At 33.2% G+C, this 57,671-nt stretch carries 47 protein-coding genes, 12 pseudogenes and 1 riboswitch (2 of these 60 cut by a window edge); of the genes and pseudogenes, 26 read left to right on the top strand and 33 right to left on the bottom strand.

Annotated features, from left to right (window positions below; genetic code table 11):
- The 3 genes from rny to ACZZ95_RS00600 form a co-directional block, all read right to left on the bottom strand.
- A protein-coding gene (gene rny, locus ACZZ95_RS00610; protein WP_463467633.1) for a ribonuclease Y crosses the window boundary here: on the bottom strand, window positions 1-1,477 show its 5' portion. It extends 83 nt beyond the left edge of the window; only the first 1,477 of its 1,560 coding nucleotides appear in the window; its start codon is at window positions 1,475-1,477; the stop codon falls past the left edge of the window.
- Between the two features lie 209 nt (window positions 1,478-1,686).
- Window positions 1,687-1,980, bottom strand: a complete 294-nt coding sequence (locus ACZZ95_RS00605; protein WP_095952165.1) for a cell division protein ZapA — start codon at window positions 1,978-1,980, stop codon at window positions 1,687-1,689.
- A gap of 4 nt (window positions 1,981-1,984) precedes the next feature.
- Entirely contained in the window at window positions 1,985-2,275 is a 291-nt protein-coding gene (locus tag ACZZ95_RS00600) for a hypothetical protein (protein ID WP_463467632.1), read from the bottom strand.
- A 180-nt stretch (window positions 2,276-2,455) separates the two neighbouring features.
- Between ACZZ95_RS00600 and ACZZ95_RS00595 the strand changes: the two genes are divergently transcribed.
- From ACZZ95_RS00595 to ACZZ95_RS00580, 4 genes are all read left to right on the top strand, one after another.
- Window positions 2,456-4,138 carry a M23 family metallopeptidase gene (locus ACZZ95_RS00595; RefSeq protein ID WP_463467631.1) on the top strand — a complete coding sequence of 561 codons (1,683 nt, stop codon included), beginning with the start codon at window positions 2,456-2,458 and terminating at the stop codon, window positions 4,136-4,138.
- A gap of 11 nt (window positions 4,139-4,149) precedes the next feature.
- Window positions 4,150-6,615 carry a carboxypeptidase-like regulatory domain-containing protein gene (locus ACZZ95_RS00590; RefSeq protein WP_463467630.1) on the top strand — a complete coding sequence of 822 codons (2,466 nt, stop codon included), beginning with the start codon at window positions 4,150-4,152 and terminating at the stop codon, window positions 6,613-6,615.
- Window positions 6,612-7,193, top strand: coding sequence for a hypothetical protein (locus ACZZ95_RS00585; protein WP_463467629.1), 582 nt, complete (start codon window positions 6,612-6,614; stop codon window positions 7,191-7,193). The genes ACZZ95_RS00590 and ACZZ95_RS00585 overlap by 4 nt, the downstream gene beginning before the upstream one ends.
- A gap of 117 nt (window positions 7,194-7,310) precedes the next feature.
- Entirely contained in the window at window positions 7,311-8,030 is a 720-nt protein-coding gene (locus ACZZ95_RS00580; RefSeq protein WP_095952160.1) for a CREC-EF hand family protein, read from the top strand.
- 186 nt (window positions 8,031-8,216) lie between these two features.
- On the opposite strand, the gene ACZZ95_RS00575 is transcribed toward ACZZ95_RS00580, so the two are convergent.
- From ACZZ95_RS00575 to ACZZ95_RS00550, 6 genes and pseudogenes are all read right to left on the bottom strand, one after another.
- Window positions 8,217-8,918 carry a DUF2971 domain-containing protein gene (locus ACZZ95_RS00575; protein WP_463467628.1) on the bottom strand — a complete coding sequence of 234 codons (702 nt, stop codon included), beginning with the start codon at window positions 8,916-8,918 and terminating at the stop codon, window positions 8,217-8,219.
- A gap of 127 nt (window positions 8,919-9,045) precedes the next feature.
- Window positions 9,046-10,876 (bottom strand): annotated as a pseudogene (locus ACZZ95_RS00570) (ABC transporter ATP-binding protein).
- A 117-nt stretch (window positions 10,877-10,993) separates the two neighbouring features.
- Window positions 10,994-11,911 (bottom strand): annotated as a pseudogene (locus tag ACZZ95_RS00565) (PDDEXK nuclease domain-containing protein); the annotation flags it as partial.
- Window positions 11,912-11,915: 4 nt separating this feature from the next.
- Window positions 11,916-13,645: pseudogene (locus tag ACZZ95_RS00560) on the bottom strand (phospho-sugar mutase).
- Window positions 13,646-13,729: 84 nt separating this feature from the next.
- Window positions 13,730-14,686 carry a glycosyltransferase family 2 protein gene (locus tag ACZZ95_RS00555; protein WP_463467627.1) on the bottom strand — a complete coding sequence of 319 codons (957 nt, stop codon included), beginning with the start codon at window positions 14,684-14,686 and terminating at the stop codon, window positions 13,730-13,732.
- Between the two features lie 30 nt (window positions 14,687-14,716).
- Window positions 14,717-15,226 carry a DUF4199 domain-containing protein gene (locus ACZZ95_RS00550; RefSeq protein ID WP_463467626.1) on the bottom strand — a complete coding sequence of 170 codons (510 nt, stop codon included), beginning with the start codon at window positions 15,224-15,226 and terminating at the stop codon, window positions 14,717-14,719.
- A gap of 250 nt (window positions 15,227-15,476) precedes the next feature.
- On the opposite strand from ACZZ95_RS00550, the gene ACZZ95_RS00545 reads away from it, so the two are divergent.
- Both ACZZ95_RS00545 and ACZZ95_RS00540 read left to right on the top strand, forming a co-directional pair.
- Entirely contained in the window at window positions 15,477-15,731 is a 255-nt protein-coding gene (locus tag ACZZ95_RS00545; RefSeq protein ID WP_095952153.1) for a type B 50S ribosomal protein L31, read from the top strand.
- Window positions 15,732-16,093: 362 nt separating this feature from the next.
- Window positions 16,094-17,273: pseudogene (locus tag ACZZ95_RS00540) on the top strand (GlmU family protein).
- Window positions 17,274-17,397: 124 nt separating this feature from the next.
- Here ACZZ95_RS00540 and ACZZ95_RS00535 read toward each other — a convergent pair.
- Window positions 17,398-17,841: a PepSY-like domain-containing protein gene (locus ACZZ95_RS00535; protein WP_463467625.1), complete on the bottom strand. Its 444-nt coding sequence runs from the start codon at window positions 17,839-17,841 to the stop codon at window positions 17,398-17,400.
- 289 nt (window positions 17,842-18,130) lie between these two features.
- On the opposite strand from ACZZ95_RS00535, the gene ACZZ95_RS00530 reads away from it, so the two are divergent.
- The 6 genes and pseudogenes from ACZZ95_RS00530 to ACZZ95_RS00505 all read left to right on the top strand — a co-directional run bounded on the left by ACZZ95_RS00530 (window position 18,131) and on the right by ACZZ95_RS00505 (window position 25,423).
- The gene (locus tag ACZZ95_RS00530) at window positions 18,131-19,765 is read left to right on the top strand and encodes an ABC-F family ATP-binding cassette domain-containing protein (protein WP_463467624.1); all 1,635 of its coding nucleotides are present in this window, start codon (window positions 18,131-18,133) and stop codon (window positions 19,763-19,765) included.
- A gap of 202 nt (window positions 19,766-19,967) precedes the next feature.
- Window positions 19,968-20,174, top strand: coding sequence for a hypothetical protein (locus tag ACZZ95_RS00525; protein ID WP_463467623.1), 207 nt, complete (start codon window positions 19,968-19,970; stop codon window positions 20,172-20,174).
- On the top strand, window positions 20,146-21,123 hold the full coding sequence (locus ACZZ95_RS00520) for a porin (protein WP_463467622.1): 978 nt from the start codon (window positions 20,146-20,148) through the stop codon (window positions 21,121-21,123). The genes ACZZ95_RS00525 and ACZZ95_RS00520 overlap by 29 nt, the downstream gene beginning before the upstream one ends.
- A 24-nt stretch (window positions 21,124-21,147) precedes the next feature.
- Window positions 21,148-22,582 (top strand): annotated as a pseudogene (locus ACZZ95_RS00515) (DASS family sodium-coupled anion symporter).
- A gap of 232 nt (window positions 22,583-22,814) precedes the next feature.
- Window positions 22,815-23,972 carry a porin gene (locus ACZZ95_RS00510; protein ID WP_463467621.1) on the top strand — a complete coding sequence of 386 codons (1,158 nt, stop codon included), beginning with the start codon at window positions 22,815-22,817 and terminating at the stop codon, window positions 23,970-23,972.
- A 19-nt stretch (window positions 23,973-23,991) separates the two neighbouring features.
- Window positions 23,992-25,423 (top strand): annotated as a pseudogene (locus tag ACZZ95_RS00505) (anion permease).
- Here the strand turns inward: ACZZ95_RS00505 and ACZZ95_RS00500 are convergent.
- Entirely contained in the window at window positions 25,420-25,722 is a 303-nt protein-coding gene (locus ACZZ95_RS00500; protein WP_253250992.1) for a GNAT family N-acetyltransferase, read from the bottom strand. The pseudogene ACZZ95_RS00505 and the gene ACZZ95_RS00500 sit on opposite strands and share 4 nt — an antisense overlap.
- Before the next feature lie 291 nt (window positions 25,723-26,013).
- On the opposite strand from ACZZ95_RS00500, the gene ACZZ95_RS00495 reads away from it, so the two are divergent.
- Window positions 26,014-26,670: an alpha/beta hydrolase family protein gene (locus tag ACZZ95_RS00495; protein WP_463467620.1), complete on the top strand. Its 657-nt coding sequence runs from the start codon at window positions 26,014-26,016 to the stop codon at window positions 26,668-26,670.
- A gap of 219 nt (window positions 26,671-26,889) precedes the next feature.
- The gene (locus ACZZ95_RS00490) at window positions 26,890-27,399 is read left to right on the top strand and encodes a hypothetical protein (RefSeq protein WP_463467619.1); all 510 of its coding nucleotides are present in this window, start codon (window positions 26,890-26,892) and stop codon (window positions 27,397-27,399) included.
- 295 nt (window positions 27,400-27,694) lie between these two features.
- Here ACZZ95_RS00490 and ACZZ95_RS00485 read toward each other — a convergent pair whose 3' ends face one another.
- Window positions 27,695-28,210, bottom strand: a complete 516-nt coding sequence (locus ACZZ95_RS00485) for a DUF2892 domain-containing protein (RefSeq protein WP_463467618.1) — start codon at window positions 28,208-28,210, stop codon at window positions 27,695-27,697.
- A gap of 165 nt (window positions 28,211-28,375) precedes the next feature.
- Between ACZZ95_RS00485 and rpmH the strand changes: the two genes are divergently transcribed.
- The 4 genes and pseudogenes from rpmH to ACZZ95_RS00465 all read left to right on the top strand — a co-directional run bounded on the left by rpmH (window position 28,376) and on the right by ACZZ95_RS00465 (window position 32,900).
- Window positions 28,376-28,537, top strand: a complete 162-nt coding sequence (gene rpmH, locus ACZZ95_RS00480; RefSeq protein ID WP_008464848.1) for a 50S ribosomal protein L34 — start codon at window positions 28,376-28,378, stop codon at window positions 28,535-28,537.
- Window positions 28,538-28,685: 148 nt separating this feature from the next.
- Window positions 28,686-31,543 (top strand): annotated as a pseudogene (gene carB, locus ACZZ95_RS00475) (carbamoyl-phosphate synthase large subunit).
- 164 nt (window positions 31,544-31,707) lie between these two features.
- Window positions 31,708-31,902, top strand: coding sequence for a hypothetical protein (locus ACZZ95_RS00470; protein WP_463467617.1), 195 nt, complete (start codon window positions 31,708-31,710; stop codon window positions 31,900-31,902).
- Window positions 31,887-32,900 (top strand): M57 family metalloprotease, encoded by a 1,014-nt coding sequence (locus ACZZ95_RS00465; protein ID WP_463471601.1) that lies wholly within the window; start codon window positions 31,887-31,889, stop codon window positions 32,898-32,900. The genes ACZZ95_RS00470 and ACZZ95_RS00465 overlap by 16 nt, the downstream gene beginning before the upstream one ends.
- Before the next feature lie 335 nt (window positions 32,901-33,235).
- Here ACZZ95_RS00465 and yiaA read toward each other — a convergent pair whose 3' ends face one another.
- From yiaA to ACZZ95_RS00440, 5 genes and pseudogenes are all read right to left on the bottom strand, one after another.
- Window positions 33,236-33,634, bottom strand: coding sequence for an inner membrane protein YiaA (gene yiaA / locus ACZZ95_RS00460; RefSeq protein ID WP_095952137.1), 399 nt, complete (start codon window positions 33,632-33,634; stop codon window positions 33,236-33,238).
- 186 nt (window positions 33,635-33,820) lie between these two features.
- The gene (locus ACZZ95_RS00455; RefSeq protein WP_095952136.1) at window positions 33,821-34,360 is read right to left on the bottom strand and encodes a DUF4252 domain-containing protein; all 540 of its coding nucleotides are present in this window, start codon (window positions 34,358-34,360) and stop codon (window positions 33,821-33,823) included.
- Window position 34,361: 1 nt separating this feature from the next.
- Window positions 34,362-34,889, bottom strand: a complete 528-nt coding sequence (locus ACZZ95_RS00450) for a DUF4252 domain-containing protein (RefSeq protein WP_463467616.1) — start codon at window positions 34,887-34,889, stop codon at window positions 34,362-34,364.
- A 17-nt stretch (window positions 34,890-34,906) separates the two neighbouring features.
- A pseudogene (locus tag ACZZ95_RS00445) lies at window positions 34,907-35,372 on the bottom strand (hypothetical protein).
- Complete coding sequence (locus ACZZ95_RS00440) at window positions 35,359-35,868, bottom strand: RNA polymerase sigma factor (protein ID WP_463467615.1); 510 nt, start codon at window positions 35,866-35,868, stop codon at window positions 35,359-35,361. The pseudogene ACZZ95_RS00445 and the gene ACZZ95_RS00440 overlap by 14 nt, the downstream one beginning before the upstream one ends.
- 217 nt (window positions 35,869-36,085) lie before the next feature.
- Here ACZZ95_RS00440 and ACZZ95_RS00435 point away from each other — a divergent pair, with 217 nt between their 5' ends.
- Window positions 36,086-37,495 (top strand): S41 family peptidase, encoded by a 1,410-nt coding sequence (locus tag ACZZ95_RS00435; RefSeq protein WP_463467614.1) that lies wholly within the window; start codon window positions 36,086-36,088, stop codon window positions 37,493-37,495.
- A gap of 85 nt (window positions 37,496-37,580) precedes the next feature.
- Here ACZZ95_RS00435 and ACZZ95_RS00430 read toward each other — a convergent pair whose 3' ends face one another.
- The 10 genes and pseudogenes from ACZZ95_RS00430 to ACZZ95_RS00385 form a co-directional block, all read right to left on the bottom strand.
- Window positions 37,581-38,615, bottom strand: a complete 1,035-nt coding sequence (locus ACZZ95_RS00430) for a YncE family protein (protein WP_463467613.1) — start codon at window positions 38,613-38,615, stop codon at window positions 37,581-37,583.
- A gap of 3 nt (window positions 38,616-38,618) precedes the next feature.
- The gene (locus tag ACZZ95_RS00425) at window positions 38,619-39,065 is read right to left on the bottom strand and encodes a TonB-dependent receptor domain-containing protein (protein WP_463471600.1); all 447 of its coding nucleotides are present in this window, start codon (window positions 39,063-39,065) and stop codon (window positions 38,619-38,621) included.
- Entirely contained in the window at window positions 39,019-39,963 is a 945-nt protein-coding gene (locus ACZZ95_RS00420; RefSeq protein WP_463467612.1) for a TonB-dependent receptor domain-containing protein, read from the bottom strand. The genes ACZZ95_RS00425 and ACZZ95_RS00420 overlap by 47 nt, the downstream gene beginning before the upstream one ends.
- Window positions 39,899-40,420, bottom strand: a complete 522-nt coding sequence (locus ACZZ95_RS00415; protein WP_463467611.1) for a TonB-dependent receptor — start codon at window positions 40,418-40,420, stop codon at window positions 39,899-39,901. The genes ACZZ95_RS00420 and ACZZ95_RS00415 overlap by 65 nt, the downstream gene beginning before the upstream one ends.
- An 81-nt stretch (window positions 40,421-40,501) precedes the next feature.
- Window positions 40,502-40,700: riboswitch (cobalamin riboswitch) on the bottom strand.
- Between the two features lie 70 nt (window positions 40,701-40,770).
- The gene (gene cobC / locus ACZZ95_RS00410) at window positions 40,771-41,304 is read right to left on the bottom strand and encodes an alpha-ribazole phosphatase (protein ID WP_463467610.1); all 534 of its coding nucleotides are present in this window, start codon (window positions 41,302-41,304) and stop codon (window positions 40,771-40,773) included.
- Window positions 41,289-42,086, bottom strand: coding sequence for an adenosylcobinamide-GDP ribazoletransferase (locus tag ACZZ95_RS00405; protein WP_463467609.1), 798 nt, complete (start codon window positions 42,084-42,086; stop codon window positions 41,289-41,291). Before ACZZ95_RS00405 ends, cobC begins: the two co-directional genes overlap by 16 nt.
- 230 nt (window positions 42,087-42,316) lie before the next feature.
- Window positions 42,317-42,747 (bottom strand): annotated as a pseudogene (locus ACZZ95_RS00400) (transposase).
- 66 nt (window positions 42,748-42,813) lie between these two features.
- A pseudogene (gene cobT, locus ACZZ95_RS00395) lies at window positions 42,814-44,494 on the bottom strand (nicotinate-nucleotide--dimethylbenzimidazole phosphoribosyltransferase).
- A gap of 341 nt (window positions 44,495-44,835) precedes the next feature.
- Window positions 44,836-45,360, bottom strand: coding sequence for a bifunctional adenosylcobinamide kinase/adenosylcobinamide-phosphate guanylyltransferase (gene cobU / locus ACZZ95_RS00390; RefSeq protein WP_463467608.1), 525 nt, complete (start codon window positions 45,358-45,360; stop codon window positions 44,836-44,838).
- A gap of 82 nt (window positions 45,361-45,442) precedes the next feature.
- Window positions 45,443-45,790 carry a DUF5522 domain-containing protein gene (locus ACZZ95_RS00385; protein ID WP_463467607.1) on the bottom strand — a complete coding sequence of 116 codons (348 nt, stop codon included), beginning with the start codon at window positions 45,788-45,790 and terminating at the stop codon, window positions 45,443-45,445.
- 108 nt (window positions 45,791-45,898) lie between these two features.
- On the opposite strand from ACZZ95_RS00385, the pseudogene ACZZ95_RS00380 reads away from it, so the two are divergent.
- The 3 genes and pseudogenes from ACZZ95_RS00380 to ACZZ95_RS00370 all read left to right on the top strand — a co-directional run bounded on the left by ACZZ95_RS00380 (window position 45,899) and on the right by ACZZ95_RS00370 (window position 48,950).
- Window positions 45,899-47,042 (top strand): annotated as a pseudogene (locus tag ACZZ95_RS00380) (ABC transporter substrate-binding protein).
- A 1-nt stretch (window position 47,043) separates the two neighbouring features.
- A complete protein-coding gene (locus ACZZ95_RS00375) occupies window positions 47,044-48,072 on the top strand; it encodes a FecCD family ABC transporter permease (protein ID WP_463467606.1) in 1,029 nt (342 codons plus the stop codon).
- Window positions 48,073-48,173: 101 nt separating this feature from the next.
- The gene (locus ACZZ95_RS00370; RefSeq protein WP_463467605.1) at window positions 48,174-48,950 is read left to right on the top strand and encodes an ABC transporter ATP-binding protein; all 777 of its coding nucleotides are present in this window, start codon (window positions 48,174-48,176) and stop codon (window positions 48,948-48,950) included.
- A 113-nt stretch (window positions 48,951-49,063) separates the two neighbouring features.
- On the opposite strand, the gene ACZZ95_RS00365 is transcribed toward ACZZ95_RS00370, so the two are convergent.
- On the bottom strand, window positions 49,064-49,519 hold the full coding sequence (locus ACZZ95_RS00365) for a tRNA (cytidine(34)-2'-O)-methyltransferase (protein ID WP_463467604.1): 456 nt from the start codon (window positions 49,517-49,519) through the stop codon (window positions 49,064-49,066).
- A gap of 62 nt (window positions 49,520-49,581) precedes the next feature.
- On the bottom strand, window positions 49,582-50,163 hold the full coding sequence (locus ACZZ95_RS00360; protein ID WP_463467603.1) for a pseudouridine synthase: 582 nt from the start codon (window positions 50,161-50,163) through the stop codon (window positions 49,582-49,584).
- Between the two features lie 145 nt (window positions 50,164-50,308).
- Between ACZZ95_RS00360 and ACZZ95_RS00355 the strand changes: the two genes are divergently transcribed.
- From ACZZ95_RS00355 to ACZZ95_RS00340, 4 genes and pseudogenes are all read left to right on the top strand, one after another.
- Complete coding sequence (locus ACZZ95_RS00355) at window positions 50,309-50,752, top strand: hypothetical protein (protein ID WP_463467602.1); 444 nt, start codon at window positions 50,309-50,311, stop codon at window positions 50,750-50,752.
- A gap of 148 nt (window positions 50,753-50,900) precedes the next feature.
- A pseudogene (locus ACZZ95_RS00350) lies at window positions 50,901-51,654 on the top strand (SDR family NAD(P)-dependent oxidoreductase).
- 309 nt (window positions 51,655-51,963) lie between these two features.
- Window positions 51,964-52,179, top strand: a complete 216-nt coding sequence (locus ACZZ95_RS00345) for a hypothetical protein (protein WP_463467601.1) — start codon at window positions 51,964-51,966, stop codon at window positions 52,177-52,179.
- Window positions 52,134-55,400, top strand: a complete 3,267-nt coding sequence (locus ACZZ95_RS00340) for a T9SS type A sorting domain-containing protein (RefSeq protein WP_463467600.1) — start codon at window positions 52,134-52,136, stop codon at window positions 55,398-55,400. The genes ACZZ95_RS00345 and ACZZ95_RS00340 overlap by 46 nt, the downstream gene beginning before the upstream one ends.
- A gap of 55 nt (window positions 55,401-55,455) precedes the next feature.
- Here ACZZ95_RS00340 and ACZZ95_RS00335 read toward each other — a convergent pair whose 3' ends face one another.
- The 4 genes from ACZZ95_RS00335 to ACZZ95_RS00320 form a co-directional block, all read right to left on the bottom strand.
- Window positions 55,456-55,986: a MepB family protein gene (locus tag ACZZ95_RS00335; RefSeq protein WP_463467599.1), complete on the bottom strand. Its 531-nt coding sequence runs from the start codon at window positions 55,984-55,986 to the stop codon at window positions 55,456-55,458.
- A 43-nt stretch (window positions 55,987-56,029) separates the two neighbouring features.
- The gene (locus ACZZ95_RS00330; RefSeq protein WP_463467598.1) at window positions 56,030-56,497 is read right to left on the bottom strand and encodes an outer membrane beta-barrel protein; all 468 of its coding nucleotides are present in this window, start codon (window positions 56,495-56,497) and stop codon (window positions 56,030-56,032) included.
- Window positions 56,498-56,822: 325 nt separating this feature from the next.
- On the bottom strand, window positions 56,823-57,662 hold the full coding sequence (locus tag ACZZ95_RS00325; RefSeq protein WP_463467597.1) for a hypothetical protein: 840 nt from the start codon (window positions 57,660-57,662) through the stop codon (window positions 56,823-56,825).
- Window positions 57,659-57,671 carry the final stretch of an RNA polymerase sigma factor gene (locus ACZZ95_RS00320; RefSeq protein WP_463467596.1) on the bottom strand. The gene runs 539 nt beyond the window's last position, so 13 of the gene's 552 nt are visible here — the last part of the coding sequence; its start codon lies off the right edge, out of view — the gene reads right to left on this strand; it ends in the stop codon at window positions 57,659-57,661. The genes ACZZ95_RS00325 and ACZZ95_RS00320 overlap by 4 nt, the downstream gene beginning before the upstream one ends.

Raw genomic sequence — 57,671 nt, 5'->3', positions numbered from 1 at the left:
TTTGTGAAATTTCAAAAGATAAGTTTGTTGCATTATCGTCTGAAACTTTTTCGCTTTCTACAATTACACGAAGTTCTCTACCTGCTTGAATTGCATAGGCATTTTTTACACCGCTAAATCCGTACGCTACATCTTCAAGATCTTTCAAACGCTGGATGTAAGAATCCAGTACCTGACGTCTTGCACCTGGTCTTGCTCCAGAGATAGCATCACAAACTTGGATAATTGGAGACAACAATGATTTCATTTCGATCTCGTCGTGGTGCGCACCAATTGCGTTGCATACTTCTTCTTTTTCACCGTATTTCTCAGCCCACTGCATACCTAAAAGCGCGTGTGGTAAATCACTTTCTGTATCTGGCACTTTACCAATATCGTGAAGTAAACCAGCTCTTTTAGCTAATTTTACATTCAGTCCTAATTCTGCGACCATGATACCGCAAAGTTTAGAAACTTCTCTTGAGTGCTGTAATAAGTTTTGTCCGTAAGAAGAACGGTATTTCATTCTACCTACAACCTTAATTAATTCTGGGTGTAAACCGTGAATTCCCAAGTCGATTACCGTACGTTTTCCAACTTCTATGATTTCGTCGTCGATTTGTTTAGCAGTTTTAGCAACCACTTCTTCAATTCTTGCAGGGTGAATACGTCCGTCAGTTACTAATTTGTGTAAAGACAAACGAGCAATTTCTCTACGAACAGGATCGAAACAAGAAAGGATAATCGCTTCTGGTGTGTCATCAACAATGATTTCCACTCCAGTTGCGACTTCAAGCGCTCTAATGTTACGTCCTTCACGACCAATAATTCTTCCTTTCACATCATCAGATTCAATGTTGAAAACAGAAACGCAATTTTCTACTGCTTCTTCTGTACCAACTCTTTGGATAGTGTTGATGATAATTTTCTTAGCTTCTTGCTGTGCTGTAAGTTTAGCCTCTTCAATTGTTTCTTGAATATGAGACATCGCTTTAGTTTTAGCTTCAGCTTTTAAACCTTCAACTAATTGCTCTTTTGCTTCTTCAGCAGAAAGACCAGAGATTACTTCTAATTGTTGTAATTGACTTTTGTGAAGTTTATCAACTTCAGCTTGTTTTTTGTCTAAAACTTCAACTTTGTTGTGATATTCCGCTGTTTTAGCTTCAAAATCATCATTTACTTTTTTAGCTTTAGAAAGCTCATTTGAAACTTGAGATTCTTTATCGCGCACACGCTTTTCTACTTCAGCTACTTTTTTGTCTCGTGCTAAAATAACTTGTTCATGCTCTGATTTTAATTCAATGAATTTTTCTTTTGCTTGAAGAATTTTGTCTTTTTTAATATTTTCGGCTTCTAAATTAGCGTCTTTTAAAATTGAAGTCGCTTCTTTTTTAGCGTTTTTGATTAGGTTTGAAATATTACTTTTCTCGATAATTTTAGCTATTGCGAATCCTGTCGCAATACCTACAATACCAATAATGATCGTTATGATGTCCATGTTTGTTAGGGTTTATATATAAAAAAAGCCTACATTAATTGCTTGAATAAACTCGTAAAGACAAGTTTTGAGCTAACTCACTGTTCAAGTTTCCCGGTCAAAGCTGGGCATACTATAGTAGCGACGATTTGCTCATTCTAAATTGTTAGTGTTGAGTTTACCAATTGTGAACTAATGTAGGCAGTATCTTAGTTTCTTGTAAAGAACGTTTAATTTTCGAGATATTGATCTAAAAGCAAATTTAATTTTTTAATTCGTTCAATGGTGTCTTCTCCATCGATTGCGTTATCAATTTGTTTTTGTTCTACTTGCGATGCAAATTGCAATGCGCACATCGCTAGTACATCTTGTTTGTCACGAACTGCGTAATTTTCTTCGAACTGCTTTATCATAGCATCAATTTTTTTAGAAGCACTTCTTAGTCCTTCTTCTTGAGCAGGTTCAACCGTTAACGGGTAAACGCGGTCTGCAATTGATATTTTGATTTTAAGCTTTCCGTCCATATTACTAATCTGATAGTTGTGCTATACAGTAATCAATTTCGCGAATTAATGAATTTATTTTAAGCTTTGTCTCTCTCTTGTTATTGTCGTCGCCAAGCAACGAATTGGCTATCTTAAGTGTTTCATTTTGCTTTTTCAAAGCTTCAATTTCTTCAGATTGTTTCTGGATAATTTGCGCGACTTTGGCTAGTTCTAATCGTAGCGCTTGATTGTTTTTCTCCAAACCTTTTGATTTTTCAAAAAGCTTTTCGACTTTATATTCAAGAGTATCAATTATTTCTGCAATTACACTCATTATACATCCTATTCATTACTTAATCCTACAAAGTTAGTATTCCTTTTTATTAATGCAATTTTTTATCGAATTTTTTACATTAAAAAGAGACAAATAAATGAAATTCAGTATATTGTGTTATTAAGTTTGTTTTCTAGGTTTTTACCTGTTAATTTTTTATTTTAGCAAAAATATTTTTTTATGAGATTATCTATACTAGCCCTTTTATCCTGTCATTTTCTATTTGCCCAAACACAATATCCTAAAGATTATTTTCGTGCTCCGCTTGATATTCCAATGCGGCTTTCTGGTAATTTCGGAGAGTTGAGACCGAACCATTTTCATGCTGGTTTTGACTTAAAAACAAACCAGAGAGAAGGACTAAGTGTTCATGCAATTGCTGATGGTTATGTTTCGAGAATTAAAATTTCAACTTACGGAAATGGGAAGTGTATTTACATCACGCATCCTAACGGATATACGTCTGTTTACGGGCATTTACAAACACCGGTTGGGACAATTCTTGATTATGTAAAAAACACACATTACAAAGAAAAAGCATATGAAATTGAGATGTTTCTAAAGCCTGATGAACTTCCGGTTACAAAGGGACAAATTATTGGACTTTCTGGTAACACAGGTTCTTCAGAAGGGCCGCATCTTCATTTTGAGATTCGCGACAGCAAAACAGAATTTGTAATCAATCCGATTTTCTTTGGCTTTGACCAAAATATAAAAGATACTAAAAAGCCGACTTTGTCAAGTTTGTATGTTTATCCGCTGGACAATGCAACTGTTAATCAGTCTAAACAGCCTTTGTTGCTTAACATGGCACTGCAAAAAGATGGAACTTATCTGGCATCAAAAGTAAAAGCAAACGGTAAAATTGGTTTCGGAATTAACGCTGTAGATACAGATGATGTTTCGTATAACAAAAATGGTGTTTTTAATGTCTCGACTTTTTTAAATGGAAATCCGAACTATAATTATCAATTTAATACGTACTCATTTGATGAAATGCGTTATATCAATGCTTTTATAGATTATTCGAGGTATAAAAAAACAAGTCAGAGAGTTCAGAAACTTTTTATGAAAACGCCTTTCGCTTTAAGCATAATTAAAACAGATTCTCAGTACGGAGTTATCACGCCAGAACCAAACTTGGCATCAAATTACAGAATTGAAGTTTCAGATTATTTCGGTAATTTAAATTCGATTACAGTGCCAATTGAATACGATACTGCAACTCCGCTTGTGCAAGCGGAACCGGTTACAGGTCCATATTTTGTGCGATATAATAAAGATTCTAATTTTGAGAAGGACAATATGTCTGTATTTTTTCCTGCTGGAACTTTCTATGAAGATTTTAATATGAACTTTGATGTTCGAAATAAGAAAATTTACATTCATGACGATACCGTTCCTGTACATTCTAATTTTACCATAACAATCAAAGACGATTCGTATCCTGAAAATTTACGTGATAAACTTTATATTGGAAAAGGTACAAGTTTTAATGGAACAATTAGAAAAGGTGATGTATTTACAGCAAAAGCAAAAATTTTAGGGCAGTACGGTTTAGTATTAGATACTATTGCTCCAGTTATAAGAATTGCCAAACCAGTTGAAGGAAAATGGATTAGTGACCAGAAAAAAATTGAGCTTACAATTGGCGATTCTTCTTCTGGAATAAAATCGTACAATGGTTACTTAAATGGAAGCTGGGTTTTGTTTGAGTATGAAAATAAAACGCGAAAAATCACGCACACTTTTGATGATCAATATTTGACGGAAGGTGAAAACTTTTTAAAAGTAGAAGTTGTTGACAATGTAGGAAATACTGCTATCTTTGAAACTCATTTTTTTAGAAGTCAACAAAAATAAAACTCAAATCTTTGAATTACAATAGATTTATATTCGCTTTCTTTTTTCTGTTTTTCAGCTGTATTGCATTTGCTCAAAATGCTCGTATAAAAGGAGTGATTTTAGATACAGAGAAACATCCGGTGTCAGGTGTTAATATTTCTTCGCAGGGCAACGTGGCGCAGTCAGATAGGAATGGCTTTTATGAAATTGCTGTTCCTTCCAATAAAAAAGTTTCTCTGATATTTACCCATGTTTCTTTAAAGATGATCAGTTTGACGGTCAGTTTGAAAAACAATGAAGAGTTTATTTTTAATCCGATTATGAATAATTCTCAGGAACAAATGGGAGAGGTTTTCGTTTCTTCGGGAAATAGAAAACGTGTTCAAGGAATTGCAACAATTGACACCGAAACCATAAAAAAGATTCCCGGTGCAAATGCGGGAATTGAGAATGTTTTAAAAACGCTTCCAGGTGTAAATTCCAATAACGAATTAAGTACACAATACATGGTTCGCGGGGGGAATTACGATGAAAACTTAGTTTATGTAAATGAAGTCGAAGTGTATCGTCCGTTTTTAATTCGTTCGGGACAGCAGGAAGGGTTGAGTTTTACGAATACAGATTTGGTGCAGAATGTTGATTTTTCGGCAGGTGGATTTCAAGCAAAATTTGGCGATAAATTATCTTCGGTTTTAGATATCACGTATAGAAAGCCAACACAATTTGGTGCTTCTTTTGAAGCTAGTTTTTTAGGAGGAAGTGCTTCTGTAGATTTGGTTTCTAAAAATAAAAAATGGTCTGCCGTTACCGGAGTTCGTTATCGAAATAATAGTCTCTTGGTAAATAGCCAAGATACGCAGACAAATTATACGCCGACTTTTGCAGATGTTCAGACGAATATTAATTATGATATTTCTGAAAAATGGCAGATGAGTTTTCTAGGTAATATTTCGCAGAATAAATATTTGTACCAGCCGTTAACCGGCGAAACAAAATTTGGAACTATCGATCAGCCAATGGCACTTGCTGTTTATTATCAAGGTCAGGAAAAAGACCAATACGATACTTATTTTGGCGCTTTAAAAACAACTTATAAAGTTTCGCCTTCGCTGACTTTAAAATTAATCGGATCTTTATTTCATACCACAGAAAAGGAACATTTCGATATCTTGGCGCAGTATCGTTTAGGAAATGTTAATGCTGAAGATCCAACAAATCCATCGGTAATTGATTTTACACGCGGAATTGGTTCGCAGTTAAGTCATGCTCGTAACGATTTGGATGCATTAATTGCCAATATTGAATTGAAAGGAACAAAAGAGTGGAAAGAGAGCCAGCTGGAATTTGGTTTAAAATACACTAGAGAATCAATTCGAGATAGAGTGGTAGAGTGGGAGATGATTGACTCAGCAGGTTTTTCTATAAATCCACCTCTGGATATTCTGCCAGAAAACAATCAGCCTTATACGCCTTATGCGGGCCCGCTTTTACCTTACAAAGATATTCGTGCTACTAATTTTAATACAATAAACCGCTTTTCGGGATATGCGCAATGGAATAAACAATCTGAAATTGGTTCGAGTCAGATTTGGTATCATTTGGGAGCGCGTTTTCAAAGCTGGAATGTTTCAGGAGCTTTAGAAGAAGGCAAGAATCAGACTGTTGTAAGTCCGCGTGCGCAATTTGCTATAAAGCCAGATTGGGATCGTGATATGGTTTTTAGAATTTCGGGCGGATTGTATCATCAGCCTCCATTTTATAGGGAACTTCGTGATTTGGATGGTGTTGTAAATCCGAACGTAAAAGCTCAGGAAGCTGTTCATGTGGTTTTAGGAAATGATTATAATTTTAAAATGTGGAATCGCCCTTTTAAATGGGTGACTGAGATTTATTATAAATCGCTTTCAGATGTCAATGTGTATTCGATTGATAATGTCAGAATTCGATATGTCGCCAATAATAATGCGAAAGCTTACGCACAAGGTCTTGATTTTAGATTGAACGGAGAATTCGTGCCGGGAACAGAATCTTGGGTTAGTTTTGGATATATGAAAACCGAAGAAAATTACGAAAACAAAGGGTATATCGCCCGCCCAACAGACCAGCGTTTAAAGTTTGCTATGTTGTTTCAGGATTATATGCCAAACATTCCGAGTGTAAAAGTGTATCTGAATTTAGTTTACAATACTGGTTTACCAGGCGGTGCTCCATCATACACAGATCCTTATTTGTACCAAAACAGATTAAACGATTACAGAAGAGCTGATATTGGTTTTGCAAAAGTTTTTGTAGACAGTAGTACGCAGAATACGAAAACAAGCTGGCTTAAAAACTTCAAAGAATTATCTGTGGGATTGGAAATTTTCAATCTCTTTAATAATCAAAATGCGATTACAAATACTTGGGTTCGCGATGTGTATTCTAAAAATCAATATGCGATTCCAAATTATATGACTTCTAGAGTTTTTAACGTTAAGATTAATGCGAGGTTATGATAGAAAAACGTAAAAAAAGAAAGAAAATTTTTTACGTTCCAGGAATGGTTTCTTTGGTTTTGATCCCCTTATTTTGTTTTTACCATTTTTATAAAGTTGATGCTTTTGAGGTTTATAATAAGATAGAATTATACATTCCGGTTAATGATGAATTTGAAAAGTATAAATTTCCTACGTCGCGGGAATATAAAGTATTTAATTTTGATGGAAGCCAGTCAGAAAAGGATAGATTAAACGAAATGAAACTTTATCTTAGGAAACTAAGAGTTGAAAAAGATACCATAAACGGAATTAAAATACATTTTGGTTCAAAATCTCCTTATCAGACTTTTATTACCAGTCTCGACATTTTATTTGAAGAAGAAGCTCCAACTTGGATAACAAATAAAAATGATATTTATGTTTTAGGGAGTAATAACACTTATAAAAAGCGTAAAGACACTATTGAAAATCATACAATGAATTGTGGAACAGGAGAATTAATGAGGCGACGAGGCTTATTGGGGGCAGAAAAACAGAAAAAGAAGAAGAAGCACGTGTTTTTCAAGTTTCATTTTTTGCGCAAAAATGGCAGTTAATCTTCTGCGGATATTTCGGACTTATTCTTCTTAATATCTTTACACTAGTAAAATTCAATAAAAACCAGAATTACAATCAAAAATAGTATATTTGATAATCGAATATAATCCGTTTAGATGAAAAAGTATTTTAAATATATAGCCTTGGGAATCATTGGGACAGTAATAAGCTGTCGTGAGGAAGTTAAAAAGCCAAAAGTAAGTTATGACGTCTCAAATAAAGTAAGTATTACTAAAGCAGATTCTTCTCAGATTGAAATTGCAGATCTGCCAATTCAGATGGAAGGAACAAACTATTTAATTCACCCAGTTGGAGATTTAAGGGTTTATGAAAAAGGGTCAAAAGCCAGATTAGGTTCTTCAAGCGTAAATGATATAAGTTTTACTATTTCTAATTTAGGCGAATATGAAATCACAGGTTATCTTCAGAATTTAAAATTTCAAAAAGTAGATTCAGATTCTATTCGTCCTTTGTCAGATAAACCAATTTTGATATTAACGGCGACTTATTTAAAAACAGTTGCAGATAAAACTCATAATAATGTTATGGTTTACACCCTAACAGATTCTGATACAAATAAAGACGGAAAAATAGATACCAGCGATATTAAAACTCTGTATTTAAGTGATATCAGCGGAGAAGGTTTCACTAAAGTTTCTGCTGATCTGGAAGAGTTGATTGACTGGAGTTTAGTAGAATCTAAAAATCGTTTGTATTTTAGAACAATCGAAGACACCAATCAAAATGGTCAATTCGATAAAAATGATGTACTGCACTATAATTATATAGATTTGACTTCTAAAAAATGGGAAGTTAAAAGTTATAAACCTATTTAAGGTTCTGAGATACTAAGGTTCTAAGGTTTTGAATCTTACACTTAAAAAGCCATTTAAAAATGTAGATTTTTAAATGGCTTTTTTTGTAATCAAAAAAGAAATCCTTTTTAATTCTTTTAATCTATTGCAAAAAAAAAAAACTTAGAATCTTAGTGTCTCAGAACCTTAGCATCTTTAAAAAAAAACTCAAATTAAAATATCGCTCTCCAGATCTGATTTCTCAATTTCGAAACCAAAATCCAGACGTTCGACCAATTCGATAACTAGTTTTTTATACCAGTTTTCAGATTTGGGATGAATATAAATCTTCTCAATCAACTGATTAATATCGACATTAATTTTTAGTCCGTCGTTTAGTTTTAAAGTGCTTTTTGAAGTATCAGTAATAATGCGGACTTCACGTTCGTACTGAAAACTTTTTCTTTTGAATAAAAACGGAAAGAACAAATCATCAAACGGAATATATTCTTTTTTGTAATCGATATAATTTACTTCACCAATATACTGATCAAAATTGTTTTCTGGTTTTAAAGCTTTCTGTAATCTTCCAATGGTTGACTGAATGGCTAATCCTTCACTATTTTGTGTGAAAATCTGCCACATAGCAAACGATTCATATTCATTAATATGCCAGTCGCTTATAGCTACTTTTTCGCGATGCGTTTTGTAATAATTTAAAAAATCAGGATTATCGACTGCTAGTTTTTTAATCTCTTCGTAAGTGGGTTCACTGAAAGTACCTTCATATTGATCTTCAAATTTGTCAGAACGTGACATGAATAATTTCTTTGAAAGTAAAAGATCTAAAAATTTAGACAAATCCAGATATTTCCAAACTATAGTGTCAGGATCTTCAGTAAGCGTGATGTTTGGGTTGTTAAGATACATTCTTTTGAGGTTAAATGATTTATTCTTAAGCTCACCTAAAGTTATAAAAATAAACACAGATTAAAGAAATTAAATTGAGTTTTAATATTTCCTTAATCTGTGCAGATTTTGATTTTATTTATAAGTATTAAGATTCGAAAGACTGCATGGTAACCAATTTATTATAAGTTCCGTTATGGGCTATTAATTCGTCATGAGTTCCCTGCTCAACAATTTTTCCTTTTTGCATGACTACAATTAAATCTGCTTTTTGAATAGTAGAAAGTCTGTGGGCGATCACTATTGAAGTTCTGTTCTGCATCATGTTTTCGAGTGCAAGCTGAACGAATTTTTCACTTTCAGTATCTAATGCAGATGTTGCTTCGTCCAAGATCATAATCGGCGGATTTTTTAATACCGCTCTGGCAATAGATAAACGTTGTTTTTGTCCTCCAGAAAGTTTGTTTCCGCTGTCGCCAATGTTGGTGTAAATTCCAGCCGGCAGGTCTTTTACAAATTCGTAAGCATTTGCAATTTTTAGTGCTTCAATAATCTCATCATCTGTAGCGTCTAGTTTTCCTAATGCAATGTTGGCTTTTATAGTGTCATTAAACAAAATACTGTCTTGCGTTACCAATCCCATTAAACCTCGAAGTGATTGAAGATTTAAATCTTTGATGTTAATTCCATCAATAGAAATTGTTCCTTCATTAACATCGTAAAAGCGGGTTAATAAGTTGGCTATTGTACTTTTACCGCTTCCAGACTGACCAACAAGTGCAACGGTTTGTCCTTTTTTAATTTGAAGAGAAAAGTCTTTTAAAACCGTTTCTTCTTCGTATTTAAAGTTTACATGTTGAACAGAGATAGTATCATCAAAAGTCGTTTTTTCGACTGCATTTTCTTTAGAAACAATTGTGTTTTCCTGATCTAAAACTTCTAATACGCGTTCTGCTTGCGGCATTTCCTCTTTTTACACCATACGAAGCTTTAGAAATTGCTTTTGCTGGAGTTAAAATGTTATAAGCTAAACTCATGTAGCCAATAAAAGAGGCCGCATCTAAAGTTTTGTCAATTAAAACCATTTGTCCTCCAAACCACAATAAAATGGTGATCACCAGAATTCCCATAAATTCACTCGCTGGCGAGGCAAGGTTTTGTCTGTTTCCTATACTGTTTGAAAGTTTGAAAAAACGGTCTGTTGAATTTTGAAATACAGAGTTGAAGTAGTTTTCAGCGTTATAGCCTTTTACAACTTTTAATCCGCCGACTGTTTCTTCAATTGTAGATAGAAAAGTTCCTTGTTCCTGCTGTGCTTTCGTAGATTGTTTTTTAAGTTGTTTTCCAATCAGGGAAATTAAATAACCAGAAATCGGAATAAAAATAAAAACAAATACAGTTAGCTTAACGCTGATATAAAGCATTGCAAAAATGGTAAATATGATCGTTAAAGGTTCTTTGACGATAAGTTCCAAGATCGCTAAAAATGAAGTTTGTACTTCGTTTACATCGCCGGAAATTCTTGAAATTACATCACCTTTTCTTTTTTCAGAATAAAAAGCCAGAGGAAGTTCAAGTGTTTTTTTGTACATCGCGTTACGCATATCTTTCAATATTCCGTTTCTTAGGAAATTGATAAAAAACATGGCTAGATAATCGCATAAGTTTTTTAATAAAAATATAGTGATAATTACGGAAACCATTATTGCTAAAGTATGTCCGGCGCCATAAGTATCTGTTGTGTTCGTAATGAAGTAACTCAAAGAATCTTCGGCATAATGCTTGATTTCAGTAATTCCAGTATAGACTGGTTTTACAGTATTTCTTTTAGTTTGATCAAATAAAACTTGAATCATTGGAATTAATGACACAAAAGAAAGTGTGCTGAAGAGTGCATACAAAACATTAAAGAAAATATTTAAGAATGCATATTTTTTATATGGGTATATAAAAGGAACTATTTTTTTGAAATTACTCATTTTTATGGATATTGTTTTCTGCGATGGCAATTGCTCTTTCGAGTTTTTCCAGCAATAATTTTTTTCTGGTAATTGGGTTAAATAAGCTGAAACTTTAATTTGTTCGTCGTTGTCCAGCATTAAGTAATTAATTTGTTCAGGCGATTTTTCACTGCACAAAATTAATCCAATTGGTTTGTTTTCTCCTTCTTTTTGTTCATTTTTCTCTAACCAGCGAAGATATAATTCCATTTGACCTTTGTATCCAGCCTTGAATTTCCCTAATTTCAAGTCTATAGCAACCAGTCGGCGTAAGCCTCGATGATAAAAAAGCAGATCGATGTAAAAGTCTTCATCATCTATAGTTATTCTTTTTTGACGTGCCAAGAAAGCAAACTCACTGCCCATTTCGGTAATAAAGTTTTGTAATTGTGCTAAAATGGAACTTTCTAAATCTTTTTCGGAATAACTGTCATGAAGTCCTAAGAAGTCTAAGAAATAGGGATCACGAAAAGCTAAATCTGGACTGATTTGTTTTTCGTTTTTTAATAAAGCTAAGTCGTTAATAATTGTTTCTTCCGGCTTTTTGCTAATAGCAGTTCTTTCAAAAAGCATGCTGTCAATACGATCTTGTAAGGTTCGTACACTCCAGCGTTCGTGAATACTCATTTGGATATAGAATTCACGCTTAATATTGTTTTCAATGTAGATCAGGGCTCTTATGTGAGACCAAGTCAATTTTGCACACAGTGTGTGCAAAATTGTAAAGTCTTGTATTACAGAGTTTAACTTAATAAAGCTTTGTAGATTTCTTTTGTTGAAACCTATTCCATATTTATTGGTTAAAGCCTCGCTTAATGTTGGAATTATTTTCTTTCCATAATCAGCTCGATCGTTTTTTAGAATTTCATCATTGATGTTTTTTCCAATCTTCCAATATAGAAGTGTCAATTCCTGATTGACTGTTTTGGCAACAAAATGGCGCGTCTGATCTATTAGTCCAATTATTGAGTCTAATAGTTCGGGGTTGTCACTTGTGTCAAGTTTGTCACTCATTTTATTACTTCAATTGCATATCTGCAATGATATTCTGTATTTTTTTGATCTAAGAAACTTTCCGCTTCATCAAAATCCTGAACCGATTCTAATTCAGCATTTACGCTAATATAGAATTTAATTTTTGGTTCTGTTCCGCTTGGTCTTGCGCAAATTTTAGATCCGTCTTCTGTATAGTAAATCAATACATTTGATTTTGGAATATCCATTACAGATTCTTCATTTGTCAGTAAATTCAACGCAGTAGATGATTGATAATCTTCAACCATAATAACGCGCTGTCCGTTAATTTCTTTCAAAGGATTTTGACGTAAATCAATCATCATCTGATTAATTTCCTGTAAACCTTCCATTCCTTTTTTAGTCAATGAAACCAAAAATTCTTTGTAAAAACCATTTTCAACATAAAGTTGTAAAAGTTCTTTATAAACGGAACTTCCTGCGGCTTTCGCTTGTGCAACAACTTCGCAAATTAATAAAGTAGCGACAACAGCATCTTTATCTCTAACAGCATCGCCAACCATGAAACCGAAACTTTCTTCACCGCCTCCAATAAATTGAAGTTCTGGGAAATCTACGATCATTTTTGCAATCCATTTAAATCCTGTCAAACCAACTTTGCATTCAACACCATAACTTGTTGCCAGTTCCATCATCATTGGAGTAGAAACAATAGTGGATCCTACAAATTGTTTTCCATTAATTTTACCTGCTTTTTTCCATTGTTTTAAAAGGAAAGAAGTCATTAAAACCATAGTTTGGTTTCCATTCAATAAAATCATTTTACCGTCATTGTTTCTAACAGCAACACCTAAACGGTCACAATCAGGATCTGTTCCAACAACAATATCCGAATTTGTTTTGTCTGCCAAAGCCAAAGCCATTGTTAAAGCCTCTGGTTCTTCTGGATTTGGAGATTTTACCGTTGGGAAATCCCCGTCTGGAACTGCTTGTTCAGGTACAATATGAACATTTTTGTAACCAGCCTGAGATAAAGTATCTGGAATAGATTTTATAGAAGTTCCGTGCGGCGAAGTGAAAACAATATGAAGATTGTCTTTGGCTTCTGCCGGAGTATTAAAACTTGCGTTTTCAATAGATGATTTTATAAACGCTTTGTCAATTTCAGTATCAATATATTGAATTAAGCTTTCGTTTGCATTGAATTTAATTTTATCGTAGTCTAAACTTTCGATAACTTTAATGATTTCACCATCCTGAGGAGGAACAATTTGACCGCCATCCTGCCAGTACACTTTGTAACCGTTATATTCTGGCGGATTATGAGAAGCAGTAAGCACGATACCGCATTGGCATCCTAAATGTTTAAGTGCAAAAGATAATTCTGGAGTTGGTCTTAAGTCCGAAAACAAATAAACTTGAATTCCGTTTGCAGAAAAAACATCAGCAACCACTTTTGCCAAGGTATTACTGTTATGACGGCAGTCGTAAGCAATAACTACTTTTAAAGGTTCGTTTGGAAAAACTTTGTGTAAATAATCAGATAATCCCTGAGTATTTTTTCCAAGAGTGTATTTGTTGATTCGGTTATTTCCAACCCCCATAACACCTCGCATACCGCCGGTTCCAAATTCTAGGTTTTTGTAAAAACTCTCTTCCAGGTCTTTTGGAGAGGTAGTCATTAATTCTTTTACTGCTTGCCTGCGTTTCTTGATCAAACGTAGGCGTGAGCCATTCATTTACAGCGTTTAAAATATTAGGTGCTATATTCATTTAAATTTTCTTTTATGTTTTAAATAAAGGTAGTTTTTCTTGAAAAGTTAATTTGACTCAAAACGATTTTTTTCCTGATTTGTATCAAAAATTCACTTCACGTGCTACTTTATATCTTTCTTCATTATTCTTGGTTCTTAAAATAATTTCACCTAAAAATCCAGCTAAGAAAAGCTGTGTTCCTAAGATCATTGTTGTTAATGCGATATAAAACCAAGGATTACTAGTAACTAGAGTGTATCGCATTCCGTTATACATATGGTATAATTTTGAAACTCCAATATATCCTGCAGACAAAAATCCGATGATAAACATAATAGAACCCATTGCACCAAATAAGTGCATAGGTCTTTTCCCGAAACGGGATAAAAACCAAATGGTAATTAAATCAAGAAATCCGTTGATAAAACGCTCCATTCCGAATTTTGTTTCACCATATTTTCTAGCTTGATGAATAACCACTTTTTCGCCAATTTTTCCAAAACCGGCATTTTTGGCCAAAACTGGTATATAGCGGTGCATTTCGCCAGAAACTTCAATGTTTTTAACCACAACGTTTTTGTATGCTTTTAATCCGCAGTTAAAATCATTTAGCTCAACTCCAGAAGTTTTTCTCGCGACCCAGTTAAATAATTTTGAAGGAAGATTTTTTGCCACGACAGAATCGTAACGTTTCTTTTTCCAGCCAGAAACCAAATCGTATTTCTGACCTGTAATCATATCGTATAATTCAGGAATTTCATCTGGACTATCTTGCAAATCGGCATCCATTGTAATAATAACGTCGCCCTTCGCTTTTGCAAAACCAGCGTGTAAAGCCTGCGATTTTCCAAAGTTCTTCATGAAACGAATGCCTTTTACATTCGGATTCTCGTTAGAAAAACCTTCGATAATCTGCCAAGAATTATCTGTACTACCATCATCTACAAAAATGATTTCATAAGAGTAATTGTTAGATTGCATCACTTGAATGATCCAAGTATAGAGTTCTTTAAGTGATTCCTCCTCGTTTAGAAGCGGTATAAGTATAGATAAATTCATTTATTTTTTTATTCTTGTGTAGATTTGCTTTTAAAAAATCTCTGCGAAAATCAATCCGAAAATTGCACTGACAACAATAGCAAAAACAGATCCTTTTGCTAGTTCTACAGTAGAATATGGACTGCTTTCTTTCATTTTAGCAACTGCTTCATTAATTGCAGATGCAGGTGTGCCAAATTTCTGCATCATATTGACAGTATATTTGATCATAATTTCGCTTAAAGTATCTTTTGCTCCCGGGTCAATAACATTAAATAAAACAATGTTAAAAGTTGTAGAAATTAAAATACCAATTACAGCGACTATAAAATAAGTGGTAAAAGCATCTTTAAAACTAAAAACGCCATTCAGTTCTTTCTTAGTTTTAGAAAGTAAAATAATGCTGATCGTAAGACTTATCGCTATTCCTATAATTCCCATCCACCAAGCTGTAAATAGGTTTAAATCAACAGCGTATATCGTAGCAGTAACCAAAGCAGATGCAATTCCAATCATTACACCATACGTAATACCATTCTTTTTTATAACTTCATTAATCATATTTTTATATGTTTTAAAATTAATCCACAAATATAGTAATTCCCACTATAATCGGAGATAAAAAAAGCTTTTCGAAATAAACTAAAAAAAAGTGGGCTAACTATTTGTTTATTAAAAAAGAATTGTAAATTTGCACACTCAAAAATAATTAAAAGTTTTTAAACAAAAAGAGTATCATTTGTTTACACCTTTTTCTAACCATGAAAAAGCTTCAAAATAAACATACTCCAAACAATAAATAAAAGAAAAGATGAAAAAAGGAATTCACCCAGAAAATTACAGATTAGTTGCATTTAAAGACATGTCAAATGATGACGTTTTTATCACTAAATCTACTGCAGATACAAGAGAAACAATTGAAGTTGACGGAGTTGAGTATCCAGTTGTAAAAATGGAGATTTCTAGATCATCTCACCCTTTTTATACTGGTAAATCTAAACTTATCGATACTGCAGGACGTATTGATAAATTCAAAACTAAATATGCAAAACACGCTAAAAAATAATAGCTGTTTTAAATTATACAAAAGCCTTCCAGATTTGGGAGGCTTTTTTTTGCGTTAAATTTTCCTAACTGCAAAAAAAATAAGAATCTGATTTTAAAATATTGCCCGTGGTTTTAACCATGGGGTGCGTATTGTGAATATATTGCGTCCCAGCGGTTGAAACCGCTGGCTATGTTAAAATTGTAAAATCAAACCTCAGGCTTTACTAATTGATGTAATTTAAATGAATAAAAATTCAAGGCAATATGAAATTTTGTGCATTCGTGGCTATTTACATATGAATATGGTTCATGTAAAGTATAAATATTTGTAACTTTGAGCCAGGTAACCAAATCAATATTTTAACAAACACTCAATTATTTATGAACTACATTCTTTTCGACGGACCCGTTCGGAATGCTTTATTACCTTTTACCTTTACGAGGCCTGTGGCTGACATTTTGGTCGGAATAATGACCATTCGTCAAAAATGGGAAAAACGTCTGGGTTCGACAATTACTACTATAACCGAAGAATATTTGTCTGAGAAATTTCCAATGGTGGAAATGGAAGAAAATGTAATGATCAATGCGGCGTATTTGCCAAATGATACACTTGCAGAGATGGTTTCAAACTTAACAGAAAATCAGGCAATATTTAAAGGGGAAGATGTAATAGCATTTTTTGCGTCTGAAAATCAAGAAGAAGTCGATTTTGATTCTTATGAAATTATTCATTACAATGATGATTGTATCACAATTGAACATACTTGGGATATTTTCTCTAAAAATGATGCAGGCAATCCGTGAGGATTTTAATTATTTAACCGAAGATCGAAAATCGCATGACCAATTCCAAAAAGCGTTAATGTAATTGCTCCCGAAAATATATTTATAGAAGAAGGTGCAAAATTAGAGTTTGTAACTTTAAATGCTTCGAATGGACCTATCTATATAGGTAAAGATTCGGAAATTATGGAAGGCACTACAATTCGCGGCCCTTTCGCTTTATGCGAAAAAAGCGATGGTAAAAATGTCGGCTAAAGTTTATGGAGCAACAACCGTTGGGCCAGGATCTAGAATAGGCGGGGAGGTTAAAAATTCTGTTCTTTTTGCGAATTCAAATAAAGGACATGAAGGGTTTTTAGGTGATTCTGTTTTAGGGGAATGGTGTAATATTGGAGCTGATTCTAATAATTCAAACCTGAAAAATAATTACGAAGAAGTAAAGTTATGGAGTTACGAAACAGAAGGTTTTGCAAAAACCGGACTTCAGTTTTGTGGTTTAATGATGGGAGATCATAGTAAATGCGGTATCAATACAATGTTCAATACAGGAACTGTTGTTGGGGTAAGCGCTAATATTTTTGGATCTGGTTTTCCGCGTAATTTTGTTCCAAGTTTCTCTTGGGGCGGTGCGGCTGGATTTACAACTTATGTGACTAAAAAAGCTTTTGAAACAGCACGATTAGTTATGAGCCGAAGAAATATTGATTTCGACGCAACAGAAACAGCAATTCTAGAACATATTTTTGAGGAAACTAAGAAATGGAGAAAGGATTAACTTAATTAGATAATTAGTCAATTTGAAAATTAGATAATTTCAAACCCGACAGGTTTTTAAAACCTGTCGGGTTTATTTTTTTTTGCTAATGTAAATTATGAAATGATTGTGCCAAAGCAAAATCCTATTTATCTATTTTACTGAAATCTCCTTTTAAATTGAATTTTAATTCTAAACCGTTGCTTAGTTTTGTTTCATAGCCAAAAGTTTCAATTTCTATTTTGGTTACTTTTTCTTTAGGAAAATTTGTCTTTATGTAAGAAGTAATTTTTTGAGGGATAATAGATTTTGGAATTTTGGCATTTTTGCCGTCAACCTCTTTCCAATTTCCTTTTTTGTCGAATTCAATTTCTATTTGATTGTCGAATTTAACTTTATATTCTGTAGAAAGAATTTCTTTGTCTTCCAATATATAACTTGGTTTTTTTGATCCAAAATGTGTTTTTAAGAATGTTTGTGCGTTTGCAGGTAAAGCTTCTTTTTTGATTACAGTTTTTTGTGCATGTGCAGAAAGTCCAGATATTAATCCTGCAATTAGATAAATAGTCAGTTTTAATTTCGTTCTCATATTTTTCTGGTTTTTAAATTATTATACAAGATAAGGCGAAAAATTTGAAATATGGCAGGCCTGATTGCTTTTTAAAAACCTATCGTATTTCATTCTTTTACGGCTTTCGAAAATTATCTAATTGTCACATTGCAACATTTTCTAATCACCACATTCTCAAAATTATCTAATTCATAAATTGCCACATTTTCTAATTGCCTAATTATCGAATTAATCTATCTTTGCAAAGCACGAAAAAAATAGGTAGTCACATAAACGATTAACCGATTAAACAAATTCACAGAAAATAATGATTACAGTTAACGATATTTCGGTTCAGTTTGGTGGAACTACACTTTTTAGCGATGTTTCTTTTGCTATAAATGAAAACGATAAAATTGCCCTTATGGGTAAGAATGGTGCAGGAAAATCTACACTTTTAAAAATAATTGCTGGTGTAAGTAAACCTTCTACCGGAAGTATTTCTGCTCCTAAAGAAGCTGTAGTCGCTTATCTTCCACAGCATTTGCTTACACAAGACGGTTCTACTGTTATGGAAGAAGCGTCAAAAGCATTCAGTGAGATTTTTAAAATGAAATCGGACATTGACGAAATAAATGAGCAGTTAACAGTTCGTACGGATTATGAAAGTGACGAATACATGAAATTGATCGAAAGGGTTTCTGACTTAAGCGAAAAATTTTATGCAATTGAAGAAGTAAACTACGAAGCAGAAGTAGAAAAGATCTTAGTGGGTTTAGGTTTCGAACGTGAAGATTTCTCACGTCAGACTTCTGAATTTTCGGGAGGATGGAGAATGCGTATCGAGCTTGCTAAAATCTTATTGAGAAAACCAGATTTAATTTTGCTGGATGAGCCTACCAACCACATGGATATCGAAAGTATTCAATGGTTAGAAGATTTCTTGTTGAACCAAGCTAAAGCCGTTGTGGTAATCTCACACGATAGAGCGTTCGTAGATAATATTACAAATCGTACTATCGAGGTTACAATGGGAAGAATCTACGATTACAAAGCAAAATATACTCATTATTTAGAATTGAGAAAAGACCGTCGTATCCACCAGCAGAAAGCTTACGACGAACAGCAAAAAATGATTGCAGATAACAGAGCTTTTATTGATCGTTTTAAAGGAACTTTTTCTAAAACAGATGCCGTTCAGTCTCGTGTTAAAATGTTAGAAAAACTGGTTATCGTTCAGGTTGATGAAGTAGATACATCAGCATTAAAATTAAAATTCCCGCCGGCGACACGTTCTGGACAATATCCTGTTGTAGTAAAAGATTTGTCTAAATCTTACGGAGATCACGTTGTTTTTAAAGATGCTAATATTGTGATCGAAAGAGGACAAAAAGTGGCATTTGTTGGAAAAAATGGAGAAGGAAAGTCGACCATGATCAAAGCGATCATGAAAGAAATTGGTATTGATGAAGGAAGCGTTGAAATTGGGCATAATTCTCAAATTGGTTATTTTGCACAAAATCAAGCAACTTTATTAGATGAAAATGCTACCATTTTTGAAACTATTGACAATATTGCTGTTGGTGATATTAGAACACAGATTAAAAATATTTTAGGAGCTTTCATGTTTCAAGGTGATGATATTACCAAAAAAGTAAAAGTACTTTCTGGAGGAGAAAAGACACGTTTGGCAATGATCAAATTATTGTTGGAGCCAGTTAACTTATTAATTCTGGATGAGCCTTCAAATCACTTGGATATGAAGACTAAAGATATTATCAAAGATGCACTTCGCGATTTTGACGGAACTTTAATTCTGGTTTCTCACGACCGTGATTTCCTAGACGGATTGGCAACTAAAGTTTTTGAATTTGGAAACAAAAGAGTAAAAGAACATTTTGAAGATGTTGCAGGTTTCCTTGCTCATAAAAAAATGGATTCGATGAGAGAGATCGAAAAATAAGTTAAAACAATATAAAATCAAAAAAGCATAAGTTAATTCTTATGCTTTTTTTGTGCTTTAATATTAAAAAAGTTCAAGGTTTGTAATAGTTTAAAATATGACTTAGATCAGGTTTTTACCTAATGTATCAAATTAAATTTACTGTAAGAATAAACTTATTTTTAAAAAATGTTTATTCAATTAAAAATTTAATTTTTTAGTTATGAATCAGATAAATAATTTTTTAGGTTTTAAAACCTTTCTTCTACTTTTAATACTTCCTTTTTTAGCAAATGGACAAACTGCAGAGTCCAATTCGCAGACAGAAGTAAAATACCCGCAGTTCAAATTTCAAGGACTTTTTCAGGCACGTTATTTAAGTGGTTTTACCAACGGGATTGATGCGACAACAGGATTGCAAGCATTGTGATGGTAAGGCAGTCGAAAATACATTTGATATTAAAAGAATGCGTTTGGGAGTAACAACCAAATTGGGAGAACGGTTTGATGTTGTGGTTTTGGCAAATTTAGCTGATTTCAAATCTGATCCAAAAGGGAAAGTTCTTGAAAATGCTTTTGCGAGATATACTTTTAATAAAAACGTTGGATTTTTGATTGGTCAGTTTAGACCAGCATTTGGAATCGAAGAATTGAATCCTGCTGATATTCTTAAATCGTTCGATTATTCTAATCAGTATACAGAATTTGGAAATAACGGCTGGACAAGCTTTCAGATTGGAGCTTCAATGTTCGGAAAGTTTGATTTAGGAAAACTACCAGTTACATATGCAGTTACTGCGGTAAATGGAAATGGAAAAGACCAGGTATCTGATAAAGATAATGGTAAACTATATTCTTCACGCTTAGGTTTTGAATTGGACAAAAAACATGCTGTCAATTTCGGAATCAATGGCGGAATTGGTGAAGTTTATAATAATAAAGTATATGCAGTGGGACTAGATCTTACAGCCGACTTTAAATTGACAGATAAATTAATACTTCAAACGCAGATTGAGGCAAAACAAGGAATTAATCATTACTTGTATTATTCTTTAGCTGCAGATTCGAGAACTTCGAACCTTAACGAATATCAAATGAGAGGCGCTTACTTTCTGCCAAATTTGAGATATGAAATAAAATACCAAAAACTTACTGCAATAGAATTCTCCTGCAGATATGAATATTTTGATAGGAGTTTTAAAATTGATTCAAACGCAAAACAGACGTATACACCTATGGTGGGTCTAGAGTTTGGAAAAGGCTATACTGGGCGTATCGAAACGGGAATGCAGTTTGATAATTATAAGCGTAACATTTCAAATACTACAGCATACGATAACAATTTATTTATCATACAATTTCAAGGAAGATTTTTCTAAACACATTAAATTATTTTAAATATCATGAAAGAAATAGATATAAAAAAATCACTTATTACACTTGTAATAGGTTTGATGATTTGGTTTGTTCCTATTCCAAAAGGACTTACACCTGAAGCCTGGCATTTATTTGCAATTTTTATCTCAACAATTATCGGAATTATTTTAAAAGTCGCGCCAATGGGGAGTATGTGCATGATTGCTATTGCTCTTACTGCTTTTACTCGAGTTTTGGCACCAGAAAGTGCAGGAGATTCTATTACTCTCGCTTTAGGAGGTTTCGGTAACAAGGTGATTTGGCTTATAGGAATTTCATTTTTTATAGCTCGCGGATTTATAAAAACAGGTTTAGGCAACAGAATCGCTTTTTTATTTATTAAAATATTTGGAAAAAGTTCGCTTGGGTTAGCTTATGGTTTAGGGTTGGCAGATTTAGTTTTGGCGCCAGTTGTGCCAAGTAATACGGCACGCGGAGGAGGAATAATTTATCCTATTATGAAAGCAATGGCAATGAATTTCGATTCAGATCCTGATAAACCAGAAACACGCAGAAAGTTAGGAGCCTTTTTAACGTTAAGCAGTTATAACGTAAATTTAATTGCCTCGTCTATGTTTTTAACAGGAACGGCAAGTAATCCGATGTGTCAAAAATTTGCTGAAAATTTAGGAATACATATTTCTTGGACTTCTTGGGCGATTGCGGCATTAATTCCTGGTTTGACAGCATTTTTTGTAATTCCTTTTTTATTATACAAAATTTATCCTCCTGGATTAAAAAAAACAGGTGATGCTCCAAAATTAGCATCTCAAAAATTAAAAGAGATGGGGGCAATCTCAAAAAACGAATGGCTGATGCTTTTAACGTTCGTTATTTTATTATTTCTTTGGATGACTGGAGATCTTTTTTCGATAGATGCAACTACAACTGCATTTATAGGATTGGTAGTTTTACTGCTTACTTCTGTTCTAACTTGGGAAGATGTAAAAGGAGAAAAAGGAGCATGGGACACAATTGTGTGGTTTGCAGTTTTAGTGATGATGGCAAGTTCTTTAGATAAATTAGGATTTATTGGCTGGTTTAGTGAAATTGTAAAAAGTCATATGTTAGGTTTGAGCTGGCAGTTAGCTTTCATAATTATTATTGCAGTCTACTTCTTTAGTCACTATATTTTTGCAAGTGCAACAGCTCACGTTGCCGCAATGTATGCCTGCATTACTGGCAGTTGGAGTTTCGCTGGGAGTTCCAGGATTGTTTTTGGCATTTATGTTAGGATTTGTGGGTTCATTATATGGAACATTAACTCATTACGGCCACGGACCGGCACCGGTTTATTTTGGAAGTGGTTATGTAGATTTAAAAAATTGGTGGACAAAAGGACTTATTACAGGGCTTGCAATGTTATTGATTTATCTGGTTATTGGAGGTTTATGGCTAAATGTAATAGGATACATTAACTAAAAAAGAATAACATATTTTTAAAAGGCATAAGAATTACTTATGCCTTTTTTGTTTTTATGTAAATACTATAACATTATTTTAATGCAACTTTTTTTACAAGATTAGTCTTTTTTTTGTTATTTTAGTACTCCCATTTCGTATTGACTATAGAAGTTAACTTTTTGATTTTCAAAAAGTATGATGATTCTGAATTCAGTTGCATAAAAACAAATATTTTATCTATTTGAAATCTATGAGTAAAATTCTACTAGTTCCAATTGTTTTTTTCTTTTGTCTGACACCGCTTTTTTTACAAGCCCAAAACGATGTAAACGAAAGTGGGAAAACAGAAAAAACAGAAAGCGAAATAAAGTATCCGCAATATCAGCTTAAAGGTCTTTTACAGGCCAGATATTTAGAAAGCTTTGGAGACAATGTCGATGTTTTAGGTCTTCATCATTCTACAGGCGACTTAACTCAGAGTTCATTTGATATCAAAAGAATGCGTGTTGGTTTAAATACAAAACTAAGCGAAGCTACAGAAGTGGTGATTCTGGTCAATTTAGCCGATTTTAAGTCGGATACCAAAGGTAAAGTTCTTGAAAATGCCTACGGAAAATATACTTTTAGTAAATACATTGCTTTAACGGGCGGTCAGTTTAGGCCGGCATTTGGTTTAGAAGAACTTGTTCCTGTTGATATTATTAAATCATTCGATTTCTCCAATCAATATTATGAATTTGGAAAAAACGGCTGGACCAGTTTTCAAATTGGAGCGTCGGCAACCGGAGCTTTTGATGTTGGAAAAATTCCAGTGAATTATGCGGTTTCTGTTTTAAATGGAAATGGAAAAAATGTCGAAATGGACAAAGACAACGGAAAACAATATTCGACAAGATGGGTTTTTGGTTTGTCTAAAGAATATAAATTTAACCTTGGTTTAAATGGAGGCTTCGGAAAAGTATTTAAAGAAGACGTTTTTGCGGTTGGACTTGATATAACCAGTGAATTTAAACTTACTGACAGATTTAGTTTTGATTTCCAAATAGAATACAAACAAGGAACAAATCACAACTTATATTTTTCTTTGCCAGTTGACAGCAGAACAGCTAATGTTGCCGATTATCAAATGCGGGGCGTCTATTTTCTTCCAAATCTAAGATATGTTGTCAACTATAAAAAATTGACAGCGCTAGAATTGTCTTGCCGGTACGAAACCTTCGATCCAAGTTATAAAATCAATTCAAATGTGAGACAGACTTATACGCCGATGATAAGTTTAGAATTTGGAAAAGCTTACACCGGACGAATCGAATTGGGATTTGAAATTGACCGATTTGATAGAAATATTCCTGACACATCAACCTACAATGATGATTTGTTCTTAATTCAATTACAGCTCCGACTTTAATTCACTTAAATTTTATTTTATGAAAGAAGTAAAAATTCCACAGACTTTAATTACGCTGGCAGTTTTAATTGCAATTTGGTTCATTCCTGCGCCAAATGGTGTTGTAATAGAAGCATGGCATTTGTTTGCCATTTTTGTAGCTACAATTTTAGGAATTATTTTGAAAGCGGCACCAATGGGAACGATGTGTATGATTGCGATTGCATTAACAGCGATGTCTCAGGTTTTAGCGCCCGGAGATCCTGGTAAATCGATTACTCTTGCATTAAAAGGATTTGGAGATAAAGTAATTTGGCTTATCGGAATTTCGTTTTTTATAGCGAGAGGTTTTATAAAAACGGGTTTGGGAAATAGAATTGCTTTTTTGTTTATTAAAATATTCGGAAAAAGTTCTTTAGGATTAGCGTACGGTTTAGGATTGGCCGATTTGGTTTTAGCACCGGCGGTTCCAAGTAATACAGCAAGAGGAGGAGGGATTATCTACCCGATAATGAAATCCATGTCAATGAGTTTTGGTTCCATGCCAGATCAGCCAGATACACACAGAAAGTTAGGCGCATATTTAACCTTAAATAGTTATAATATGAATTTGATTGCGTCCTCTATGTTTTTAACAGGAACGGCGAGTAATCCGATGTGTCAGAAATTTGCACTTAACTTAGGTATAAAAATCACTTGGATGTCTTGGTAATATCGCGGCGATTGTTCCAGGATTGTGTGCTTTTTTTGTGATTCCGTTTCTATTGTATAAAATTTATCCTCCCGAATTGAAAAAAACAACCGATGCACCGCAGATTGCTTCTCAGAAATTAAAAGAAATGGGAGCAATAACTCGGAACGAATGGATGATGTTGCTGACATTTTTTATCCTGCTTTTTCTTTGGATGACTGGAGATCTTTTTTCTATTGATGCTACAACAACAGCATTTATTGGTTTAGTGATTTTACTTCTAACCTCAGTTTTAACTTGGGATGACGTCAAAGCCGAAAAAGGAGCTTGGGATACCATAGTTTGGTTTTCTGTTTTAGTAATGATGGCTAGTTCGCTTAACGAATTAGGATTTATTGCATGGTTTAGCGATCTTGTAAAAACAGAAATAGGCGGATTAAGCTGGCAGATGGCTTTTCCGATTATTATTTTGGTATACTTTTTCAGCCATTATCTTTTTGCAAGCGCAACAGCACACGTCGCCGCGATGTATGTCGCTTTACTTGGTGTTGGAGTTTCACTTGGAATTCCGGGTTTACTTTTAGCTTTTATGCTCGGTTTTATAGGCTCAATCTACGGAACTTTAACGCATTATGGTCACGGTCCGGCACCCGTGTTTTTTGGGAGCGGCTACGTTGATTTAAAGAGCTGGTGGGTCAAAGGACTTGTAACTGGTCTAGTTATGCTCTTTATTTATATGGTAATTGGAGGATTGTGGCTCCGAATTATTGGGGATTTCTAGATCCTGATTCCGGGAGGAAGTAATTCTTTGTATCTAGGATTTTTTTTGAAAAAAGAAACAATCTTTGGGTGAATTGGAACAACCCTGTAATTTTTTTCAGAGCTTAACTCTAAAATATTCTTAAGCAAAGCATTGATAGCTTCGTCATTTTGATAAGAATCTGGAGTGTTAATTTTGGTTAAGAAGATTTTTTTTTCTTGAAATGAATATTCAACTGCCAGCATTCCTTCAGGTACGACAGTTTCAAATTGGCGTGCAAAAGTGTTGTCTTTTATTTCCATAGTTACAAAAGTTTCCATAGTAATTTTCTTTTAGGTTATGTTTATAAATTGAATTTGGGATCTGAAATAGTAATGAAAGAAAATTCTTTATAAGATTTTAAAATCAAAAAATATTTCAAATACAAAGGTAATCATTTGATTTTCAATATTAAATTATTTTTTGAACAGCTAAAGATTAAGCAATTGGTTTTAAATATTTTTTTTAGTTTCTACTAATAATATGGAGCGAAATTTGATTAAGATGATAGTAAAAAAAGTAACTTTATTTTTTTTAATAAATCTCGTAATGATAAATTTCATTTTAATAATATGAGTAAGATTCCTGTTTATTTTATGCCGGGTCTGGCGGCAAGTTCATCTATTTTTGAAAGAATAAAATTGGATGAAACAATTTTTGAAATGTGCCTCTTAGAATGGGAAATCCCAAAGCCTAAAGAATCATTGTCAGATTATGCACTGCGAATAAGTAAAAATATAAAGCATGAAAATCCTGTTTTAATTGGAGTTTCCTTTGGCGGGATTCTGGTTCAGGAAATTGCAAAGCATATAAATGCCCGAAAAATCATCATTGTATCCAGCGTTAGAAGTAATGTTGAATTTCCGAGAAGAATGAAAATAGGCAAGAGCACAAAAGCATACAAGTTAATTCCGATGCAGTTAATTCTGAATGTAGAAAAATTAGCCAAATTTTCTTTTGGAGAAAAAGTAAATAAAAGAATTAAGCTCTATGAAAAGTTTTTAGCGGTACGTGATTTAGGCTATCTCCAATGGGCCGTAGAAAGCGTAATTCGTTGGGATAGAAATCAAATCGATGAAAACGTAATACATATTCACGGCGATAAAGACGATGTTTTCCCAATAAAATATATTAATAAGTGTATTATCGTAAAAGGAGGTACTCATATTATGATTCTTAATAAATACAAATGGCTGAACGAGAATCTGCCTTCGATTATATTGGAGTAAATTTTCATTTTTAGATTCCAAAACTGTTGGGTTAGAATCTTTGTCAAAGTTTAAAACTTTGACAAAGATGTATGCGCAAAGACCTTGCGTAACATTGTCATCCTTGAGGAACGAAGGATCACGCTAGTAACTCCGAAAAGTAACAAAACTATTCTCTGTAAAGGTTCATGTGTGATCCTTCGTTCCGTGTCATGACAAACAAAATAATAAACAAACAACATGAGAATTTTTACAATAGCTTTATTTTTCGTTTTTATTGGATGTAATTCTCCTAAGAAAGATTTTGATTTTACTTTTTTTAAATGGAATATCCATGAATCTTATTATTTAAAATTCAATTCTTCTGATACACTCTACTGTGTAGACTCTTACGGATTTAAAGAAGAAACATCTTTTGCAATTTTAAATAAAGATGAAAAAGAAAGAATCCACAATATATTGGATACCATTACATTTCCAAAAAATCAAACTTTTGAAGATAAAGGTATTGATGATGGAGAAACTAATGCTTTTGTATTAAAAGAAAAAGGTAAAATAAGAAAGCTTAAAATTCATGGACATAATGGGCCAATTTTATTTAGACTTTTTGGGAAATCATTAGATAAAATAAAAATAGATCATGAATTTACTAAGACACATAAAAAAATAGATTTAAGTGAAATTAATAAAATGGTTATAATGAAAGTTCCACCAACGTTTGTTGTTGATACCTTAGGATTAAAAGAATAACTATTTCGAACCTTTGTCAAAGTTTAAAACTTTGACAAAGATTTACGCGCAAAGTTATTACTCGAAATCTTGTCATCCCGGGGAACGAGAAATCACACTAGAAACTCCCCAATCAAAACAGCCAATCTTTGTTGATTTACGCATGTGATTTCTCTTCGGTCGAAATGACAAGCTAAACGGTATTCTTTTCAATAGAAGAAAAATCTAAAATCTAAACTCAGAAATCTAAAATAAAAAAAATCCCAAAAACCATTAATTGGAATTTGGGATTTTAAATATTGTAATTTAAAGAAATTTAAATTTTCTTCATTTGTTCTTTCATCATCGTGATTTGCTCTTTCAGCATTCCTTGCTTGTCTAATTTTTTAGCTTCGTTTAATAAATTAGTCGCTTCAAGTTTTCTTCTGCGTGACATTGCCACTCCTGCAAGGTTTAATTTAGCTACAGCTAAATCCATATCCATTGATAGTCCAAGTTCGATAGCTTTCTTAAAATGTTTCTCTGCTTGGTTGATATTTGTCTGAGATAACATGATTCCTTGTAAATAGTTTAAGTAACCTTGTTGTTTTCTTACTAATGCTCCTTCTGGATTTTTAATATATGACAGCCATTTTTTAGCGCCTTCAAAATCTTGTTTTCTTAATTTTAGGAAAGCTAAAAGGATAAATTCGTTTTTAAAGTAAAGAAAAATTGGAATTGCACTTAGTATTATAAGAAAGATCCCAGTTCCTACTTCATGATCGATAATTTCGTAAACGCCAGCTACAACAAGAAGTCCGGCCAAAATAAGTTTAATATTTTTGTGAAACATAATTAATGTAAATTTGTGATTGCAAAGATAGTAAAAGGAATTAAAAATATTTTTATAAAACTACTTGCCAGAAAAAAAAGTCTTTGTATATTTGCACTCGGTTTTTGAGCAACGATATTAAAAACTAGAAAAAGATATTAGATACCATTTTAAAGATACAAAGCAATGAGCAAAAGAACATTTCAACCATCGAAAAGAAAAAGAAGAAATAAGCACGGATTTATGGACAGAATGGCTTCTGCGAATGGAAGAAAAGTTCTAGCGCGTAGAAGAGCAAAAGGAAGACATAAATTAACTGTTTCTAGCGAACCTAGACACAAAAAATAATGTTTGTATAAACATACATAAGGCGATTACTTTTTTAGTATCGCCTTTTTTTATACCTTGTCGGTAAAAAAACTTGCAACGTTCTAGTTTAGAATAGACTACGAATGTTTTTTAGAAGTACTTTATATAACTACACAATACATACAAAATGCCTAAAGACACATCAATTAAATCAGTTTTAATAATAGGTTCGGGACCTATTGTTATTGGTCAAGCTTGCGAATTCGACTATGCAGGTTCTCAATCTGCACGTTCTATTCGTGAAGAAGGAATTGAAGTTATCTTAATTAACTCGAATCCAGCGACGATTATGACCGACCCATCTATGGCCGATCATATTTATTTGAAACCATTAACGACAAAATCGATTATTGAAATTCTTAAGGAACATCCACAAATTGACGCTGTTTTACCAACAATGGGAGGACAAACTGCATTAAACTTGTGTTTGGAAGCTGAAGAAAAAGGAATCTGGCAGGATTTCGGAGTAAGATTAATCGGTGTTGATGTAAACGCAATTAATATTACAGAAGATAGAGAGCAGTTTAAACAGCTTTTAGAAAGAATTAATGTTCCAACTGCACCTGCAAAAACAGCTACTTCATATTTAGAAGGAAAAGAAATTGCACAAGAATTTGGATTTCCTTTAGTAATTCGTCCATCGTTTACACTTGGAGGAACTGGAGCAAACAGTAGTTTACAAAAAAGAAGATTTTGATGAGCTTTTAACTCGCGGACTTGAAGCTTCTCCAATTCACGAAGTTTTAATTGATAAAGCTTTAATGGGATGGAAAGAATATGAGTTAGAACTTTTAAGAGATAAAAACGATAATGTTGTAATTATCTGTTCTATCGAAAATATGGATCCAATGGGAATCCACACTGGAGATTCGATTACAGTTGCGCCGGCAATGACTTTGTCTGATACTACTTTCCAAAAATTACGTGACTACGCCATCTTAATGATGAGAAGTATCGGAAATTTTGCTGGAGGTTGTAACGTACAATTCGCAGTTTCGCCAGATGAAAAAGAAGATATCGTAGCGATCGAAATTAACCCTCGTGTATCTCGTTCATCTGCATTGGCTTCAAAAGCAACTGGTTATCCAATTGCTAAAATTGCTTCTAAACTTGCTTTAGGATACAATTTAGATGAATTGCAAAATCAAATTACAAAATCTACTTCGGCTCTTTTTGAACCAACTTTAGATTATGTAATCGTAAAGATACCGCGTTGGAACTTTGATAAATTCGAAGGATCTGACAGAACTTTAGGACTTCAAATGAAATCTGTAGGGGAGGTTATGGGAATCGGACGTTCTTTTCAAGAGGCGCTTCACAAAGCAACTCAATCTTTAGAAATTAAAAGAAATGGGTTAGGAGCTGACGGAAAAGGATATAAAGATTACGAGCAGATTATCGAAAAACTTACGTATGCAAGCTGGGATCGTGTTTTCGTAATTTATGATGCAATCGCAATGGGAATTCCGTTGAGTACGATTCATGAAATTACAAGAATCGATATGTGGTTCTTGAAACAATACGAAGAATTATATGTTTTAGAGAAAGAAATTTCAAACTATAAAATTTCTAATCTTCCTAAAGAATTGTCGCTTGAAGCGAAACAAAAAGGTTTTGCAGACAGACAAATCGCTCACATGATGAATTGTCTGGAAAGTGAAGTACATACTTTACGTATGGAAAAAAACATTAACCGTGTGTTTAAATTGGTTGATACGTGTGCGGCTGAGTTTAAAGCAAAAACACCTTATTACTACTCCACTTTTGAAGCAGAAATTGAAAAAGCAAACGGAGAGCGTTTTGTTGATAATGAAAGTGTTGTAACAGATAAAAAGAAAGTTATCGTTCTTGGTTCTGGACCAAACAGAATTGGTCAGGGAATTGAGTTTGATTATTCTTGTGTACACGGAGTTTTAGCGACAAAAGAATGTGGTTACGAAACGATCATGATTAACTGTAATCCTGAAACAGTTTCTACAGATTTTGATACTGCTGACAAATTATATTTCGAACCAGTTTTCTGGGAGCATATTTATGACATCATCCAACACGAAAAACCAGAAGGTGTAATCGTTCAGCTTGGTGGTCAGACTGCACTTAAATTAGCAGACAAATTATCTAAATATGGTGTAAAAATCATCGGAACTAGTTTTGACGCACTTGACTTAGCAGAAGACAGAGGAAGATTCTCAGATTTATTGACAGAATTAAATATTCCTTTTCCAAGATTTGGAATTGCAGAAACTGCTGACGAAGCTTCAACTTTGGCTGACACTTTAGATTTCCCACTTTTAATTCGCCCTTCTTATGTATTAGGAGGTCAGGGAATGAAAATTGTGATCAATAAAAAAGAACTTGAAGAGCACGTTATCGATTTGTTGAAAACAATTCCAGGAAACAAATTATTGCTGGATCACTATTTAGCTGGAGCAATTGAAGCTGAAGCAGATGCCATTTGTGATGCTGATGGAAATGTTTACATCATCGGAATTATGGAGCATATTGAGCCTTGCGGTGTTCACTCTGGAGACAGTAACGCAACATTGCCTCCTTTTAACTTAGGAGAATTTGTAATGCGAGCAAATTAAAGACCATACTTATAAAATCGCAAGAGCTTTAAAAACAGTAGGTTTAATCAATATTCAGTTTGCAATTAAAGATGATACGGTTTATATTATCGAGGCAAACCCAAGAGCTTCAAGAACGGTTCCGTTTATTGCAAAAGCTTACGGAGAACCTTATGTAAACTATGCTACAAAAGTAATGCTAGGTCATAATAAAGTAACTGACTTTGATTTCAACCCGCAATTAAAAGGATATGCAATCAAACAACCCGTTTTCTCTTTCAGCAAGTTCCCGAACGTAAACAAAGCGCTAGGGCCAGAAATGAAGTCAACAGGAGAAAGCATCTTGTTTATTGATGACTTAAAAGATGATCAATTCTATGAATTGTACTCTAGAAGAAAAATGTATTTGAGTAAATAATTCTCAGATTTATTATATGAAAAGCTCCAATGTAAATTGGAGCTTTTTCTTTTATAATAGTTTCCGTTAATAAATTAAAAGAAGAATATTTAATTAAAGTAGGAATTAACTTATTTTAGGTTTATTTTCGTGTGATTAATCTTAAAATAATTTAACTATTAGCCATGAAAAAGACAAAAAGAATAGTAATGATGATTGCTTTGTGCTTCCCGCTACTTTTAATACAATGTAACAAAGATGAAAATAAAGTAGTTGAAGAAGGGGCATTAACCGAACAAGAAACACCTGAAATTAGTGCATTAATTAATTTTCTTTCGGAGAATTTAGGTCTGAATTCAAAAAAATTATTTATGATTTAAAAACGAGCACTTTTATAATTGATGGAGATGTATTGATGCCATTAGAAGAAGCAAGAGGACATTTTAATAATATAAAAACTAAAATTACAAATAAAACAGATCAAAGATTTAATGGTTTGCCAGTCTCTAAAGAAAATTCGGAGTTAATAAAAGTTTATATTGCTCCAGAAGTGACATCACAATGGAAGGTCGCAATAATTGAAGCAATAAGTAATTGGAATACTATAAATTCAAGTATCAATATCTCATTAGTAGATGTAGCAACACCTACAAGTATCAATGTAACGGCGTTAAATCAAGGAAAGAAATCAGGTGTAGTTGCCACAGCTTCATACCCTACTTACGATCGTCAACCTGGTAAATCTATTATAATAAATACTTATTATAATGGAAAAACAGCATCAGAAAAAGTCAGCGTAATGACTCATGAATTTGGTCACTGTTTCGGACTATATCCTACTGATGACGATGGGGGACGATTAATACCTTGTACTCCAATTTCAGAAATGTCTTCTATAATGTTTTCGAAGGTTAGGGAATGGGAAGGGTTTTCTGTATTTGATAAAATTGCGATTAGTATTTTGTATCCTGTAGAATTAGGAGCAATAAAATTATATAGATTTAAAAAGAATGGATACTATTTTTACACGATAGATCCTTGTGAAATAACTAATGGCAAGGATGGCTATGTTTTTGATGGAGATTTAGGATATTTATATTCTACACAAGTATCTGGAACTGTACCTTTATATAGGTCAATAAATGGGAATGTTGAAAAAGGGCACAAATTAAGTAAATCTCAAATGGATTCAAGTGATGTAATTTTAGGATATTTATATCGTGAACAATATCCTGGAACGACGGCTTTTTATTGTTATAAGAATTCTACACAAGACATCTATACAACCGACAATTCAGGACCTTTGTTAAGGCTGACTTATGGTTTCGTTCCGCATAAAATTGCTAAAAACGGCAAATATGATGGGATTGTGTTCTAAGCTAGCAATATTTCAAACGATAAAAAAAAGCTCCAATGTAAATTGGAGCTTTTTTTATGATATGTCTCGTCCTAAAAAGTTGATAAGATTAGTGATATAAATTAATTTAATAGGAGCAGAGTCACTCAGAACGAATTGTATATTCCGTAGGAATATCTTATCGGTAGAAAAAAAAATGTATTGTGTAGTATTTGTGTCCTGTAGGGACACCTGTTTTACGAAATGACAAATTCTGCCGCATTAATCAAACGTTCCTTAGGAACGTATAGCTGAAATTGAAATTTAATTCGACCGATCAGACATTCCTAGTGAATGATTTTTTTCCTTTTTAAAAATTATTCACTTTGACCAAAGTTCATATTATCTCTAGTATTTTTTTGTACAGAAATAGCACCAAATAACGCTAACAAAAATGCAAATGCATAGAAACCTTTTTCACTCGGCAGAATCGTTGCATTCCACAATCCTACAACTAAAAGAACGATTGATAGAAGTGTTCCGAACCAGCAGATTCCGTAATACATATCGGTTACAGGAAGTTTTTCAAGACGGTCTCTCACACTTTTCTGCAATGAAACAACAGCGAAAAGGCCGAACATTAAAACTGTAAAGTAATATCCTTTTTCGTTTAACAGCATTTCGGCTCTGGCAAGACCAACAATAAATCCGATGGTTCCGGCTCCAAGAGCTACCCACGATGCCGCGATAAAGGCATTTGATGTTTTTTGTATCATATTAATTAGGTTTATTTATTTTTGAGATTTTGGTTTTTGGTAATTCCAAACTCATTTTGTAAATGTAATTAAATTCGTTTATTGGCAAAATAAAATCAAACCTAAATTAGTAAGTATTGTCTTCTTTATTCATGAAAAAAGAAAAGCTCCAAAACTGGAGCTTTCTTAGAATATAAAAGTAAGATGTTATTTTTTCATCAGTTGTTCTAAAGGTTTTAACTGATCCATATCTATTTTAGATTTTTGTAAAACAGACATTAATGTCATAATATTATTCGGATTCATATCTTCACCTAGAACACGAACTACAGCAAAACCAGTTTCTTTTCGGTTTAGGAAAACTACAAACTCTTTAATATTGTCTTCTGATCCAACGTAGCTTACAGATGCGCCATCTTTACCAGATCCAAATTTCATTAATTGTTCGTATTTCGGATTTTTTAAAATGGCATTCACTTTCGTTCTTTCTGTTTCAAACTGCGCCTGATTTTTATCATTTGCCTTAAAAGCCAGAATATTCATTTTTTCGAAAGAATTAACAGCTTCTGTCTGTTCAGCAGAAAGTTTCGTTTTTTCAAGATTTAAAATATTGGGTGAAATATCCAATGCGATAAAATCTTTGTTTTCTGTGTTTTCAACAAAATACTTTTGTAATGTTGGTTCAGAATTACAGCTTACTAAAGTTAGTACAGCCATAAGTGCTAAGGTGAAAATTTTTCCTTTCATTTTATTTTTTGCCTTTAGAAGCTTTCTTTAAGTCTGTACCGCCAGGAAGCCGCATTTTATCTGTTAATACTGAGATTTCGTTTAGATCAAAATTACCAGTTAAAGATAATAAAACAGTTTCATCATTTTTTGCTCCGTCAACAAACATTAGTAATTCTTTGATTTTTGTGTCTGTTGCACCAGATTTTACCATTATTCTAACATTTTTACCGCTGTCATTTACACGCATTAATTCTTCTAAACCAGCTGTTTTTATGTATTTATCAGCTGTTGATTTCATATCGGCTTCGATTTTTGGATTTTTTGTGGTAAACACTTTTAGGTAATCCAATTTTTTAATTAGAGCAATATACTGTTGTGTTTCTTTATCAGAAGCATCAACTTTTACTTTACTCATTAAATCGAACATTTTTTTGTTGACAATTACTGATGTCACATCGTCTTGACCATCAAATTTGTCAAAAGCGGATTGTGCATAAAAAGTACTTGTTACGAATGCGAAAACTAGTGTTATGATTAAATTTTTCATTTTTTTATATTGTTTAATTACTGTTTAAAAATTTTGTTTTTTGATTGTTCATATTCGTTAATGTATTGTACACTTTCAATACCCACATTAACATTGTTTGATAATAGAGCCAAAGCTTTTTGTGTAGCTTTAAGTGCTTCTTCGGGACTATCATAGGTTCCTAACTCTGTCTGCGAGGCTACTGTATTAGTAGTGGTGTTTTGTTCGCCGGCAAAATAATAGGTTCCAATTCCGAGCATAATAACAGCTGAGGTCGCAATCGATAACCACGCTACGTTTCGTTTTTTAGTTTGTAGTGGAATCTCATACGTCGACTTCTGTTCTTTTGCTAGAGAGAAATAGCCAAACATAGGCTTGTAGTGCTCCAAATGCTTGCGCAACATTCGGTGAAGAAAAATATTCTTTTAGTTGATTTTCTTCGGCAATAGTGGTTTCTCCCTGAAAGTATTTTTCAATTATTTCTTCTATTTTATTTAGTTCCATAAAGGTGTGTATTTGTCATTGATTCTCTTATTTTTTTTCTTGCTCTCGAAAGTGCCACTCGTATTGCAGTTTCGTTCATGTTGACAATTTTTGCTATTTCGTCAAATTCGTATTGTTCAACATCACGAAGCTGAATTAATAACTGCATTTGTTCTGGCGACTGATTTATAATTTTTTCAACCCATTCCAGACTGTTTTCATCTTCCAGTTTTTTGTCTAACTGTGGTTCGCGATCTGTGAAATTATTATGAACAATCTGCAGATTACTCGCTCTTTTAGATTTTAATTGGTCAAGACAGTAATTCTTAGTCATTGTCATGGCCAAAGCCTCAACACTATTATAACTTTCGAGATTTTCTTTCTTGTTCCATAATTTCACCATTACTTCCTGAGTAGCATCTTCGGCTTCTTCAGTACTTGTAAGCAATCTTTTTGCCAGACGAAAAACTTTGTCTTTAAAAGGATTTATTAATTCTATAAATACAACTTGGTTCATTAAACTGATGGTTAATCGTTAGCTTATATATTCAAGACGAGGTACAATTAGATTTGTTACAACAAAAAACAAAATTTTTTTTACGTAAAAAAAATACTGCTTTTTTGACAAAGCTAAAACTAAAGATATTACTTTTACATCATACCACTAAGAAACCCAAATAATATGAAAACACTTTTAAAGAGCGCCCTCTTCGCTTTTCCTATTTGCTTTTTCTTTGCAATCTTGTGAAGATAATGATGATGTTGTTGCGCCGGCAGATTTACAAATTAATAGTTTTATCTGGAGAGGATTAAATGAAGTTTATTTATGGCAGGCCGATGTACCTAATTTGGCTGATAACCGTTTTGCTAACGAAAATGATTTCAATAGTTTTTTACGAGGATATTCTAAGCCAGAAGATTTGTTTGAAGATTTATTGAATAAACCAGAAAGTAAATATCCTAACGGAGATGCGATTGACCGTTTCAGCTGGATTGTTGATGACTACACTGTTTTGGAACAAGAACTAAGCGGGATCACAAAAAATAATGGTGTCGATTTTAGATTGAGCCTTATTTCTTCTGGTTCAAATGATGTTGTTGGATTTGTTCGTTATATTATACCAAATTCTGATGCCTCTACAAAAGCCATTAAACGTGGTGATTTGTTTACAAGCGTAAACGGAACAAAACTTACGGTTTCTAATTATCAGCAATTATTATTGAATCAAGATAGTTATACTTTAAATCTAGCTGATTATAACGGAACTACTTTTGTTTTGAATGGGAAATCGGTTGCTTTAACCAAAACGGTTTTAGAAGAAAATCCTATTTTGATTAATAAAGTAATTACTTCAGGAAGTCATAAAATTGGTTATTTAATGTATAATGGTTTTTATGCTGAATACGATGATAGACTTAATCAAGCATTTGGTGAATTAAAAGCACAAGGAGCGACAGATTTAATTTTAGACCTTAGATATAATGGAGGAGGATCTATTACATCTTCAACGAGATTGGCAAGTATGATTACCGGACAATTTGAAGGTCAGGTTTTTTCTAAAATGGAATTTAATGCCAAGCAAATGAAAAGCTTTACCAATGATGATTTGGAAAGTCTAAACGAAAGATTTGTCAATAATATTGATGGAAAAGCATTAAGCAGTTTAAACTTAAATACAGTTTATATTATTACAACCGAAAGTACAGCATCTGCAAGTGAATTAATCATCAACGGATTGAAACCTTATATTAATGTAGTTCAAATTGGTGAAACAACAACAGGAAAAAATGTTGGATCGTTTACAGTTTACGATTCAGAAACATTGACAAAAAAGAATGTTAATCCAAATCATAAATACGCAATGCGACCTTTGGTTTTAAAAATTACCAATTCGGCTAATTTTGGAGATTATACACAAGGTTTACAGCCTACTTATCAGCAGTATGAGCAGGTAAGTACTTTTGGGGTTTTAGGAGAAACATCAGAACCATACCTAAATCTTGCAATTTCAAAAATTACAGGAGCAACTGCTAAAAGAATTTTCAACGATTCAGAACCAGAACGTCCTTACTTAACAGATTCGAAAATTATCAACGGATTGAAACACGGTATGTATCTTAAAACTACACCAAAAGGATTTTAATTAAATTCTAAGAAATAAAAAAGGCTTTCAGAAATGAAAGCCTTTTTTCGTAAAAAAACAAAAACTAATTCTAAGTAGTTTTAAATTAATCGTTGAAGTAAAAACCGTTTGATCCTGCTCCAGTTGCTAATTCTTTTAATAAACTTCCAGACAAGCTGTAAATAAATGCTTTACTGTCTTTATCGAATTTTGCATCTGCTACATAAAAACGATTATCTTCAACTGTAAATCCGTATATATAAGTTGCAGGTGTTGTAACAATTGCTGTTGTAGAGGGAGCTGTTGCGTTAATACCCATAGCATAAACTGAACTTCCTGCTGTATAATAAATTTTGTCGTCTTCAATATCCATTAAACTAACTCCAGCTAAACTTTCTGGGAATGCAATTTTAGAAATTGACTTATCTGACATTTTCACTTTTACTAATTCTCCAGTACCTGAAAAAGGAGCTCTTAGGATAAATAAAGTACCATTTTCTTCTTCGATGCAATCTGCGCTGTAACCAATTTCTAAAGACTCAACTGCTTTTGTAGCGATATTTACAATTAGTAGTTTACTGCTGCTGTTTGGTTCAGTGATGTACAATTTACCATCTTCTAAAACCAATCTGTTTGCAGTTGCATTTAATTCAATTTTTGATTCTACTTTATTAGTAGCCAAATTAATTACCGCAACAAAATCGTCCGTATCTCCAGTTGCTGGGTTAATGTACGAGTAAGTGTTTGCGTTTGTAACATACGCTTTTCCGTCTTTTACAACACCGTATCTTGGAGTAGCAAGACCTGAATCGATTTTTGCAATTAATTTAAAAGTATATCGGTTTACTACATTGATTACGTTAGATCCACCAGAAATAATATAAGCTTTATCTCCGTCAAAAAAGATATTCTGTAAATAGCCTCCAATTAAATCACTTCCATTTTCTGCTTTATAAGCATCTTTTGTAAATACACTAAAATCATTACTAGAGAATGATACACTTCCAACATCTGAACTTCCTTCATTCAAAATAAAAAAACCATTGTCATAAGCACCTTTTGGAGTATCGTCATCATCGCTTGAACAAGAAACGAATAACGAAATGCTTAACGCTATTAAAAGTAATTTACTAAACTTCATATATTAAAATTTTAAGGTTATATACATATTAAAATTACGGCCTGGCATTGGCCTGTTTTCTAAACTTTCGTAGTCTTTATTTAAAAGGTTTAAAACTTGGAAACCTATTTTAAAAGAATCTAAAAATTTAAGATCATAATCAATTCCGATATTTGAAATTAAATAATCGTTTATAATTTCATCAGGATTATTATCTGCTCTTGTATAAACAAATCCGTTATATAGAACTTGATAATAAGCGCTGATTTTATTTCTAGAATACGAAACGGCGCCAGTAGCTTTATTAAAAGGAACAAAAAACAGCTGATTTTTTGTTTCATCATCCTGTGATACTGTGTAAGCGTATGTTGCATTTACTGCAAAATTGTTTTTGCCATAACTCTTTTTCCAGCTCAATAAAGTTTCAGTTCCGTAACTGTTTACTTTGTCTTGGTTTTGTGGTGTCCAAATACCGTTTGCACCTGGAACCCACTGCGAGCATATCTTTTATTTTTATGTAATAGAAATTCTGTGTCCAGGAAATATTTTTAAACGTAAACACATTTCCAATTTCTGCCTGATAGGAACTTTCAGGTTTGAGGTCTGGATTTCCACCCGTTTCCCAATACAAATCATTATATGTTGGAATTCTGAAATTTCTGGAAACATTCAATTTTAAATTATATAAATCATTGAATTTATAAGAAGAACCGTAGTTGAATAATAGCGGCGATTTATAATTATCGGTAAATTCTTTTCTTACTCCAAGTTCATTTTTCCAATTAGGGCCAATATCTTGTCTTACCAATAAAGACGCCGAACTAATTTCGCGAACATGGTCTCCAAAACTAGTTCCGTAACCATTTGTTCTGCTGTAATCTGCAATTCCGTTGATGTGAGTAGATTTAAATAAAGTATAATCTAAATCTAATTTTGTAATTAAATTTTCGGTTTTTCCGTAAGTAAAGTTGTTACTTGAGTTGTCAGCAAAATATTGATAGTTTTCAAAAATATATGCTGTTTTAAAGTTCGTTTTCAGCTTTCCGTAGTTTCCATCGTATTCCAACAGATTTCTATTAAAACCGTTCACATATTTACTTTTCGTTTCCGATTCTGTAATTAGAGAAGTATTTCGATCTGTGTTTGAAGTCTGGCTGTAAAGCTTTAAAACATGGTTTTCGTTTATTTTATAACCCACATTTGCACTCAAAGTAATAATGTCATACTGCCCATTTTGGTTCCAGCGCTGTTCGCCTCTCCAAGTGTATCGATTTAAATATTTGTAATCGTTCGTCGAGCTGTTTTTAGAAAAACCAAGTCTGCGTACTCCATTTTTTGTTAGAAATAGAAGTTTTATAATTGATTCCAATAGTATTAAAACTTCCGTAATCTAGTTTTAAATTATTCTCAAAACGATTAAAAAAGACCAAATCGTTATTTAAATGTACTGTTCCTCCAATGGCGCCACTTCCATAAATAACACTTCCACCTCCGGCTTTTACACTAACTGAATTATAATCGGAACCAGAAATGGTGTTGAAATCCGTGCTTCCGTTCATTTGGGAATTGATATTGATTCCGTTCCAGATTACTGCAGTCTGCGAAGATGTAGTCCCTCTAAACGAAACAGTAGAAAGCATTCCTCGTCCATATTCTTTGAAATATAAAGTAGAATTAAAATTTAATAAGTCGGTTAGTAAAGCTTCGTTTTTATTGATAACAGAATCAGTAAGCCTTAAAACAGATTGGGAAGTAGAATATTTTTTAAGATTTGCGTCAGAAACAACAACTTCTTTAAGGTTATTAATAGAAGCGCTCTGCGCCATAGTTATTTGGCACAACAACAGTAAACAAAAAGCAAAACCTAGTTTTATAGTCATAATTTCTACACTCTTTTTCCCGAGAGCTCGATATTAGTTGTAAAGGCAGGTCTCCTGGCTTGCGTTTTGTTGTTACCTTCCCATTCGTAGAGCGAACAGTGGTTTTGCAGTTACAACAAACATTCTTTTAGAACTTAGCTTACAGTTGCGGGTACAGCTCAAGAAATTACTTGATTCCCTTTTAATGTGTTTATAAAAAAACACAACCTTAATTTGCTTGCAAAGATAAAGTTAAAAATATTGAATATTCAAATTTGTTTCACTTTTTGGGCTTAATAGTCAAACAAAATGGATATTTATAATTCGATTCTGATAACTTCTCCAAAATCGACTTTATTATTGAATGCATCTTTTAAAGGAAGTGAAGTTTGATGACATAAAATACTTCTTATAATTCCAGCGTGAGTAACAATAATAATTGGATAATCGATTTTTGAAATTTTTTTAGCTAAAAAATCACCAACTCTTTCATGTAATTCTGTGAAAGATTCGCCGTTTGAGACTTTGATATTTACAAAATCTTCCATCCAAGGATTAAGTTCTTCGGGCAGAATTTCGTTCCAGTTTTTCAATTCCCAATCTCCAAAATTCATTTCTTTTAAACGTTCGTCTTCCTGATAAGAAACGGCATTTGTGTTTTTCTGAATATGCTTTGCCAGAATGGAGCAACGTTTTAACGGACTCGAAAAAATACTAGCTTCTGAAGGTAATTTAGAAATAATTTGACCAAATATTTTGTCAAAAGGTTCTGCAATTTCTACATCAGATTGTCCGTAACAAATTCCTTTTTCGCAGATAGTTTCGGTATGACGGACTAAATAAATTTCCATAAAAATAAAATACTTAAATAGTAGATAACTTCACAAACTTGCTGCGTTGCACCAAGACAATCTCCCGTATAGCCGTCGATCCATTTTTGAAAATATCGCGCTAAAAAATAACGGATTATAAAAACAGGAATTACAGCCAATATTACTTTATGATCAAAATAGGAGAGTGTAAATAGGGGAATAAGTCCAAAAAAGAACGAACCAAAAACTTCTTTCCAAGTATATTGTTTTGCAATAGGTTTGCTTTTGCTCGAAGCATCTTCACGAGAATATTGATGTGTAAAAATGATGCTTATTGTCGCTAAACGACTTATAGAATGTGCAGAAATAAATAAAAGGAAAATTTTAAAAACGGCCATGTCATCATAAACTTGAAATAGCAAAATAGATTCTGATAGCAATCTGAATTTTAATAAAAAAAGCAAAACCAATCCGATTGCTCCGTAAGCTCCAATTGCACTGTCTTTCATAATCATCAGGATTTTTTCTTTCGTCCAGCCTCCGCCAAAACCGTCGCAGACATCTGCAAAACCATCTTCATGAAAGGCTCCAGTTGTTAAAACAGAAATCACGATCGAAAAAATAACAGCCGTTTCTGTATAAAGAAATTGAGCAAATAGAGAATAAGCTATAAAAGAGATGCTCCCAACAATCCATCCTATAAAAGGAAAATATCTTGTGGCTTTATTTAAATAATCTGGATCATGCGTTATGTTTTTTGGACATGGAATTCTGGTGTAGAACATTAAGCAGGTAAAGAAAATATGTAGTTCTTTTTTCATTTAGGTTGTGATTATTTGGCTAAAGCCTTTTTTGGGTTTCAAATTTACAACCTCCAGATAAATCTGGAGGCAATTCAAAAAATCTAAATCATTTTATGATATTACCCTTCAGATAAATTTGGGGGCAATTTATAAAAATAAAAAGTATTGACAATGTTTTATGAATAGCCAACATCTTTAGATGTTGGTTTACTTATTGATTCTAACGAGGGCTTTAGCCAAACCTTTTTTTATAAATACTTAAACCCAAATTTGATCATAAACTCCTCATATTCTTCTTGAAATGTTTTCTTTTTATGATGTTCTTCTTGATTTTTAATATAATCTCGAACTTTATCCACCATTGATTCTGAAACTGAAACAGCAATATATTCATCCTGCCATTCAAATCTTTCTTTAGTCAATTTATTTTTATTGATCCAATACGAAGATTCACCTTTTAATAATTGTATTATTTTTTGAATTGTTTGATCATTATCTAGTGAAATTAGACAATGACAATGATCTGAATATCCACTAATAAAATCTAAATATATTTCTTTTTTAATGCATTTTCTTGGATGTGATGCCAAACTTCTTTACGAAGCTCAATTGAATTTAAAAATGGAAATCTATTCTTAGTACTCAAAACGCAATGAATATAAACTTTAGTAAAAGGCATGTATGAATTTTTAAATCAATTTTAAATAACTCTTCAAAGTTATAAACTGTTGTTTAAAAATGAAAACTATTTCCTACTTATTCCAGCGCTTTCAAAACTAGCCATTTCATTTAAAAATGCCTCAGCCGATTTTAAAATAGGAAAAGCAATTGCGCGACCGGTTCCTTCGCCTAATCGTAAATCAAGATTTAAAATGGGTTTTGCATCTAAATAATCTAATAATTTTTGATGTGCTTTTTCTGCAGAACAATGGCAGAAAATGGCATTTTTCTTAATATTCGGATTGATTTTGGAAGAAATTAAAAAAGCTGTCGTGCAAATAAAACCATCAACCAAAAGCGGCATTTTATTATCGAAAGCGGCGAGCATGCCACCAGCCATTTGAATAATCTCAAAACCGCCAAAATAGGCGAGTCGCGAAATTAAATCGGCTTGACCGGAATAATTTGCGATTGCTTTTTGGAGTAAATTTTGTTTATGAATTAATTTTTCATTTGCAACGCCAGTTCCTTTTCCAACACATTCTTCTATAGGAAAATCAGTTAAAAGGCTCATTAAAACAGAAGCTGTTGAAGTATTTCCAATTCCCATTTCGCCAAAGCCAATACAATTTGAACCTGTTTTTGCGATATTTTCTACGATGGATTTTCCTTTCTCAAAACACAATTTAACTTCAGATTCACTCATCGCAGGAACGTGTAAAAAAGACTGAGTTCCTTTAGCGATCTTAGCATCAATCAATTTTGTATTTGTTGGGAAATCATAATTAACGCCAGCATCTACAATGGATAATTCAATATCATTTTGATTACAGAAAACATTTATTGCCGCACCATTTTCTAGAAAATTAGTTACCATTTGACGTGTGACATCTTGCGGATAATCACTCACACCATGATTCGCAATTCCGTGATCTGCTTGCAAAAACAACAATGTTCGGATTTATAATTTTTGGATTTAAAGTCTCAAAAACATTCGCCATTTGAAAAGCTAGAGTTTCTAAAGTTCCTAAAGAACCTAGGGGTTTTGTTTTTGAATCTATTTTTTCTTGAAGAAGAGTAGTGAAATAAGATTCAGTTTCAATTTCATCTTCTGATTTATATTTAGAATACGGAATGTTTATTTTATGAATTTCTGTAATTTCAGTACAAATTGGCGCTTCCGATTTCTGTTTCCAATGCACTGCTGCAACATGGGCTGATTGTTGTAATTGGTTGCGGGTTTTCCGATGCAGAAGTAACCAAGTGGTTCTATATCTTCGGGTAGATCAAGGATTTTTTTAAACTGATAATAATTTAAAATCGAAACCCATCCCATTCCGTAACCTTGTTCCGTCAGGGAAAGCCAAATATTTTGCGCGAAGACAAACCGAACTAAATTTCACCGCTTCGTTACTGCCTATAGTTCCAATAGTAAACTGATTCAGCACAGAACGATCATACGCAATAATAAGTCCGATTGGAGCTTCTTCGATTGCTTCTAACTTTAATGATCGGTACAATTCTTTCTGTTCTGGATTGTCGGTGAGTTCTTCAGCTTTTTTATTGTAATCTAAAAAAAGCTTTTTAATCGAGTTTTTTACTTCATCCGATTTAATGATATAATATCTCGTCGCATCTGTCAATCCAACAGATGGCGCCCAATGTCCTGCCTGAAGAGCTTTCTGAATTACTTTGTCTGGTACTTCATCGGTTGTAAAATGTCGGGTGTCGCGGCGTGATTTTAATATATCGTCTAGATTGCTCATTTTAAATTCCAATTTTTTAAATTCCAAATTCCAATTTGAAAATGGATAACATTCTAGTAAAGATAAAGTATACCTTTCGAATTTGAAATTTAAATTTTGCAATTTCCCTTCAAAGCTTTGGAATTTGAAATTTAAAATTTGGAATTTCTGTTCTAAGCTTTGGAATTTGGAATTTAAAAAAATTGGAATTTCTGTTCTAAGCTTTGGAATTTGGAATTTAAAAAATTGGAATTTTCTTTTGTAAGCTTTGGAATTTGGAATTTAAAAATTTGGAATTTCTGTTCTAAGCTTTGGAATTTGGAATTTAAAAATTTGGAACTTTCTTTTTTAAAATTTGGAATTTAAATTTTGGAATTTCCCCCCTTTATCTTAACCGAAATTCCCGAAACCATCAAGAAAACTTCATCTGCATTTGAAGCTAGAAACTGATTCATCCAGCCTTGTAGTTCGGTAAATTTTCTTCCAATTTCTGTTGAAGCATGAATGCCCATTCCAATTTCATTTGTTACAATAATTAGATTAGTGTCTTTTTGACTGGCGATCGAGAGAAATTCTTTTTTTGCTTCTTCTAAACTTAAAGCAACATCATTTTTATGATCCACAAAAAAGTTAGTCAGCCAAAGCGTTACACAGTCGATTAAAGCTGTTTTTTGAGAGAAATCAATTTCACTTAGATATTTTTCCTTTTCAATATTTGTCCAGCGCTCGTCCCTTTCCTGCTGATGTCTGTCAATTCGGTTTTGAAAATCGGCATCCCATTTTCTAGCTGTTGCCACATATATAGGTGCGTTGGAAAGTTCTAAAGCTAATTTTTGAGCAAAACTGCTTTTTCCAGATCTTTCACCTCCCGTTATCAAGTAAATCATTTATAAAAGGTTAATTATAGATTATAAGTTTGTTTTCTAAAGCAAAGTAACAAATAGTTTTTTAACTCGTAACTCATAATTATTAATACGGACAGTGACGACAATCATTTCCGCGACAAGTGTCGCGTTTTAAATGAAACCAAGTCTTAAAAACCATATTTCCATTTTCAATATAATAATCAATACCTTCGATTAATTTTTCTGTTTTGGGCAAAGAAATGGCTTTGTTTTTTGTAGCATTATGAGGTGTAACAGTTTCAATATAAGCATCGATTTTATCTTCGCAAGCTTCTTTGAAACAATTGGGACAGAGACAGTCTCCGCCTTCAGAAAGATTGAAGATTGGCGGGTAATCATTACACCAGCACTTGTTCTCTATAGATATATCTCCACAGCTGAATTCAGATTCACAGCTTGAGCAAATTTTCATTTTTGTGGTATTCATGTTGTAAAGATACAATTGTTTAAATTTGTAAGAATAAAGGTAAACAAAAAAAATAGAAAATACTTTACCTTTGCTTCATCCAAAACATAAAACATGAGACATTTATTCCCTAAAATGATTTTTGCGGCTTCTTTTTTTATTCTTATCGGATGTAAGAAGAATGAGAAAGTTGAAATTGTAAAAGCTCGCGAATGCAAAGAATAGTATAGAATATGCATCGGGACTTTCGATCGTAAAATACGAAGATTATTCGGTTGTAACAGTCTCAAATCCATGGCCAAATGCGAATAAAGATTTTAAATATATATTAAAAGAAAAAGAAGCTAAAGTCCCAGACAGTCTTCAAACTTATACTACAATTCAAGTGCCATTAGAGTCTGTTGTTGTTACTTCAACGACTAATATTCCGTTTTTAGAAATGCTTGAAGTAGAAAACAAATTGGTTGGATTTCCTCATACAGATTATATTTCTTCGGAAAAAACACGAGCATTAATTGACAAAGGTTCTGTTAAAAACGTTGGACAAAACGAAAAACTAAATATTGAGCAGTTGATCGAATTATCTCCAGATGTGATTGTGACTTTTGGTGTTGACAATAATAATCCGATGCTGGATAATTTGAAAAAAAGCGGTTTAAAAGTTTTAATTCAAGGCGATTGGATGGAACAATCTCCACTTGGAAAAGCAGAATGGATCAAACTTTACGGTGCTTTGTTTGGTAAGGAAGAGCAGGCAAAAGAGCTTTTTGACAAAATTGTAGAAAGTTACAATCAGGCTAAAAAGTTAGTTGCAGACAAGCCGGCTACTTCAAAAGTGTTATACGGTTCAATGTATGAAGATGTTTGGTACGTTGCCAAAGGAAACAGCTGGGTTGCCGAGTTTATGAATGATGCTAAAGCTAATTATCTATGGTCGGATTTAAAAGGAACAGGAAGCGAAGGTTTGTCTTTTGAAAAAGTTTTAGACAAAGCCAAAACAGCCAATATCTGGATTGCTTCTGGTTCATTTAAAAGTTTAGATGAATTGCAAAAAGCAAATCCGCATTATGGAGAATTTGATGCGTTTAAAAATAAAAGTGTTTATAATTTTGAAGGCAAATTGGGAGCAACCGGCGGAACAGTGTATTACGAATTGGCTCCAAGCCGTCCAGATTTGGTTTTGAAAGATTATATCAAAATTTTCCACCCTGATTTATTAGCAAGTTACGAATTTACTTTTGCATCAAAACTGAACTAAATTGGCGAATAAAAAAAGAAATACCATTTTATTTGTCGTTTTGGCTTTAGGTCTTTTGCTGATGTTTTTCGCAAGCATTAGTTTGGGATCGGTGTTGATTCCGTTCAAAGATGTTTTTGCAAGTTTAACGGGAGGTCATGTAGAAAAATCAACTTGGGAATATATTATTATTAATTATCGCCTGCCAAAAGCAATTACGGCAGTTTTGGTTGGAAGCGGACTTGCCATCAGCGGCCTTTTGATGCAGACTTTATTTCGAAATCCGCTTGCTGGGCCTTATGTTTTAGGATTAAGTTCTGGAGCGAGTTTGGGCGTTGCTTTTGTAATTTTAGGAGCGGGATTTCTACCATCTTTTTTAAGTGTCATTGCATTGTCATCTTACGGAATTGTCTTAGCTTCTACATTTGGCAGTACATTGGTTTTATTATTGGTTTTGGTAGTTTCACAAAGATTACGAGATACAATGGCAATTCTAATTGTCGGCTTAATGTTCGGTAGTTTTACAACGGCAATCGTAAGTGTTTTAACCTATTTTAGTACCGCAGAACAATTACAGAAATTTACCTTCTGGTCTATGGGAAGCCTCGGAAATCTTTCTTGGCCAACCATCGGAATTCTAACTTTCTGCGTTGCAATCGGATTGCTTTTAAGTGCCAATAGTATAAAACCATTAAACGCATTGCTTCTGGGTGAAAACTACGCAAAGAGTATGGGATTGAACTTTAAACGCGCCAGATTAATAATCATATTTGCAACCAGTATTTTAGCAGGAAGTATAACTGCCTTTGCAGGTCCGATTGCTTTTGTTGGTTTAGCCGTTCCGCATATTGCAAAACTCACGTTTCAAACTAGTAATCATACAATACTATTTTGGAGTACGTTGTTTTTCGGTTCTATCATAATGTTATTTTGTGATATAGTTTCGCAAATGCCAGGCTTTGATGTTACGCTTCCAATTAATGCGATTACGTCCATAATTGGAGCGCCGGTTGTAATCTGGCTTTTGGTAAGAAAAAGGAATTTTCAATAATTTTTTTAGCCACTGATAAAAAAGATTTACACAGATTTTTTTAATCATTTTAATCTCTTAATCTGTGGAAAAAAAACTTAGCACCTTAGAATCTTGAAAAAATGAAAACAATTCTATCAACATCAAATCTAAATATTGGATATAAATCCAAAAAAGGCGTTACGACCATTGCGGCCAATTTGAATTTAAATCTGCAATCTGGTAAACTCATTACTTTAATAGGAGCCAACGGAATTGGGAAGTCAACTTTACTGCGAACGCTTACTGGAATTCAAAAACCGTTATCGGGAAATGTTTATTTAAACGAAAAGAATATTTCCGATTTTAAACCTTTAGAATTGGCACACAATCTAAGTTTGGTTTTAACAGAAAAACTGCCTCCAAGTAATCTTTCCGTTTTTGAATTAGTTGCATTGGGGCGTCAGCCGTATACAAATTGGGTAGATACTTTGTCAAATGATGATATAGCGAAAGTTAAAGAAGCAATGAATCTGACTCAAATCGAGCATTTAGCATCAAAAAAACATTTTGAAATTAGCGACGGTCAATTGCAGAAAGTTTTAATCGCCAGAGCTTTGGCACAAGATACACCCCTGATTATTTTAGATGAGCCAACAACGCATCTTGATTTACTTCATAAAGTTTCATTATTCAAATTATTAAAAAAACTGACTCAGGAAACTCAAAAATGCATTTTATTTTCGACACACGATATTGACTTAGCAATTCAATTAAGCGACGAAATGATCATGATGACACCAGAAAATATTACGCAGGATCAGCCTTGTAACTTAATTTCAAACGGAAGTTTCAGCAATCTCTTCAAAGACGAACATATTATTTTTGATGCTGAAAAAGGGAAATTTATTGTGACTTAATGAGTCGTCTCCAGCAAGGTTTTCAAACCTTGTAGGTATTAATGTTTACGAAACCCTTCTAAAAGTCATACCTACAAGGTTTTGAAAACCTTGCAGGAGATCAATTTGTAAACTTATTTTTTCAATCCAATCTGTCTTTTAGCTTCACCAACTACAAAAGCAACAGAATTGGCAATATTAAAACTGCGAATAAGCGGAGACATCGGAATCGTTAAATGATTATCAAACCTTTCCATAAATTCGGCACTCAATCCAACACTTTCTTTTCCGAAAACTAACCAGTCTCCATCTTGAAATTCAGTTTCCAAATACGATTTTTCAGAATGCGAACTCATTAAGAACACACGCGATTGATCTGGAATCTGCTGTATCCATTCTTCAACATTTTGATATTCGGTTACATCAAGATGAACCCAATAATCCAAACCAGAACGTTTCAGGTTTTTATCATTAATCACAAATCCGAATGGATGAATTAAATGAAGACGACTTTCTGTGCCCACACATAATCGTCCAATATTTCCAGTATTGTTTGGTATTTCAGGTTCTACAAGAACAACGTTTAGCATTATCGTTTATTTGTTTAATCGGTTAATTGTTAATTTGGCCGGTTTGATTTATTTTCTAATGATCAAATTGACAGATTTTCTAATTTGAAATCAGAAACTTCTAAAACTTCCCCAGCTTTGAGGTTTTGCAAATATACATTTCCTATTCGAACGCGAACAAGACGCGGCGTAGGAAAACCAACTGCGGCAGTCATTTTGCGAACCTGACGAAACTTTCCTTCATTTATAGTAATTGATGCCCAAGACGTCGGGCCGTGGCGCTCATCTCTGATTTTTTTGGCTCTTGGTCCAAAATCTGGAATTTCGGTAACAATAAAAGCAGAGCAGGGTTTTGTTTTGTATTTTCCTCCCTCAAAACCAATTTCGACACCTTTTTGCAATTCTTCAATTGCTTCGGGTGTTATTATGCCGTCTACCTGAACATAATATTCTTTGTCTACTTTTTTACTTCTTATTTGTTCGCTTACTTTTCCATCAGTTGTTAATAAAAGTAACCCTTCAGAATCTTCGTCCAATCTTCCAATCGCCATTGTTCCTTCGGGAAAATCATGTAGTTCGCCCAAAAGCTTTTTCTTTCTTTTTAATTCATAAATAAATTGGCTTAAGTAGCCATAAGGTTTAAAAAGAATGAAGTGTCTGTGCATTTTTAATTTTTTGCAAAGATAGTTTCTTTCCTAAAATTAAAAGTGAAGTCAGTCTATTAGTTTCTTAGCAAAATAATCTCTGAACCAGTGAATGTTGTAAATAAGAAAAAAATTATGAAAGAACGACCGTTATTAAGCTAAAGCAATGTTAAACCATTTAGTTTTAAGACTTAGAATTCGTAATATTATAGTAGAAACTCAAAAGAATAAAGCTATGGCAACTAATAATTTAGGAACGAAAAAGATAAACGGAACCCAAAAAGATATCGACGAATCTAAAGGAAAAAACGTTTCGCACGATAAAGATTTAAAAGATGCAAAATTGAAAAAAGAAGTGGTAACAGATGCAGACGGAGATAAAAAAATAGTAGATCGAGCTCGAAATGAAAACGAAGATATTCAATTGAAAACTCCAAAAACGTCATCGGACAATCCAAATTCTAATCGTGGTGTATCTTCTGAAGAAGAAGCAAAAAAAACGGTTGAGAATAAAGACCGAAATTCAGATGTAACTCCAGACCGATATCCAAATTCAAATCCGGAAAGTCATAAAGACCGCGGTAATATGAAATTGGATGAAGATGAATAATACGAAATTTTTTAAACATGAAGGTCTTTTTAATATCAAATAACATAAGATTAGCGGTAAGCGTTAATGTTATTGTAAACTCCTCTCAAACCTTGAGAATCGCTTTAGATCTTCGTAAATTAGAAGTACAAATTTAAATCTTAAGAATATGTCACTTTTAGAAAATAAAGTTGCATTTGTATCTGGCGGAGGTTCAGGAATTGGACGCGCAGTTGCAGAAGCATACGCTCGCGAAGGAGCAAAAGTAGTAGTATCTGATATTAATGTAGATCACGGTGAACAAACCGTAAAAGTTATAAAAGAAAATGGCGGAGAAGCTTTTTTCGTAAAAGGAGATTCGTCGAGTGCAATTGATAACAAACATATGGTTGAGGTTACGGTTTCAAAATACGGCCGACTTGATATTGCATGTAATAATGCCGGAATGGGCGGACCTGCAAAACCAACTGGAGAATACGAACCAGAAGAATGGGATAAAGTAATTGCTTTAAATTTAAGCGGTGTCTTTTATGCCTGCCGCTATCAACTGGAACAAATGGAAAAAAATGGCGGTGGAAGTATTGTTAATATTGCTTCAATTCATGGGCAAGTTGCGACTCCAAATAGCCCAGCTTACACTGCAAGTAAACATGCGGTCGTTGGCTTGACTAAAAATATTGCAGTAGAATATGCGCAGAAAAATATTCGTTGTAATGCTGTTGGACCTGGTTATATTGAAACAGCGCTTTTAAAAGACAATTTAAATAAAGAAATGATGAATGCCGTTGCGAGCAAAATCTGCCATGAACCGTTTGGGAACTGCTGAGGAAATTGCAGAGTTAGTAGTTTTCTTAAACTCTGATAAATCATCATTTACAACAGGAAGCTATATTATTGCCGACGGTGGTTACACAGCGGTGTAATATTTTTTTAAAGAATACTTTTTGAATTAGAAAAGCAGTAAGCAAAAGTTTACTGCTTTTTTTGTTTTTATAAGTGTTTTAAATTGTAGGAAACATGGAGTTTTAGCGGGTTAATCTAATATTGAGAGTTTTTGAATAATATCTTGCATAATCGTTTTTTGATTATTTTATATTTAATGTATGAGAGTTTATGTTGTTTATAATTAAATTTTACGGATAAAAATTTCAACATTAAGTTTATAGTTTTATAATATTAGCTTAACTTTAAAGGCGATAAATTTGACTTCTAAAAACTCTATTTTTTAACGTATGAAAAAACTTTACTCTTCACGACAGCTTTTGGTTTTATTATGTTTTTTATTTGGCTTTTCAGGAGACATCTTTGCTCAGACAATGCCTGATGCTCAATCTTTACCATATAAACAGGATTTTCAAACTTGGGAAGTCACTTCTGTCGCATTTCCTTCTGGATTCCAAGGATGGAGCCTCGGAAGCAATCCTACTACAGAATCGCGAAGCATATAACTTCTTCCACATTCACCGATAATAATACTATAATTACTGGTAGAGGAGCAAATAATACTGGCGGTGGTTTTTATAATTATGTTGGTAAATTAGGATTTTTAAATACTGGAGGTCTTAATCTTAGTATTGGCTTTGCTTTTTCGAGTGTTGGATCAACAGCGATACAAGTTCAATATGATATTATGACTATTAGAGATCCTGCGGATGCAAGTAATACAAGGATCAACGAAGTAATTCTACAATATAGAGTTGGAACAACTGGAGAGTTTACTTCCTTATTGACAACGGCATATCGTAACAATTTAGAGAGACAAGCCGATAACGTGTATGCGCCAAAGAACTCTCAGCCAAGAAAAATTACATTGCCTGCAGAATGTGATGATCAGCCAATAGTACAAATTCGCTGGGCTTCAAGACAAGTTTCTGGCGGAGGAGGACGTCCATCATTTGCAATTGACAATATTGATATTAGTGAAGTTAATGATCAAAATCCACCAGTTAATAGTACTGGTTATCCAAAAGCAGATAATATCTTGACTCAAAGTTTCGATTTTATCAATAAAATAGATGAGGTTGGAAAAACGTATTTTGTACTGTCGCCAGGCGGAAGCACAGCACCAACTGTTACGCAGATAAAGGCTGGTCAAGATTCAAATGGAATTGCGACTTTACAATCAGGAGTTTTAGATATTACAAATGCGACTCAAGAATATTTAAAAAGTTTTACAGGATTAACTCTAAATACGGCTTATTCTGTTTTTTCCATCTCAGAAGATCAAGTTGGAAATGTTCAGCTATCAGTAAATAAATTAGATGTTACAACATTGAGCGTTACCCCTCCTGCAATATCGACAACAGTTGATCTATTAAATTTGGGCGGTTCTGAACCAAATTATGAGACTGTAATTAAAAATTATCAAATAGGAGCTTCTAATCTTACTGCTAATGTTTTAGTTACTGCTCAATCAGATTTCTTAATTTCAAAAGATAAGGTCGCGTTTTCATCATCTTTAACGTTCGTTCCTGCTGATTTTGCTTTGAATGCAACTCCAACAGTTTATGTAAAATTCACACCAACAGCAATTGGAAGTTTTACGGGATCAATAACTCATGAAACAACTGGGGGTACGGCAAAAACAGTCGATTTGGCGACTTCTGGAATCACCCCTTTTGTACAAAATTTTGACGATGTAAATGTTTTAACAAACAGCGGTTGGACACAATATAATGAATCTGGAACTGTAAACAAATGGTCTCACACAACTCAAGCAAGAAATGTGAATTCTGGAACTGGAGCTGTTCTTATTAATGGTTTCTCAGATTCTGGTGCAAGTAAAGATTGGTTGATTTCTCCAAAATTGCGTTTGGATAGTTTTACTCAAATTCCGTTGTTGTCTTTTTATTCTCGTAAATTCTACGATGGACCATCTCTAAAATTAATGGTTTCTACGAATTATGATGGAGTAAGCGATCCTAACACTGCAACATGGACAGAGATTGATGGGCGTTTTCCAACAATTAAAGAAATTTATACACAGTCTCAATATATTAATCTATCTTCTTACAAGACCAATCAAACATATTTAGCCTGGGTTTATGAAACAGTTTCTGGCGGAAATGGTAATGCAGCAGAATGGTCTTTAGATGACTTTGCTGTTACAAATGAAACCCAATATTTAGACTCAAACCCAATTTTAGATTTCGGAGATGTAAATCCAAATTCATTTTCTGCGAGCCAGTCTTTTGTTTTCACGGCGACAGGTTATGATGATATCACTATTCAAGCTCCGGCTTCGTATCAATTATCATTAGATAATAGTTCATTCGGGGCAAGTGTTGTGATTTCTTCTTCAGATGCGGCGACAGGAAAAACAGTTTACGCAAGATTTGCACCTACAACAAAAGAACCAACAATTTCTGGCACTTTAACAATTACAGGAACTTCATTAAACAAACAAATCGGTTTGTTTACAGCTTCTTCTTGGCCTAAAGCAGATACTTTTGATGTTGTAACTTATAATGTGTCGTTTTTTGGATCTACAAATAATACATATGGTCCAACAAACAATGCTTTACAGCTTGAAAACGTTGCAAAAGTCATGAATAAATTGAATGCAGACGTTTATGCACTTCAAGAAGTTTCGAGTGATACTGCAATAGATGATTTAATTCAGAAATTAAATATAAATGGAAAAACTTTTAGTAAATCTACTTCAACCTCTTGGTCATATTCATGGCAAGATCCTCCAAGTGATCCAAATTATCCAGCACAAAAGCTAGTTGTAATTTATAATACACAAACTACCACTGTAAAAAATACAAAAGTATTGTTTAAAGAAGTTTATGATGAGGTTCGTGGTAATACGGTAGTTTTACCTAATTATCCAGGAACAGAAACTCCGGAGAAAAATGACGATAGTTTTTTTGCATCCGGGCGTTTACCGTATTTAGTTGAGTTGGAAACCAATATTGCCGGCGTAACAAAAACAATTAGCTTAATTGATCTTCATGCACGTGCAAATAGTGGAACTGATGTAATGAAATACAATCAGCGTAAATATGATGTTGATTATTTAAAACAAGCTTTGGATGCACAATACGCAGATAAAAATATCATTCTTTTAGGAGACCTTAATGATGATGTAAAAGCATGGGTTGGAAATGCGAGCACACCTTCATCTTACCAGAGTTTTGTAGACGATACAGCAGGTTATAATGCTTTAACTTTAGAAATAAGTAAAGCTGGAGCGACTAGTTATTTGAATTACAATCCGCCAAGTTTCTTAGATCATATTATAATTTCTAATGAGCTGGAGGATCAATATATAGAAAAATCAATTGCAGTTTATGACCCACGTAATGATATTTCAAATTACATCAGCACAACATCTGACCACGGACCAGTAATTGCTCGTTTTGAGTTGAAACAAGATGTGCTTTCTACGCCTGATTTTGGAAAAAATAAATATTACGTAAAAGCGTATCCAAATCCTGCAACAGATGTTTTAAATTTTGATTTGAAAACAACGCAGGGAAGAGATCTAAAAATTAAATTGTATGATTTTAACGGACGTGCCATTGGAAGTCCAATAAACGTTAAAAATGAATCTGAAATCAGTACCGCAGTAGTTTCTGTTAATAATCTGGTTTCTGGAGTTTATTTTTATACCGTTACCGAAAATAATAAGGTGATCTTTAAAGATAAGATTATCAAGAAATAAGTAGAATAGAGAAAAAAAGAAAGGCTTCCATTGGAAGCCTTTTTTTGTTGAAAATCTATAATAATGATTTTCTCAATTGATCGAAATCAATTTGATTTGAATTAGTAAGCGAATGAAAATAATTTAGTTGCCATTTTTGTGTTTTCTGAGCTTGTTTGCTTGTAGTTTCATCCCAAGGCGGATAAACTCTTGTTGCTCTGATGCCTTCTTTGTTTTGCGTAGAAAAAACACCTTTTTCTAATAGTATACTTTTCGGAAAAATAAACTGTCCCCAATTTTCATCCTTTCGAACACTTACAATCACAAAATCTATTGCGTCAGAAAAGTCAAAAGGTTCAATTGTTCCCGTTATGTTACGTTTCCATAAAGTAACAAACTGACCTGTTTTGGTTGGAGTTATTTTTGCTTCTCTGTAACAAATGTTTTTTTCATTTATTAGAAAACGGAAAGCGCTGTATTCTTCACTTTCTTTTTCTTTTAAAAGTGTTTTCAATTGAAAACCGGCTTTATCAAAAACTTTTTCTTTAGCCAAAAATAAATCGGTTGGAAGTGATTTTGAGTCAATTAAAGAAGCAGTAAAATCCATAAAAAAAGAATAATTAATTTCTGAAAATTACTACAAATATAACTTAGAATGAAACATTTAATCCAAAATTTAATCCCCATTGAAACTGATTGAAAGACTGACTGTTTAACGGATTGATATAATAATTCATAGCAGGTTCTACAAATACATTTGTCTTTTTGTAAACACGGTATTGAATTGTACTACTCAAAGTCGAACCGTACACATAATCGTTTGCACTTACATTTTGACCAATAGAATTTCCGTCCAAAGCTACATTGTTAGATATCAATTTGCCCACAAAACCACCCGTATTCAAATTAATACTTGCTTTATTTTTATTGAAAACAGCATACGAAACTTCCAGAGGCATTTCTATATATCGTAAGTTTTGATCCAGTTTTCCTGTTTGTACATTATCATTTTTTAAAGCTTCTTTTGTCGTTGCTTGAAATAAGAAGATACTCAGGATTACTGCCTGACATCGCAATTGGACTGTCTGCACGCGATTCGCCTGGAGCAAATAAAGCATTATTTTTGGCACTTACATACGAAACGTTGGCAACACTTTGTCCAAGCTCATTAATTTTTAGACCAGAACCAACGGCCCATTTTTTATTAATACTGTATTTCGTTTTAACTCCAAAAGAATTAGACTGTTTAGAATCGTTTACATTACCTAAAGTTTTTTCGTTTCTAGTATTTTCAGAACTTGCAACACCCGCAAAAACAGCAACGGCCCATTTTTCCTTTTTATCAATTAATTTGTCTTTTTTTCTTTTTCGTCTTTTGTAGTTTCGGCAGTTAAAATTCCTTTTTCTAAGTTTTGAAGTTCAGCCAGCTGTGCAGAATCTTTTTTACTTAAAACATTGTTGAATTTTGAATTTTCCTTTGCGAGCAACATATTTATCAGTTCCTGCTTTTCCGCTATTAATAACATCATTTTGTTTTGATGTGTTGTTACTTAGAGCAGAACTTTGATTATTGTAAGCAAAATTCTTGTTGTCTTTCCCGACTAAGCTGGCATCAAAAATCGAATTAGAAAGTTGTTTTTTAGCATTTGAATTAAACTTACTTTCTTTTCCAAAAGCAATTCTTTCTTCAGCAATTCCTTTAGATGCGACTTGTCTTCCATTTTCTAAAATGGATTTTTTTGAAGATTTACCACTCGATTTATCTTTCGAAGAATCAAAATTCTGACTAGCAAAAGATTGGTTCGGAGTATTGCTTGGAATCTGCATATTAGATTCAGAACCTTTTTTATTCGTTTTGTTATTTTTATTTGAATGCGCGACAGCAGTTTCTTGTTCTTGATTTCCTTTCGGATTATTTACTTGATTTTTTTCTGGAGAAATAGTAATTACAGAATCAGCTGTTTTTGTATGGTTTACTGTCTGTTCGTTAGTGCTGTTTTTATTAATATCAGTATTGTTTGTTTTTTCTTCAAGGACTACACGATTATTTTCGAAACCGCCATTTTCAAAGTTTTTATTTTGAGGATTGGCAGTAAAATATAAAATTGAAGGCAGAAGCGACCCCAATAATAAGCATGCAGCGACCGACCACCAAAGAATAGCACGCTTCTTCTTTTTAGGTTTATTTAATTTTTCTTCAATTTGACCCCACAATTCAGGAGGCGGAATACTCGAGAAGTCTTCCATTGATGAAAAAATATCTTCTATTTTATGCTTCTTCATGCTGTCTTA

Source organism: Flavobacterium sp. AC267, from assembly GCF_979258715.1.
Note: the sequence above shows the minus strand (reverse complement) of the source record. Positions and strands in the feature narration are given on the sequence as shown.

Bases quoted from the DNA above. Each gene is read 5' to 3' on its own strand.
- ACZZ95_RS00370 (WP_463467605.1), top strand. From the start codon at position 48,174: ATGAAAACAATTCTATCAACATCAAATCTAAATATTGGATATAAATCC.
- ACZZ95_RS00530 (WP_463467624.1), top strand. From the start codon at position 18,131: ATGATTACAGTTAACGATATTTCGGTTCAGTTTGGTGGAACTACACTT.
- ACZZ95_RS00360 (WP_463467603.1), bottom strand. From the start codon at position 50,163: ATGCACAGACACTTCATTCTTTTTAAACCTTATGGCTACTTAAGCCAA.
- ACZZ95_RS00430 (WP_463467613.1), bottom strand. From the start codon at position 38,615: ATGAAGTTTAGTAAATTACTTTTAATAGCGTTAAGCATTTCGTTATTC.
- ACZZ95_RS00415 (WP_463467611.1), bottom strand. From the start codon at position 40,420: ATGGCGCAGAGCGCTTCTATTAATAACCTTAAAGAAGTTGTTGTTTCT.
- ACZZ95_RS00555 (WP_463467627.1), bottom strand. From the start codon at position 14,686: ATGAATTTATCTATACTTATACCGCTTCTAAACGAGGAGGAATCACTT.
- ACZZ95_RS00510 (WP_463467621.1), top strand. From the start codon at position 22,815: ATGAGTAAAATTCTACTAGTTCCAATTGTTTTTTTCTTTTGTCTGACA.
- ACZZ95_RS00550 (WP_463467626.1), bottom strand. From the start codon at position 15,226: ATGATTAATGAAGTTATAAAAAAGAATGGTATTACGTATGGTGTAATG.
- ACZZ95_RS00450 (WP_463467616.1), bottom strand. From the start codon at position 34,889: ATGAAAAATTTAATCATAACACTAGTTTTCGCATTCGTAACAAGTACT.
- ACZZ95_RS00365 (WP_463467604.1), bottom strand. From the start codon at position 49,519: ATGCTAAACGTTGTTCTTGTAGAACCTGAAATACCAAACAATACTGGA.
- ACZZ95_RS00595 (WP_463467631.1), top strand. From the start codon at position 2,456: ATGAGATTATCTATACTAGCCCTTTTATCCTGTCATTTTCTATTTGCC.
- ACZZ95_RS00485 (WP_463467618.1), bottom strand. From the start codon at position 28,210: ATGTTTCACAAAAATATTAAACTTATTTTGGCCGGACTTCTTGTTGTA.
- cobU (WP_463467608.1), bottom strand. From the start codon at position 45,360: ATGATTTACTTGATAACGGGAGGTGAAAGATCTGGAAAAAGCAGTTTT.
- ACZZ95_RS00490 (WP_463467619.1), top strand. From the start codon at position 26,890: ATGAGAATTTTTACAATAGCTTTATTTTTCGTTTTTATTGGATGTAAT.
- ACZZ95_RS00325 (WP_463467597.1), bottom strand. From the start codon at position 57,662: ATGAAGAAGCATAAAATAGAAGATATTTTTTCATCAATGGAAGACTTC.
- ACZZ95_RS00440 (WP_463467615.1), bottom strand. From the start codon at position 35,868: ATGAACCAAGTTGTATTTATAGAATTAATAAATCCTTTTAAAGACAAA.
- ACZZ95_RS00575 (WP_463467628.1), bottom strand. From the start codon at position 8,918: ATGTATCTTAACAACCCAAACATCACGCTTACTGAAGATCCTGACACT.
- ACZZ95_RS00470 (WP_463467617.1), top strand. From the start codon at position 31,708: ATGAAAAAGACAAAAAGAATAGTAATGATGATTGCTTTGTGCTTCCCG.
- ACZZ95_RS00585 (WP_463467629.1), top strand. From the start codon at position 6,612: ATGATAGAAAAACGTAAAAAAAGAAAGAAAATTTTTTACGTTCCAGGA.
- yiaA (WP_095952137.1), bottom strand. From the start codon at position 33,634: ATGATACAAAAAACATCAAATGCCTTTATCGCGGCATCGTGGGTAGCT.
- ACZZ95_RS00525 (WP_463467623.1), top strand. From the start codon at position 19,968: ATGAATCAGATAAATAATTTTTTAGGTTTTAAAACCTTTCTTCTACTT.
- ACZZ95_RS00500 (WP_253250992.1), bottom strand. From the start codon at position 25,722: ATGGAAACTTTTGTAACTATGGAAATAAAAGACAACACTTTTGCACGC.
- ACZZ95_RS00405 (WP_463467609.1), bottom strand. From the start codon at position 42,086: ATGAAAAAAGAACTACATATTTTCTTTACCTGCTTAATGTTCTACACC.
- ACZZ95_RS00340 (WP_463467600.1), top strand. From the start codon at position 52,134: ATGGAGCCTCGGAAGCAATCCTACTACAGAATCGCGAAGCATATAACT.
- ACZZ95_RS00385 (WP_463467607.1), bottom strand. From the start codon at position 45,790: ATGAAAATTTGCTCAAGCTGTGAATCTGAATTCAGCTGTGGAGATATA.
- cobC (WP_463467610.1), bottom strand. From the start codon at position 41,304: ATGGAAATTTATTTAGTCCGTCATACCGAAACTATCTGCGAAAAAGGA.
- ACZZ95_RS00355 (WP_463467602.1), top strand. From the start codon at position 50,309: ATGTTAAACCATTTAGTTTTAAGACTTAGAATTCGTAATATTATAGTA.
- ACZZ95_RS00330 (WP_463467598.1), bottom strand. From the start codon at position 56,497: ATGCTTTATTTGCTCCAGGCGAATCGCGTGCAGACAGTCCAATTGCGA.
- ACZZ95_RS00545 (WP_095952153.1), top strand. From the start codon at position 15,477: ATGAAAAAAGGAATTCACCCAGAAAATTACAGATTAGTTGCATTTAAA.
- ACZZ95_RS00520 (WP_463467622.1), top strand. From the start codon at position 20,146: ATGCGACAACAGGATTGCAAGCATTGTGATGGTAAGGCAGTCGAAAAT.
- ACZZ95_RS00345 (WP_463467601.1), top strand. From the start codon at position 51,964: ATGAAAAAACTTTACTCTTCACGACAGCTTTTGGTTTTATTATGTTTT.
- ACZZ95_RS00495 (WP_463467620.1), top strand. From the start codon at position 26,014: ATGAGTAAGATTCCTGTTTATTTTATGCCGGGTCTGGCGGCAAGTTCA.
- ACZZ95_RS00600 (WP_463467632.1), bottom strand. From the start codon at position 2,275: ATGAGTGTAATTGCAGAAATAATTGATACTCTTGAATATAAAGTCGAA.
- ACZZ95_RS00455 (WP_095952136.1), bottom strand. From the start codon at position 34,360: ATGAAAGGAAAAATTTTCACCTTAGCACTTATGGCTGTACTAACTTTA.
- ACZZ95_RS00335 (WP_463467599.1), bottom strand. From the start codon at position 55,986: ATGGATTTTACTGCTTCTTTAATTGACTCAAAATCACTTCCAACCGAT.
- ACZZ95_RS00580 (WP_095952160.1), top strand. From the start codon at position 7,311: ATGAAAAAGTATTTTAAATATATAGCCTTGGGAATCATTGGGACAGTA.
- rpmH (WP_008464848.1), top strand. From the start codon at position 28,376: ATGAGCAAAAGAACATTTCAACCATCGAAAAGAAAAAGAAGAAATAAG.
- ACZZ95_RS00535 (WP_463467625.1), bottom strand. From the start codon at position 17,841: ATGAGAACGAAATTAAAACTGACTATTTATCTAATTGCAGGATTAATA.
- ACZZ95_RS00605 (WP_095952165.1), bottom strand. From the start codon at position 1,980: ATGGACGGAAAGCTTAAAATCAAAATATCAATTGCAGACCGCGTTTAC.